The sequence below is a fragment of the Streptosporangium sp. NPDC003464 genome, assembly GCF_053588315.1.
In genome coordinates this window covers 1-53944 of the sequence record NZ_JBSFPS010000026.1, presented here as the reverse complement: position 1 = coordinate 53944, position 53944 = coordinate 1, and the positions used below count along the sequence as shown (strand labels likewise).

The 53944-nt window shown below is 74.1% G+C and carries 52 protein-coding genes and 1 pseudogene; 20 read left to right on the top strand and 33 right to left on the bottom strand.

What is annotated here, in order from left to right; translation table 11 throughout:
- Positions 1–69 precede the first annotated feature (69 nt).
- The 4 genes from ACWDS7_RS08915 to ACWDS7_RS08900 form a co-directional block, all read right to left on the bottom strand.
- Complete coding sequence (locus ACWDS7_RS08915) at positions 70–1053, bottom strand: hypothetical protein (protein ID WP_451928776.1); 984 nt, start codon at positions 1051–1053, stop codon at positions 70–72.
- Between the two features lie 187 nt (positions 1054–1240).
- The gene (locus ACWDS7_RS08910) at positions 1241–2440 is read right to left on the bottom strand and encodes a PucR family transcriptional regulator (protein WP_451928775.1); all 1200 of its coding nucleotides are present in this window, start codon (positions 2438–2440) and stop codon (positions 1241–1243) included.
- A gap of 216 nt (positions 2441–2656) precedes the next feature.
- Positions 2657–3031, bottom strand: a complete 375-nt coding sequence (locus ACWDS7_RS08905) for a hypothetical protein (protein WP_451928774.1) — start codon at positions 3029–3031, stop codon at positions 2657–2659.
- Between the two features lie 177 nt (positions 3032–3208).
- Positions 3209–3688 carry a TIGR02611 family protein gene (locus tag ACWDS7_RS08900; RefSeq protein WP_451928773.1) on the bottom strand — a complete coding sequence of 160 codons (480 nt, stop codon included), beginning with the start codon at positions 3686–3688 and terminating at the stop codon, positions 3209–3211.
- Positions 3689–4171: 483 nt separating this feature from the next.
- On the opposite strand from ACWDS7_RS08900, the gene ACWDS7_RS08895 reads away from it, so the two are divergent.
- Positions 4172–5098, top strand: a complete 927-nt coding sequence (locus tag ACWDS7_RS08895; protein WP_451928772.1) for a phosphotriesterase family protein — start codon at positions 4172–4174, stop codon at positions 5096–5098.
- 3 nt (positions 5099–5101) lie between these two features.
- Positions 5102–5980: a sugar phosphate isomerase/epimerase family protein gene (locus tag ACWDS7_RS08890; protein ID WP_451928771.1), complete on the top strand. Its 879-nt coding sequence runs from the start codon at positions 5102–5104 to the stop codon at positions 5978–5980.
- A 155-nt stretch (positions 5981–6135) separates the two neighbouring features.
- On the opposite strand, the gene soxR is transcribed toward ACWDS7_RS08890, so the two are convergent.
- Positions 6136–6609 carry a redox-sensitive transcriptional activator SoxR gene (gene soxR, locus ACWDS7_RS08885; RefSeq protein ID WP_306858555.1) on the bottom strand — a complete coding sequence of 158 codons (474 nt, stop codon included), beginning with the start codon at positions 6607–6609 and terminating at the stop codon, positions 6136–6138.
- A gap of 68 nt (positions 6610–6677) precedes the next feature.
- On the opposite strand from soxR, the gene ACWDS7_RS08880 reads away from it, so the two are divergent.
- The gene (locus ACWDS7_RS08880; protein WP_451928770.1) at positions 6678–6917 is read left to right on the top strand and encodes a PPOX class F420-dependent oxidoreductase; all 240 of its coding nucleotides are present in this window, start codon (positions 6678–6680) and stop codon (positions 6915–6917) included.
- Here ACWDS7_RS08880 and ACWDS7_RS08875 read toward each other — a convergent pair.
- Complete coding sequence (locus tag ACWDS7_RS08875; RefSeq protein WP_451928769.1) at positions 6886–7881, bottom strand: LacI family DNA-binding transcriptional regulator; 996 nt, start codon at positions 7879–7881, stop codon at positions 6886–6888. The genes ACWDS7_RS08880 and ACWDS7_RS08875 overlap by 32 nt on opposite strands.
- Positions 7882–8046: 165 nt before the next feature.
- Between ACWDS7_RS08875 and arfA the strand changes: the two genes are divergently transcribed.
- The 5 genes from arfA to ACWDS7_RS08850 all read left to right on the top strand — a co-directional run bounded on the left by arfA (position 8047) and on the right by ACWDS7_RS08850 (position 13369).
- Positions 8047–9561: an arabinosylfuranosidase ArfA gene (gene arfA, locus ACWDS7_RS08870; RefSeq protein WP_451928768.1), complete on the top strand. Its 1515-nt coding sequence runs from the start codon at positions 8047–8049 to the stop codon at positions 9559–9561.
- Between the two features lie 4 nt (positions 9562–9565).
- On the top strand, positions 9566–10906 hold the full coding sequence (locus tag ACWDS7_RS08865; protein ID WP_451928767.1) for a substrate-binding domain-containing protein: 1341 nt from the start codon (positions 9566–9568) through the stop codon (positions 10904–10906).
- 85 nt (positions 10907–10991) lie between these two features.
- A complete protein-coding gene (locus ACWDS7_RS08860; protein WP_451928766.1) occupies positions 10992–11930 on the top strand; it encodes a carbohydrate ABC transporter permease in 939 nt (312 codons plus the stop codon).
- Positions 11927–12763, top strand: a complete 837-nt coding sequence (locus ACWDS7_RS08855; protein ID WP_451928765.1) for a carbohydrate ABC transporter permease — start codon at positions 11927–11929, stop codon at positions 12761–12763. Before ACWDS7_RS08860 ends, ACWDS7_RS08855 begins: the two co-directional genes overlap by 4 nt.
- Positions 12764–12781: 18 nt before the next feature.
- Positions 12782–13369, top strand: a complete 588-nt coding sequence (locus ACWDS7_RS08850) for an AAA family ATPase (protein ID WP_451928764.1) — start codon at positions 12782–12784, stop codon at positions 13367–13369.
- 58 nt (positions 13370–13427) lie between these two features.
- Here ACWDS7_RS08850 and ACWDS7_RS08845 read toward each other — a convergent pair whose 3' ends face one another.
- The 3 genes from ACWDS7_RS08845 to ACWDS7_RS08835 form a co-directional block, all read right to left on the bottom strand.
- Positions 13428–14210, bottom strand: coding sequence for a putative hydro-lyase (locus tag ACWDS7_RS08845; protein ID WP_451928763.1), 783 nt, complete (start codon positions 14208–14210; stop codon positions 13428–13430).
- Between the two features lie 372 nt (positions 14211–14582).
- A complete protein-coding gene (locus ACWDS7_RS08840) occupies positions 14583–14822 on the bottom strand; it encodes a helix-turn-helix domain-containing protein (protein ID WP_451928762.1) in 240 nt (79 codons plus the stop codon).
- Entirely contained in the window at positions 14819–15055 is a 237-nt protein-coding gene (locus ACWDS7_RS08835; protein ID WP_306857352.1) for a DUF6158 family protein, read from the bottom strand. Before ACWDS7_RS08835 ends, ACWDS7_RS08840 begins: the two co-directional genes overlap by 4 nt.
- Before the next feature lie 136 nt (positions 15056–15191).
- Between ACWDS7_RS08835 and ACWDS7_RS08830 the strand changes: the two genes are divergently transcribed.
- The 3 genes from ACWDS7_RS08830 to ACWDS7_RS08820 all read left to right on the top strand — a co-directional run bounded on the left by ACWDS7_RS08830 (position 15192) and on the right by ACWDS7_RS08820 (position 19269).
- Positions 15192–16151, top strand: coding sequence for a LysR family transcriptional regulator (locus tag ACWDS7_RS08830; protein WP_306857350.1), 960 nt, complete (start codon positions 15192–15194; stop codon positions 16149–16151).
- A gap of 85 nt (positions 16152–16236) precedes the next feature.
- Positions 16237–17742, top strand: a complete 1506-nt coding sequence (locus tag ACWDS7_RS08825; RefSeq protein ID WP_451928761.1) for a S1 family peptidase — start codon at positions 16237–16239, stop codon at positions 17740–17742.
- A gap of 81 nt (positions 17743–17823) precedes the next feature.
- A complete protein-coding gene (locus tag ACWDS7_RS08820; RefSeq protein ID WP_451928760.1) occupies positions 17824–19269 on the top strand; it encodes a hypothetical protein in 1446 nt (481 codons plus the stop codon).
- Here the strand turns inward: ACWDS7_RS08820 and ACWDS7_RS08815 are convergent.
- The 8 genes and pseudogenes from ACWDS7_RS08815 to ACWDS7_RS08780 form a co-directional block, all read right to left on the bottom strand.
- On the bottom strand, positions 19266–19388 hold the full coding sequence (locus tag ACWDS7_RS08815; protein WP_451928759.1) for a hypothetical protein: 123 nt from the start codon (positions 19386–19388) through the stop codon (positions 19266–19268). The two genes, ACWDS7_RS08820 and ACWDS7_RS08815, sit on opposite strands and share 4 nt — an antisense overlap.
- A 251-nt stretch (positions 19389–19639) precedes the next feature.
- Positions 19640–20473: an amidohydrolase family protein gene (locus tag ACWDS7_RS08810; protein WP_451928758.1), complete on the bottom strand. Its 834-nt coding sequence runs from the start codon at positions 20471–20473 to the stop codon at positions 19640–19642.
- A 306-nt stretch (positions 20474–20779) separates the two neighbouring features.
- Positions 20780–21616: pseudogene (locus tag ACWDS7_RS08805) on the bottom strand (sugar phosphate isomerase/epimerase family protein); the annotation flags it as partial.
- A gap of 135 nt (positions 21617–21751) precedes the next feature.
- Positions 21752–22972, bottom strand: a complete 1221-nt coding sequence (locus ACWDS7_RS08800; protein WP_451928757.1) for a substrate-binding domain-containing protein — start codon at positions 22970–22972, stop codon at positions 21752–21754.
- A gap of 75 nt (positions 22973–23047) precedes the next feature.
- Positions 23048–23986, bottom strand: a complete 939-nt coding sequence (locus tag ACWDS7_RS08795) for an ABC transporter permease (protein ID WP_451928756.1) — start codon at positions 23984–23986, stop codon at positions 23048–23050.
- A complete protein-coding gene (locus tag ACWDS7_RS08790; protein WP_451928755.1) occupies positions 23983–25029 on the bottom strand; it encodes an ABC transporter permease in 1047 nt (348 codons plus the stop codon). The genes ACWDS7_RS08795 and ACWDS7_RS08790 overlap by 4 nt, the downstream gene beginning before the upstream one ends.
- On the bottom strand, positions 25026–26459 hold the full coding sequence (locus tag ACWDS7_RS08785; protein ID WP_451928777.1) for a sugar ABC transporter ATP-binding protein: 1434 nt from the start codon (positions 26457–26459) through the stop codon (positions 25026–25028). Before ACWDS7_RS08785 ends, ACWDS7_RS08790 begins: the two co-directional genes overlap by 4 nt.
- A gap of 8 nt (positions 26460–26467) precedes the next feature.
- Positions 26468–27577, bottom strand: a complete 1110-nt coding sequence (locus ACWDS7_RS08780) for a Gfo/Idh/MocA family protein (RefSeq protein WP_451928754.1) — start codon at positions 27575–27577, stop codon at positions 26468–26470.
- A 128-nt stretch (positions 27578–27705) separates the two neighbouring features.
- Here ACWDS7_RS08780 and ACWDS7_RS08775 point away from each other — a divergent pair, with 128 nt between their 5' ends.
- Together ACWDS7_RS08775 and ACWDS7_RS08770 are read left to right on the top strand one after the other, a co-directional pair.
- Positions 27706–28887, top strand: a complete 1182-nt coding sequence (locus ACWDS7_RS08775; protein ID WP_451928753.1) for an ROK family protein — start codon at positions 27706–27708, stop codon at positions 28885–28887.
- Positions 28888–28905: 18 nt separating this feature from the next.
- Positions 28906–29400, top strand: a complete 495-nt coding sequence (locus ACWDS7_RS08770; protein WP_451928752.1) for a GNAT family N-acetyltransferase — start codon at positions 28906–28908, stop codon at positions 29398–29400.
- A 35-nt stretch (positions 29401–29435) separates the two neighbouring features.
- Here the strand turns inward: ACWDS7_RS08770 and ACWDS7_RS08765 are convergent, their stop codons facing one another.
- From ACWDS7_RS08765 to ACWDS7_RS08725, 9 genes are read right to left on the bottom strand one after another with little or no spacing between them, the layout of a single operon-like run.
- Positions 29436–30401 carry a UDP-glucuronic acid decarboxylase family protein gene (locus ACWDS7_RS08765; RefSeq protein WP_451928751.1) on the bottom strand — a complete coding sequence of 322 codons (966 nt, stop codon included), beginning with the start codon at positions 30399–30401 and terminating at the stop codon, positions 29436–29438.
- Complete coding sequence (locus tag ACWDS7_RS08760) at positions 30398–31534, bottom strand: glycosyltransferase family 9 protein (protein ID WP_451928750.1); 1137 nt, start codon at positions 31532–31534, stop codon at positions 30398–30400. Before ACWDS7_RS08760 ends, ACWDS7_RS08765 begins: the two co-directional genes overlap by 4 nt.
- 16 nt (positions 31535–31550) lie before the next feature.
- Positions 31551–32231: an SDR family oxidoreductase gene (locus ACWDS7_RS08755; RefSeq protein ID WP_306857322.1), complete on the bottom strand. Its 681-nt coding sequence runs from the start codon at positions 32229–32231 to the stop codon at positions 31551–31553.
- A 16-nt stretch (positions 32232–32247) separates the two neighbouring features.
- On the bottom strand, positions 32248–33606 hold the full coding sequence (locus ACWDS7_RS08750) for a PfkB family carbohydrate kinase (RefSeq protein WP_451928749.1): 1359 nt from the start codon (positions 33604–33606) through the stop codon (positions 32248–32250).
- Positions 33603–34154 carry a D-sedoheptulose-7-phosphate isomerase gene (locus tag ACWDS7_RS08745; RefSeq protein WP_306857318.1) on the bottom strand — a complete coding sequence of 184 codons (552 nt, stop codon included), beginning with the start codon at positions 34152–34154 and terminating at the stop codon, positions 33603–33605. Before ACWDS7_RS08745 ends, ACWDS7_RS08750 begins: the two co-directional genes overlap by 4 nt.
- Positions 34155–34156: 2 nt before the next feature.
- The gene (locus tag ACWDS7_RS08740) at positions 34157–35350 is read right to left on the bottom strand and encodes a glycosyltransferase (RefSeq protein WP_451928748.1); all 1194 of its coding nucleotides are present in this window, start codon (positions 35348–35350) and stop codon (positions 34157–34159) included.
- Complete coding sequence (locus ACWDS7_RS08735) at positions 35347–36423, bottom strand: glycosyltransferase family 9 protein (protein ID WP_451928747.1); 1077 nt, start codon at positions 36421–36423, stop codon at positions 35347–35349. The genes ACWDS7_RS08740 and ACWDS7_RS08735 overlap by 4 nt, the downstream gene beginning before the upstream one ends.
- Positions 36420–37388 carry a glycosyltransferase family 2 protein gene (locus tag ACWDS7_RS08730; protein ID WP_451928746.1) on the bottom strand — a complete coding sequence of 323 codons (969 nt, stop codon included), beginning with the start codon at positions 37386–37388 and terminating at the stop codon, positions 36420–36422. Before ACWDS7_RS08730 ends, ACWDS7_RS08735 begins: the two co-directional genes overlap by 4 nt.
- The gene (locus ACWDS7_RS08725) at positions 37385–39016 is read right to left on the bottom strand and encodes a carbamoyltransferase family protein (protein WP_451928745.1); all 1632 of its coding nucleotides are present in this window, start codon (positions 39014–39016) and stop codon (positions 37385–37387) included. The genes ACWDS7_RS08730 and ACWDS7_RS08725 overlap by 4 nt, the downstream gene beginning before the upstream one ends.
- 187 nt (positions 39017–39203) lie before the next feature.
- Between ACWDS7_RS08725 and ACWDS7_RS08720 the strand changes: the two genes are divergently transcribed.
- The 4 genes from ACWDS7_RS08720 (at position 39204) to ACWDS7_RS08705 (ending at position 42071) form a co-directional block, all read left to right on the top strand.
- Positions 39204–39878, top strand: a complete 675-nt coding sequence (locus ACWDS7_RS08720; RefSeq protein WP_451928744.1) for a D-glycero-alpha-D-manno-heptose-1,7-bisphosphate 7-phosphatase — start codon at positions 39204–39206, stop codon at positions 39876–39878.
- Positions 39875–40834 carry a glycosyltransferase gene (locus tag ACWDS7_RS08715; RefSeq protein WP_451928743.1) on the top strand — a complete coding sequence of 320 codons (960 nt, stop codon included), beginning with the start codon at positions 39875–39877 and terminating at the stop codon, positions 40832–40834. Before ACWDS7_RS08720 ends, ACWDS7_RS08715 begins: the two co-directional genes overlap by 4 nt.
- 77 nt (positions 40835–40911) lie before the next feature.
- Positions 40912–41301, top strand: a complete 390-nt coding sequence (locus ACWDS7_RS08710) for a hypothetical protein (RefSeq protein WP_451928742.1) — start codon at positions 40912–40914, stop codon at positions 41299–41301.
- 95 nt (positions 41302–41396) lie between these two features.
- Entirely contained in the window at positions 41397–42071 is a 675-nt protein-coding gene (locus ACWDS7_RS08705) for a DUF6766 family protein (RefSeq protein WP_451928741.1), read from the top strand.
- Between the two features lie 127 nt (positions 42072–42198).
- On the opposite strand, the gene ACWDS7_RS08700 is transcribed toward ACWDS7_RS08705, so the two are convergent.
- Together ACWDS7_RS08700 and ACWDS7_RS08695 are read right to left on the bottom strand one after the other, a co-directional pair.
- Entirely contained in the window at positions 42199–42396 is a 198-nt protein-coding gene (locus ACWDS7_RS08700) for a hypothetical protein (RefSeq protein ID WP_451928740.1), read from the bottom strand.
- Positions 42397–42565: 169 nt separating this feature from the next.
- Complete coding sequence (locus ACWDS7_RS08695; RefSeq protein ID WP_306857304.1) at positions 42566–43234, bottom strand: AIM24 family protein; 669 nt, start codon at positions 43232–43234, stop codon at positions 42566–42568.
- A 216-nt stretch (positions 43235–43450) separates the two neighbouring features.
- Here ACWDS7_RS08695 and ACWDS7_RS08690 point away from each other — a divergent pair, with 216 nt between their 5' ends.
- Positions 43451–45097: a sensor histidine kinase gene (locus ACWDS7_RS08690; RefSeq protein ID WP_451928739.1), complete on the top strand. Its 1647-nt coding sequence runs from the start codon at positions 43451–43453 to the stop codon at positions 45095–45097.
- Entirely contained in the window at positions 45094–45750 is a 657-nt protein-coding gene (locus tag ACWDS7_RS08685) for a response regulator transcription factor (RefSeq protein ID WP_306857302.1), read from the top strand. The genes ACWDS7_RS08690 and ACWDS7_RS08685 overlap by 4 nt, the downstream gene beginning before the upstream one ends.
- On the opposite strand, the gene ACWDS7_RS08680 is transcribed toward ACWDS7_RS08685, so the two are convergent.
- Positions 45747–46397 carry a phosphatase PAP2 family protein gene (locus ACWDS7_RS08680; RefSeq protein ID WP_451928738.1) on the bottom strand — a complete coding sequence of 217 codons (651 nt, stop codon included), beginning with the start codon at positions 46395–46397 and terminating at the stop codon, positions 45747–45749. The two genes, ACWDS7_RS08685 and ACWDS7_RS08680, sit on opposite strands and share 4 nt — an antisense overlap.
- A gap of 222 nt (positions 46398–46619) precedes the next feature.
- A complete protein-coding gene (locus ACWDS7_RS08675; RefSeq protein WP_451928737.1) occupies positions 46620–47336 on the bottom strand; it encodes a maleylpyruvate isomerase family mycothiol-dependent enzyme in 717 nt (238 codons plus the stop codon).
- Between the two features lie 171 nt (positions 47337–47507).
- Between ACWDS7_RS08675 and ACWDS7_RS08670 the strand changes: the two genes are divergently transcribed.
- On the top strand, positions 47508–49916 hold the full coding sequence (locus tag ACWDS7_RS08670) for a tetratricopeptide repeat protein (protein ID WP_451928736.1): 2409 nt from the start codon (positions 47508–47510) through the stop codon (positions 49914–49916).
- Positions 49917–50015: 99 nt separating this feature from the next.
- On the opposite strand, the gene ACWDS7_RS08665 is transcribed toward ACWDS7_RS08670, so the two are convergent.
- The 3 genes from ACWDS7_RS08665 to ACWDS7_RS08655 all read right to left on the bottom strand — a co-directional run.
- Positions 50016–51695 carry a protein kinase domain-containing protein gene (locus ACWDS7_RS08665; RefSeq protein ID WP_451928735.1) on the bottom strand — a complete coding sequence of 560 codons (1680 nt, stop codon included), beginning with the start codon at positions 51693–51695 and terminating at the stop codon, positions 50016–50018.
- Between the two features lie 112 nt (positions 51696–51807).
- Entirely contained in the window at positions 51808–53502 is a 1695-nt protein-coding gene (locus tag ACWDS7_RS08660; protein WP_451928734.1) for a glycerol-3-phosphate dehydrogenase/oxidase, read from the bottom strand.
- Positions 53503–53594: 92 nt separating this feature from the next.
- On the bottom strand, positions 53595–53944 hold a 350-nt coding region (locus tag ACWDS7_RS08655; RefSeq protein ID WP_451928733.1), incomplete at its 5' end, for an FGGY-family carbohydrate kinase.

Here is a 53944-nt window from a genome sequence, read left to right as displayed (position 1 = left end):
GCCGTTCCGCCACCGCCCATGGCCTCCTCGCCCCGGCCGGCACCGCCGTCGGACCGCGGACCGGGGCCGTCACCGGCGGGTGTAGCTGAGATAGACCTTGTTGGCCCAGTCCTCGGCGGAGATGTCGGCCAGCACCCGCACGGCCCTGCCCCTGAGGTCGGCCAGGACGGCCCGGTAGGCGCCGGAGCTGGGGACCACCGCGATGAAGTGCTTGTCGTCCCACCAGCCCAGCAGGGCCTTGGGCTGGATGTTCGCCTTGGCCGCGAGCCGGCCCGAGGTGCGGTCCCAGAAGCAGACGTGCTCGGTGTAGGTCGCCGGGCACCAGGTCATGAGGGCCCGTCCGGAGGGCGAGAAGACGTCCTCGCCGCCGGCGGGGATCCCCGTCTTGACCAGGGTGCGCCGGATCCGGCCGTCCTGTCCGTAGAAGCGGGTGCCGCCCTGGTGTCCGGCGACCACTTCGGCGCCGTCGGGGCTCCAGCGGAATCTCGCGGTCCGGTCCACTCCCGTCACGGCCACCGCCCGGGCGGTCTTCGCCGTCGCGTCGACGATCACGAAGCCGGTGGTGTCCCAGGCCGCGCCGTTCTTGCGCTGGACGGTCAGGACCGCCTTGGTGCCGTTGCGGGACCAGTGGGCGAACTTGGCGACCAGCGGCTTGTCGACGGTCTGGACCTTGGCGCCGTTGTTGGCCGCCAGGTCGGCCAGGAGCACCCAGTCGTGTCCGGCGTTGTAGGCGGTGGGGACCGCGAGCGCCCTGGCCCCCCGGGGCCCGACCGTGATCTCCTGATAGCCGGTCTGCTTGGCGAACCCGGCGCTCCTGCGCAGGTATGCCACGTTGCCGAGGGTGTAGGAGGTGACCTTGAGCGGGTCGGCGGGTTCTTCCCGCACGGTCACCCGGGTGCCGGGCAGCACGAGGTCCGCGGACCCGGCGGCGGGCACGGCCGCCGCGGCGGGCGCGGACCCGGCGGCGTGCGCGGTGAGCGAGGTCGGCGCGGCCACCGAGATCACGATGACGGCGCATCCGAGCAGTCGGTAAATCCCAGGAGTCACAGACACGGCGGCATTTTAGGCAGAAAACACCTCATGATCGCGACCTATACCGGATTGGTTTAGGCGGCATATTCATACGAGATGTGATTTCTTCCATAAATGGCGCCGCCCGGATATTTAAGTCAGCCCTTTCGGCCTCTCCGGAGCAGGACCGATACGGCGCCGCCGCGGCGGGCACCGGCCCGGCAGGAGGTCAGTCCGGTACGGCCGGCAGCCCGGCGGCCCGGGCCCGCAGGACGACCTCCAGCTCGAAGCGGTCGCCGGGGGTGCTGAGCTGGTCGGCGAAGAGCTCGGTGGCCTGACGCAGCCGGTAGCGGACGGTCTGCGGGTGGATGTGCAGCCGGGCCGCCACCTCGGTGGCGTTGCCGCTCTGCAGCCAGGCCAGGAGCGTCTCGGCCAGCCGGTCGCGCTGGGCGGGCCGCAGGTCGCGCAGGGGCGCCAGCCGCGCCCGTCCCATGATGCGGATCAGCGCCTCGTCCTGGAAGATCATCAGGGTGGCCAGGTGCTGCGCCGCCCTGATGCTCCGGCCGCCGTCCAGCACGCCGCGCCGGGCCAGGGCCAGGGCGTCCCGGGCGAGTCTGAGCGACAGGGCCGCCTCGCCCAGGCCGACCGCGGGGCCGATCACCACGGTCCAGTCGGCGCTCAGCGCGTCGAGCAGGCCGTGCCGCCCCGGGCCGTCGGGGTCGGGGACGACCAGGCAGGGGTCTGACCGGTCGAGGTCGGCGAGGACGTCGGGCGGCAGGCCCGGCCTGGGCAGCTCGCCCTGGACACGTGCGGCGAGCGCGACACAGGCCACGGTGCGCGGCGTGGTCCAGCACACCGACCTGGCGAGATCGGCCACGGCCCGGGGATCGGCCGGCGGGTCGGCGACGAGCAGGTCGAGCAGCCGCCGGCGGCGCAGTTCGAGCTCGCCCGCCGCCCTCACCTGAGCCTCGGCATAGCCGTCGGCCGCCGCGGCGGCGATCTCGTCGAGGTAGACCAGGATCGCCTCCCCGATGTCGCACATCCGCTGCCGGGACAGGTCGAGCCGTTCGGACTCCTCTGCCAGCTTTCGCCACGCCACCCTCGCGCAGATCCGCAGCGCGGACTGGAGCGAGTCCAGGGGCCGCCCCTCGGCGGCCTCACCGCCGCCCACCGCGCGGTAGACCTCCAGCAGCCGGGACCGGCTGGCCCCCCTGTCGCCGACCCGGTTCACGAAGCCCGCGAGGGCCTCCTCCACGGCGTGCCTGACGTTGCGGGCGTAGGCGCCGCTCTGCCGGGAGTATTCGGGCACGCTCGCCTGGATCTCGCCGGCCATCTCCTCGGTCAGGTCGCGCAGGTAGGGGCGGAGGGCGTCGGCGAACTCCCGGGGGATGTCGGCCAGCGGCTGTTCGGCGGCGCGGGCAATGCTCACGTGGGCTCCTCCTGCCCCGGACGGTACTCCGATCTCCTCGTCGCTTCTTCTGTCGGGAACGCACATTTTCCGCTGTGACCTCGCTCACACCGGTGACAACGGAGCGGTGCGGTACGGCGGACGGCGTCCGGGACCGTCCGGGCCGCTCGCCGTACCGGGTCCGGCCGGGACCCCGACGACGGCCGGGGTGGCGGACGGCCCGGTCAGACGGCCCGGTCAGAAGTAACCGGCGCCCGTGACGGTGGCCGGGGAGGTGCCGAGGTTCTTCATCCGGAAACGGATGCAGGAGGGGACCGTGTCGAGATCGGCGGCGACGTAGGGGGCGTGGTCGTCGGCGGCGATCGTCACCGCGCCGAGATATCTGCCCCGGCAGTTGCCGATCTTGATCTCCACCGGCACGGTGTTGTTCTCCAGCTTGACCAGCACCTTGCCCTTGTAGGGGGCGGTGGGGACCAGTCCCTCGGTGAGGAACACCTCGCCGCCGGCCTGGACCGTCGCGCCCAGGTTGACGGCGTCGGCGTGGGCGGCGGGGCCCGTCACGGCGACGACTGCGGCCGCCGCCAGGGCGAGCGTCGAAGACAGGGCGCGCATCGGTTGCCACTCTCCTTGTGTCTCGGGACGTCTGTGATGATCAGACGGAGAGACTACGGAGAGCGGCACATCGAGACGATCACGCGCCCGGCAGCTCCGGGTAAAGCCTCCCGGGAGCCTCGGAGGCCCGGGGCGCGACCGTCCGGGGCGATGGCCGCCCGGAGCGGTGGAGCGGCGTCAGCGGTTGATGAGCTTCTGGGCCTCGACGGCCAGGTCCAGGCCGAAGCTCAGCTTGAGGCCGTAGTAGACGATGGCCGCGGCGGCCACGGCGGCGACGAGGACGACCAGGATCTTGACGGGCCAGCCCTGGCGGCCGAGCCAGGCCGTCCAGGCCGACAGGGTCCGCTTGCCGAACTCCAGCAGCCGGTGGGCCCAGTGGAACTCGGTGGCCAGGACGGCGAGGCCGGCGAAGACCACCAGCCAGCCGGGGCCGGGGAAGGGGACCATGATGAGGCCGGCGATGACCAGCACGGCGCCGATGACGCCGATGACGATTTTGAGGGTGAGGCGTCCGGTGCGGGTGGACCGGACGCCGTCGAGCCAGCCGTGAATTCCGGACCGCCGCGCCGCCTCGTCCTTCAACACGTCGGCGTCACCGGTCTCGGACGGCCTTTCGGCGCTGTCCTGGGTGCTCCGCACCCCGTCTGAGATAGCCACGCGTTCCCCCGGGCGGTCGTTTCACTCCAGAATAGGCCAGCACCTCTCATCTCTAATCATTCTGGCGGATGAGTCGCCCCTGTTCCGGAGGATGACCCGCGACCGGCTGCGGGGCGGACAGGCGGAAGGACGACGGGGCGGACGGCGGGAGCCGGGGTGGTCCCGCGCTTCCCCGGAGGGCCGTACGGGACCACGGTCAGGACGGTCCGGCCCGCCGCGCACGCCACCGCCACGGCGGCGAGCACGCCGAACAGCCTTCTTCGCATGTACGGCTTCCCTCGCAGAGCAACGGACAAGCCGCCATGCACGATCAGGTGGCGGGACCCTGGCCTTCGACCGCCCATGATGCGGGTGCATGAACGCCCAGAGGTTCACAGGCCGGGCCACGGACCGTCAATAGTTTGGAGACGCAACTAACAACTGCAAGGTAAAACCCTGCGGACTCCCGAGATATTTACACCAAATATGGGCTAATGTCCGTTCATGCCTGAGGCTCCTCTCATCACACACGAGGCCCCTGTCGTCAGGACCGTCAGCGGTTCCTGCGCCCCGTCCGCCGTCGCCGGAGCGATCCTCCCCCGCGAGCACCTGCGCAGCGACATGCGCTGGGCGGCCGGTGCCCCCTCCGACCCGCACCGCTGGCTCGACGAGGAGCAGGAGGTCACCCGGGAGCTGTGCGGGCTGCGCCAGTCCGACATGCTCAGCCTGGTCGTCGAGCTGAGCTGCATCGGCACGGGCCGGGACGCCGCGTCGCTGGCCCGCGTCACGGCCGGCAGCCGGGTGGCCGTGGTGGCCGGGACCGGCTTCTTCGCCGGGCCGTTCACCCCCGCCTGGGCGCTCGACGCCGACGTGGACGCCCTCACCCGGCACCTGCTGACCGAGATCGAGGACGGCCTGGACGGCACCAGCGTCCGCCCCGGCGTGATCGGCGAGATCGGCGTGTGGGGCCAGGAGCCGACCCCCGCCGAGGAGCGCTGCGCGGCCGCGGCCGCCAGGGCCTCCCTGGCCTCGGGCCTGCCCGTCGCCGTCCACCACCGCGGCGCCCTGCCCCTGCTGGAGATCCTCCTCGGCCAGGGCCTGCCCGCCCACCGGATCAGCGTCGCCGACGCGGGGACCGACCCGGCGATCCCCCGTAAGATCGTCGGTACGGGCGGCTACGTCTGCCTCACCTCGCTGGGGGCCGACCGGCTCCGGCAGGCGCTGGACCTCATCGAGGCCGGATACGCGCACCGGCTGCTGCTCAGCAGCGGCCTGTCCAGGGTCTCCGAGATCGAGCGGTACGGCGGGGCCGGCTACAGCCACCTGTTCCGCACCTTCCTGCCCCGGCTGCGCGAGGCCGGGATCAGCGAGGAGACCATCCGGTTGATCACCCACGACAATCCTCTCCGCTGGCTGACCTGTAGGGAGTGACCCATGGCGGTCAAGGTCGCGAACGCCCCCGTCAACTTCGGGATCTACCGGGCGGACGGCGCCCCGCTGGACCCCGACGCGCTGCTCGGCGCGCTCGCCGAGGCGGGCTACGACGGGATCGACTCCGGCCCGATCGGCTATCTCGGCACCGGCCCCGAGCTGCGGGAGCGGCTGGCCCGGACCGGGATGGGACTGGCGGGCGGCTGGGTCGACCTGCGCTACGAGGACGCCGGCGGGTTCGCGGCCGACCTGGCCGGGCTGGACGCGGCGCTGGCGGCGTTCACGAGCGCGCCGGCCGTCGACGGGCGGTTCGCGCCCCGGCCCACCCTCGCCTGCCCGGCCCACCCGGAGCGGTCCGCCCGGGGCGCCGCCCCCGGGCTGCCGGATGCGGCGTGGGCGGGGTTCGCCTCCCGGGTCCAGCGGGCGGCCGACCGCTGCCGCGACCGCGGTCTGGAACCCGTCTTCCACCACCATCTGGGGACGTTGGTGGAGACCCCGGAGGAGGTGGAGCGGCTGCTGGAGCTCACCGACGTGTCGCTCTGCCTGGACACCGGGCACCTGTGGCTGGCGGGCGGCGATCCGGTGGCGGCGCTGCGGGAGTGGGGCGGCCGGATCAGGCAGCTCCACCTCAAGGACGCGAGCCGGCGGGCGCACGACCGGGTGCGGGCCGCCGGCGGCGACCTGACGGCGGTCGTCGCGGGGGGCGCCTTCCCGCCGCTCGGCGCGGGGGAGGTCGATCTGCCCGGCGTCCTGGACGGGCTCGGCGGCTACGAGGGCTGGCTGGTCGTCGAACAGGACGTGCCGGGCTCCGGCCAGGATCTCGGCCGGGCCCTGGAGGACCAGCGCGCCAACCGCGCCTGGCTGCGCGCCCACGGCTGCTGAGCTCCCCCACCGCCACCGCCACCACCGACCACGGCTCCGGACCCGAGCGTCGCCACCGACCACGGCCCCGGACCGGAGCACCGCCGCCGGCCACGGCCTCGGAAACCGGGGCCGCCGGGATCGGCGGCCCGCGAGCGCGGGACGGCCCCGGGCCGTCAGGCGCCCACGGCCTCCGGGCCCTCGCACGGCGGGGGGCAGTCGCGGCGCGGGAGGACCAGCAGGCGCGAGCCCGGGCCCCTGGCCGCCGCCACGTCGTCGGGGTTGGCCAGCGCGCAGCGGTCCAGGGAGAGGCAGCCGCAGCCGATGCACTCCGTCAGGCCGTCGCGGAGCCGCTGGAGCTGCCGGATCCGGTCGTCCAGCTCGCCCCGCCACACCGAGGAGAGCCTCTCCCAGTCCTCCCGGGTGGGAGTGCGCTCGTCGGGCAGCGCGGACAGCGCGTCCTGGATCGTCCTGAGCGGGATCCCCACCCGTTGCGAGACCCGGATGAAGGCGATCCTGCGTAGCGTGTCACGCGTGAAGCGGCGCTGGTTGCCCGCCGTACGGCGGCTGCGGATCAGCCCCTTCGACTCGTAGAAGTGCAGGGCCGAGACGGCGACCCCGCTGCGGGAGGCGAGCTGGCCGACGGTCATCTCCAGGTTCTTGGGCACGCCCCACTTTAGCTTGACCTCAAGCAAAGTTAAGGTTGCAGGCTGCAATCATGGCGTTCACACAGGAAGAACTCGACTATCTCGCGAGCCAGCGGCTGGGCCGCCTGGCCACCATTGACCCCGGCGGCGTGCTGCAGAACAGCCCCACCGCTTTCTCCTACAATCCCGAGACCGGCACCATCGACATCCACGGCCGCGCGATGGGCACGACCAAGAAGTTCCGCAACGTCCGGGCGGGCGGTCAGGTGGCCGGCGCCCTCACCGCCCGAGGGTGCTCTCCCTCGCCATGAGCCGGTAGCCGGCCCGGACCTCCTGCGGGGGCCGGTCGGCCCGGCCGTCGATCCGCCGGCGGAGCAGATCGACGGCGATCCGGGCCAGCTCCGCCTTGTCGGGGGCCACCGTGGTCAGGGTCGGCGTGCTGTAGCGGCCGTCCTCGATGTCGTCCAGCCCGGCCAGCGCGATGTCCTCCGGCACCCGCAGGCCCGCGGCGAGGATCGTCCGCAGCGCGCCCAGGGCCAGCAGGTCGTTGAAGCAGAAGACCGCGTCGGGCCGGTGCTCCAGCAGCGCGGCCATCGCCGCCGCGCCCTCGGCCCGGCGGTAGCGCTCGACCTTGCCCACCGTCTCGGGCAGGCCGTGCGCGGCCAGCGCCTGCCGGTATCCGGCCAGGCGGAGCGGGGCCGTGCCGCTGGCGGAGTTGTCCTGGGCGCCCAGCGCGGCGATGCGGGTGCGGCCCAGCCCGATCAGGTGCTCGGTGACGTCACGGGCCGCCCGCACGTTGTCGATCGCCACGTGGTCGGCCGGGCCGTCGTGGATCCGCTCGCCCAGCAGGACGAGCGCGGTGTCGTCGGTGCGGGCCGCGAGCTCGTCGGCGCCGATCGCGATGGGGCTGAGGATGAGCCCGTCCACCCGGTGGTCGCGGACCCCGTCGAGGATCTGCCGCTCCCGCTCCAGGCTCCCGTCGGTCTGCTCGATGACCACCAGCAGCCTCAGCTCGGCCGCGGCGTCGATGACGAACCGGGACAGCTCCGCGAAGTAGGGCGCCTCCAGCTCGGGCAGGGCCAGGGCGATCACGCCGGTGCGCCCCTGCCGCAGGTTCCTCGCCGACAGGTTGGGCCGGTAGTCGAGCTGGGAGAGCGCCTGCTCCACCTTCGCCCGGGTCGCCGGCGAGACGTGGGCGTATCCGTTGACGACGTTGGAGACGGTCTTCACCGACACCCCCGCCAGACGCGCGATGTCGCGCAGACTCACTCCCACTGCCCCCGCCTCCCAGGTCGTACGGCCCACACGAGCCGGACAAGATCTGACGCCGTCGATCGTAACGCCCAGGTATCGACCCTGGCAGCACCTGTTTACAACGTTGGAACAACGTTGTACAAACTCACCTACCACGGAACACCGCGACAACAGAGAGGTCGTGTCTTGGCGACCACCGCCCGTCTCACCCTGGACCCCGCCTTCCGGATCGGCCCGGTGGAGCGCCGGCTGTTCGGCTCGTTCGTCGAGCACATGGGCCGCTGCGTCTACACCGGCGTCTTCGAACCGGGTCACCCGCTGGCCGACGCCGACGGCTTCCGCAGCGACGTCCTGGAGCTGACCCGCGAGCTCGGGGTGACGCTGGTCCGCTACCCCGGGGGCAACTTCGTCTCCAACTACCGCTGGGAGGACGGCGTCGGCCCGGTGGAGGAACGGCCGGCCCGGCTGGACTACGCCTGGCGGAGCCTGGAGGACAACCGCTTCGGGCTCAACGAGTTCATGTCCTGGGCGGCCAGGGCCGGGGTGGAGCCGATGATGGCGCTCAACCTGGGCACCCGCGGCGTGGCCGAGGCACTGGAGCTGGTGGAGTACGCCAACCACCCCGGCGGCACCCGGCTGTCCGACCTGCGCCGTGCGCACGGCGTGGACAGCCCGCACGACGTGCGGCTGTGGTGCCTGGGCAACGAACTGGACGGCCCCTGGCAGATGGGCCACAAGACCGCCGGGGAGTACGGCCGGCTCGCCGCCGAGACGGCGCGGGCGCTCAAGCGCTTCGACCCGGGACTGTCCCTGGTGGCCTGCGGCAGCTCCAACAGCGCCATGCCCACGTTCGGCGCGTGGGAGGCCGAGGTGCTGGAGTCGACCTACGAGATGGTCGACTACGTCTCGCTGCACGCCTACTACGACCCGTCCGACGGCGACGTCGACTCCTTCCTGGCCAGCGGCGCCGACATGGAGCACATGATCCGCTCCATCGCCGCCACCGCCGACCACGTGGGTGCGAAACTGCGCAGCGACAAGAAGATCAAGCTCTCCTTCGACGAGTGGAACGTCTGGTACCAGAGCCGCTTCCAGGGCGAGTCCTCGCTGGACTGGACCCGGCACCCCCGGCTGATCGAGGACGCCTACGACGTAACCGACGCGGTGGTGGTCGGCAGCCTGCTCATCACCCTGCTGCGCAACGCCGACCGCGTCGGGGTCGCCTGCCAGGCGCAGCTGGCCAACGTGATCGCACCGATCAGGACCGAGCCGGGCGGGCCCGCCTGGCGGCAGAGCATCTTCCACCCGTTCGCGCTGACCGCCCGGCACGCCCGCGGCGAGGTGCTCCGGGTGGAGCCCGAGTGCGCCACGATCCCGACCGCCAAGTACGGTGAGGCGCCCGCGATCTGGGCGAGCGCCACCCACGACGCGGCGACCGGCGAGATGGCACTGTTCGTGGTCAACCGTGACCGGCGCGGTCCCTGCACGCTGGAGATCACGCTCCCCGAGGGCCTGCGGCCGGTGGAGCACGTCGAGCTCACCGACGACGACCTGTCGGCCGTCAACTCGGCCGACGCGCCGGACCGTGTGGCCCCCAGGCCCGGCACCGGCCTGAGCCAGGAGGGCCGCCGGGCCTCCCTGACCCTCCCGCCGGTTTCGTGGAGTATCGTCCGCTTTGCTCCCAATTCCCCCCAGGAGTAGTTACATGACCAGCCCCCTTTCCCGCCGTTCCTTCCTCGGCCTGTCCGGCGCCGTGGGACTCACCGCCGCGCTGTCGGCCTGCGGGAGCGGGACCAAGATCGGTTCCGGCTCCGCCGCCCCCGCCTCGGCCGCGCCGACGTTCTCCGGCGGCGAATACACCGGGCCCAAGGTGACCCTGGACTACTGGAACGGCTTCACCGGCGGTGACGGCCCCCACATGCGGGCCATGCTGGAGGCGTTCAACAAGGAGTTCTCCGGCCGGATCGAGGTCCGCAACGTGACCCGCCGCTGGGAGGACCTCTATCCCGCGATGCCGACGGCCATCGCCGCGGGCAAGGGCCCCGACGTCGCGGTCATCCACAACGACTGGATCGGCACCTTCGCCGCCCGGCAGACGCTGATCCCGCTGGACGACGTGGTGGGCGCGCTCAAGCTGACCGAGGCGGACTTCATCCCCGCGGTGTGGAACGCCGGGATCTACGAGGGCAAGCGTTACAGCGTGCCGCTCGACGTGCACTGCCTGGGCGACTACTGGAACCAGGCCCACCTGGAGAAGGCCGGACTGAGCGACGCCCCCGCCGACAAGGCCTCCTACGAGGAGGCGCTCGGCGGGCTCAGGGAGGCCGGGATCGCCAACCCGTTCTGGATGCCGAACAAGTGGCCCGGCCACCTGATGTTCATGAGCCTGCTGTGGCAGCACGGCGGGCAGCTCTACAGCGAGGACGGCACCCGGGCGCTGTGGGGCTCCGAGCAGGGCGCGCAGGCGCTGAGCTGGATGGTGGAGCAGATCGACAAGGGCTTCAGCCCCGCCAAGGTGGCCCAGGACACCCAGTACGCCGCCTTCAAGAACGACAGGAACAGCTTCACCTGGGACGGGATCTGGCAGATCAACGACCTGAAGTCCAACGCCAGGTCGCTCAGGTGGGGCCTGTCCCCGATCCCCAACATCGGCGGCACCGCCGCGGTGTGGAGCTCCTCGCACAACTTCGTGATGACCTCCCAGGCGGGCAAGGACTCGAACAAGGTCCAGGCGGCCAAGTTCTTCATCGACCACATGGGCCGCCTGTCGGCCGAGTGGGCCAAGGCGGGGATGATCCCGGCCCGCAACTCCGTCCGCGAGGACCCCGCGATCGCCGCGCTGCCCCAGATCAAGCTGGCCGCCGACCTGAACGCCTTCCACTTCCTGCCCGCGCTCCCCGGGGTCGGGGACGTGCAGTCCAAGGCGCTGGAGCTGGCGGTGGCCAAGGCCGTGCTGAAGGAGGCGTCCCCGGCGGACGCGCTGAAGGAGGGCGTGGCGACGGCCGACAAGCTGCTGGCCGACAACAAGCGGAAGTACGGGCGATGAGCGTGCGCACCACGGCGGCCCGCGCCATCGGTGCCGCGCCGGGCAGGCGCGCCGCGCGGGCCCTGCCCCCGGCCGGGGAGCGGCCGTGAGCGTGCAGACCGGACCGGGGGACCTCGCCGTGGCGGCCGCGCCCGGCCGGTCCCCCGGGACCACCCGCAGGATGCGGCCCTGGACGCCGTACGCGTTCCTCGCCCCCTATCTGATCCTGTTCGCCGTCTTCATGCTGCTGCCGATCGGCTTCGGGTTCTGGACCAGCCTGCACGAGTGGGACATCAACCTCCCGGACAAGCCGTTCGTCGGACTGGAGAACTACGCCGAGCTGTTCGACCCCGCCGGCGTGGACGGCTCGCGCTTCTGGACGGCGATGCGGGCCACCGGGATCTTCACCGTCGCCTCGGTCCCGCTGCTGATCGTGCTGCCCCTGCTGGTGGCACTCCTGATGAACGGCCGCTTCAAGGGACGCAACGTCTACCGCGCCGTCTACTTCGCGCCGTACGTGCTGGGCGTGGCCGTCGTCGGCTTCGTCTGGCGGTTCCTGCTGGACGGCAACATCGGCCTGGTCAACCACTATCTGGGCCTCGACGTGCAGTGGACCACCGACGTGCCGCCCGCCTGGATCGCCCTCGTCGGGGTGACGGTGTGGTGGACGCTGGGCCTGAACTCCGTCATCTTCCTCGCCGGTCTGCAGGACATCCCGCGCGAGCTGCACGAGGCGGCGATGGTCGACGGCGCCTCCGCCTGGCACCGGTTCCGCTCGGTGACGCTGCCCGGCCTGCGGCCCGTGACGGTCTTCGTGGTCAACTCCACCATCCTGGCCTCGGCCAACATGTTCGGCCAGTCCTACCTGATCACGGGCGGGGCCCCCGCCGACCAGACCAAGACCGCGATCTACCTCATCGCCGAGACCGGTCTGCGCCAGTTCGACATGGGCACCGCCTCGGCCATGAGCTTCGTCCTGGCCGGCTTCCTGATGGTGGCCAGCGCGCTGGTGTTCGGCGCCTTCAGAGACAGGGGCAAGCGATGACCCGCGACATCCGCAGCCTGCGGCGGGCCCTGCTCCACCTGATCCTCGCCGTGATCGCGGCGCTCTACCTGAGCCCGCTGGTCTACATGCTGTCCACCTCGTTCAAGACCCGCGAGGGGGCCGGCTCGACCGATCCCCGGTGGATCCCCGGCCCGGCCACCCTGGACGCCTACCGGGAGATCCTCGGCAGCGCGGACAGCCCGATCGTCAGGTGGTTCGTCAACAGCCTCACCGCCGCCACCGGCCATGCCGTCCTGGTCCTGGTCACCGCGGCGCCCGCCGCCTACGCGCTGGCCCGGCTCCGCTTCCGCGGCCGGGGTGTGATCTTCGCGACGGTCGTGGCGACGCTGTTCGTGCCGCCGGTGGTGCTGTTGATCCCGAACTTCCTGATCGTCAACGAGCTCTCGTGGGTGGACAGCCTGCCCGCCGTGATCGTCCCCGCCGCCGCGGGCGCGTTCGGGGTGTTCTTCCTGCGGCAGTTCTTCGTCACGCTGCCGGGCGAGCTGGAGGAGGCGGCCGAGCTGGACGGCTGCAACCGGTGGCAGATCTTCACCACCATCGCGCTCCCGCTGGCCCGCCCCGCCCTGGTGACGTTGTTCCTGCTGTCCTTCCTCACCAACTGGAACGACTTCCTCTGGCCGATCTACGTCCTGCTCAGCCCCGAGTCCCTGACCCTCCCGGCGGGCCTGGGCAACTTCCAGGGGGCCAACAACATCCGCTACGACCTCCTGATGGCCGGCGCGGTGATCGCCAGCCTGCCGGTGATCGTGCTCTACCTCGTCGCCCAGCGCTGGGTGATCGAGGGGATCTCCCGTTCGGGGCTCAAGGGGTGATCGGGTGAGAATGGCCGCATGACGAGACCGGGGACGCTGTGGGTGGTGAGCGGGCCGCCGGGCGCGGGCAAGTCGACCGTGGCGGCGGCGCTGCTGGCGGGGCTGGACCCGGTGCCCGCCCTGCTCGACAAGGACACCGCCTACGGCGGGTTCGTGGCGGCCACCCTCCGGGCCCACGGCCGGGACCAGGGAGAGCGCGAAGGGCCGTGGTACGACGAGCACGTCAAGCGGCACGAGTACGCCGGGCTGACCGCGCTCGCCCGGCAGATCCGCTCCCACGGCTGCCCGGTGATGCTCGACGGTCCCTTCACCGGCCAGGTGCACGACGCGGCGCGGTGGGAGCGCTGGGTGGAGGAGCTGGGCGGCCCACCGGTCCACCTGGTCTGGATCCGCTCCGACGGCCCCACCCTGCGTGCCAGGCTGGAGCGGAGAGGGCTCGGCAGGGACGCGGGGAAGCTGGCCCGCTTCGACGACTACCTGCGGGCGATCCAGGTCGACCATCCGCCCGCCGTGCCGTACGCCGAGATCGACAACCGGCTGGGCGCGCCGCCCCTGGGACCGCAGGTGGCCGCGCTCACGGCCGCCGTGAACGGCCGCCCGCGGTGAGCGTGGCCCCCGCGGGCGGGGGTGCCGACCCGTCCGAGCCGGAGCCGCGAGGCCGCGCTCACGGGACCTGGAAGCGGTCGTCCCGGGCGTCGGTGATCGCCATGTGGCCCGGCAGGTGGCCGATCGCGAAGGACACCCCGCTCGCCGTCACGGCCGCCTGCGGCGTCACCCCGCAGGCCCAGAAGACCGGGGTCTCCCCCGCTCTCACCTCGACGGGGTCGCCGAAGTCCGGGGTGCCGAGGTCGGCTATCCCGATCTCGGCCGGATCGCCGACGTGGATCGGCGCGCCGTGCACGGCCGGGTATCTCGCCGTCACCCGGACGGCGGCCGGCACCAGGGAGGCCGGGACCGGGCGCATGGAGACGACCATCGGGCCGCTCAGCGAGCCCGCGGGGCGGCAGGGCAGCGAGGTGAGATACATCGGCACGTTCGTCCCCGCCTCGATGTGCCGCACCGGGACGCCCGCCCTCAGCAGCGCGTCCTCGAAGGTGAAGCTGCAGCCCAGCAGGAAGGCCACCAGATCGTCGCGCCAGAGATCGCGGACGTCGTCCACATCGGCCACGGCCGCGCCGTGCTCGTAGACCCGGTAGGCGGGCAGGTCGGTGCGGAGGTCCCCGCCGAACAGGCCGGTGCTGACCGCCCCGGGGTCGCCGACGTCCAGCACGGGGCAGGCGACGGGATTGCGCTGGGCGAACAGCAGCAGGTCGTAGGCGAGCTCACGGGGCACCGCGAGCAGGTTCGCCTGGGTCCAGCCCCGGCACCATCCGGCGGTGGGCGTCCGCAGACCCTCGCGGAAACGGCCGCGGGCCTCGGCCGGGGTGAGCTCGGCGACGTCCATCATCGGATGGTAACCCCACCGGCACGCGACACCCAGCGGCACGGAACCCCAGCAAGCCACGCGGCACCCAGCAAGCACGGAACCTCAGCAGCACGGAACCCCAACGGCACCGACATCCCAGCGGCACGCGAGGCCCGGCGGCGGGGCATGCCCCTCACCGCCCGCACGCCCCCCGCGGGCCCGTACACGCGATCGCCCACGCTCCCCGCGGGCCCGTACGTGACCGCTCACGCTCCCCGCAGGCCCGTATGCGACCTCCCACTCTCCCTCGGGCCTGTACGCGACCTCCCCACGGGCGCGGCGGACCCGTACGGCGGTCCGTGTCGCGGGGAGGGACGGCCCTGTCGCCTCCGCGGGTCAGTGCTCCAGCCCGGGTCAGTACTCCAGCCCCCAGCCGTGGGGGCCGAGGACGTAGGAGGTCCCGGCGGCCTTCAGCCAGCCGGCCTCGGTCAGCCCGTCGAGGCTCCGCCGTACCGTCTCCTCCGGCAGGGCGGTCGCCCGGGCCACCTCGGCGACCGTCGCCGCCCTGCCCTCCACGGCGAGCCCGGACACCGCCTCGTAGACGTCGGTGTCCACGCCCGACAGGGCCTGGACGTCGGGACGGCCCTCGTTCACGAGGGCGCTCCCTGGCGGCGCCGGGCGCCTTCGCGCAGCCGTTCGGGGTCGACGTCCCGCTCGGGGTGGCGGCGCAGATACTCCTGCTCCAGCTCCTCGGTCCGCGTGGTGTGGTTGGCGAGTGCGTCCGCGGAGCCGTGCAGGAGGGTGTCGGTCCGGGTGGCGTGCAGGTGCCGCAGCTCACGGAGCAGGTCGTCCTCGGTCAGGTCCATCGGGTCGATTCCCATTGTCATAGGACTCGCCTACCCGGTCACCGCCCTCCCTCACTTCCTCGGGGGTCCCTCCTGGTGACAGGATTTCACGAAATTGAGTCAGATTTCATGACTCGTTTGCATTGCAGCCATAACGCCACGGCCTTACCTTCCCGGTATGGACCTTGAGCTCCGACACCTCAAGATCGTGCGGGCGGTCGCCGAGGCCGGGAGCGTCACCAAGGCGGCCACCCTCCTCGGGCTGGCCCAGCCCGCACTGACCGCGCAGCTCAAACGGATCGAGCGGGTGCTCGGAGGGGCTCTTTTCGAACGCGACCACAACGGCGCGCGGCCCACACCCCTCGGGGAGCTGGTGCTGTCCAGGGCGATGGTGCTGCTGCCCGCCGCCCGGGAGCTGCAGGAGGAGGCGGTCCGGTTCGCCAACGCCAGCGGCGAGGTCCCCAGCTACCGGCTGGGCGCCACCAACGGGCCGATCCTGGGCGGGCTGGTCGACCGGCTCGCCACGGCGTGGCCGTCGACGCCGGTGAGCACCTACACCTCCTGGTCGGCCAAGGAGCTCACCACGATGGTCATGCTCGGCCGGCTCGACTTCGCGCTCATCGGCGCCTGCGGGGAGAGCCCCCCGCCGGTGGAAGGGCCGGTGGTGTGGCTGACCGTGGGGGTGGACCCGGTCTTCGTGATGCTGGAGGAGAACCACCCGCTGGTCGGCCGGGAGGAGGTGGCGCTGGCCGAGCTGGCCGGAGAGCGGTGGGCGGTCACCCCCGGAGACAGCTGTTTCGGCGACTGCTTCGCCACGGCCTGCGCCCGCGCGGGCTTCACCCCTCGGACGATCTACGAGACCGACGTGGCCACGTGCACGCACCTGGCCAAGGTCGGACGCGCCGCCGTACTGTGCCAGGCGACCTTCCAGCCGACCCCGGGCGTGGCGACGGTCCCGCTCGCCGACGCGCCGCTGCGCTGGCGGCAGCTGCTCGGCTGGCATCCGGAGGGCGCGGCCGCGCGGGTCGCGGCGTCGATCGCCGAGCACGCCAAGGCCGCCCACGCCGACGCGGTGCGGCGCAGCGCGCGGTATGCCGCCTGGCTGGCCGGCAACCCCCGGTTCGGCACCTCCCCATAACGCGGCGGTAGGGAGCATTTGGTAGAACCACGCCCCGTGTGAGCACCGCTACCTTGGCGGCACCCCCCACACGAGGAGACGACACATGCTCCGCAGAAGTGCCGTGTCCGCGGGCTTCGCGCTCGCGTTCACCCTGGTGGCCACCCCCGCCACCGCCCAGGCCGGTCCCGGCGGCGACCCCGCCCCGTCCGCGTTCGCCACGGCCCGGGCACAGGCGGCGGCGGCCGCCAGGCCCGCCCCCGCCATGATCGACGCCCTCAGGCGCGACCTCGGGATCACCGGCGAGCAGGCCGCGGCCCGGCTCGTCAACGAGGCCGCCGCGGCCAAGGTCGAGCCCGCCGTCCGCGGGCAGCTCGGCAAGGACTTCGCCGGCGCCTGGGTGAGCGGCCCCACCTCCGAGTTCGTGGTCGCCACCACCGACTCGACGAAGATCACCACTATTCTCCGCGCCGGCGCGGAGGCCAAGCTCGTCAAGCACTCGCTGGCCACGCTGGAGGCGGCCAGGGAGCGGCTCGACGCCGTCGCCGGCGCGCCGTACGGGGCCGTGCCCTCCTGGTACGTCGACCTGCGCAGCAACAGCGTCGTGGTGCTGGCGGGCGACACCGCCGCCGCGGAGGCGTTCGTGAACGCCGCCGGCCTCGACAGGGCGCTGGTCCGCGTGGAGACCTCCACCGAGCGGCCTCGGCCGTTCTACGACGTCCGCGGCGGCGACGCCTACTACATCGGCAGCGGCTCCCGCTGCTCGGTCGGCTTCTCGGTCACCCGCGGCACCCAGGGCGGCTTCGCCACCGCGGGCCACTGCGGCACCACCGGGGCCAGCACCAAGGGCTCCAACCAGGTCGCGCAGGGCACCTTCCAGGGCTCGTCCTTCCCCGGCAACGACTACGCCTGGGTCGCGGTCAACTCCAACTGGACGCCGGTCGGCGTGGTGAACGGCTACAGCAACGGCATCGTCCAGGTCGGCGGGTCGGCCGACGCGGCCGTGGGCTCGTCGGTCTGCCGGGCCGGCTCGACCACCGGCTGGCACTGCGGCACCATCCAGGCCCGCAACGCCAGCGTCACCTACCCCGAGGGCACCATCACCGGCCTGGGCCGCACCAGCGTGTGCGCCGAGCCCGGCGACTCCGGCGGCTCCTACATCTCCGGCAGCCAGGCCCAGGGCGTCACCTCCGGCGGCTCGGGCAACTGCTCCTCCGGCGGCACGACCTTCTTCCAGCCGATCAACGAGATCCTGCAGGTCTACGGGCTCACCCTGGTCACCGGGGACGGCAACCCGCCGGCCGGCTGCGGCGGCTACCAGAACACCTACAACGGCTCGCTGACCTCCAACCAGAGCGTCTACCAGCCCGGCAGCGGCGGCTACACCGCCGGCGCCGGCGTGCAGCGCATCTGCCTGGACGGCCCCAACGGCACCGACTACGACGCCTACCTGCAGAAGCTGAACGGCTCCACCTGGACCGACGTGGCCAGTGGGACCACCCCCAACCCCGACGAGGCCTTCACCTACAACGGCACCGCGGGCACCTACCGTGTGCGGGTCCACGCCTACAGCGGTTCGGGCTCCTACACCCTGGGCGTGACCAGGCCGTAGCCGCCCGCGCGCCACGCGCCGCCGCCCCCTTCGGGAGGGGCGGCGGCGCCGCCGTGTCCGGATGTCCAGAAGAATGGACAGATGAGCGAGCTTCTGAGGTTGAGCGAGGGCGCGGTGCTGACGCACCTGGTCACCCGGGCCGAGCTGGCGGCCGGCGCGCTGACGGCCGTCGACGACCTGCGGCTGTGGGCACGGCTGGCCGACGGCGGCGGGGTGCCGCTGGCCGGGGGCGGCCGGGTCCGCACCGTGGTCGAGGCGGGCGAGCCGTCCCTGACGGGGCCCGAGGGCTGGCTGTCGGGGGTGGCGCCGGAGGACCTGGTCGCGCTGCGCCTGCGCGACGGCGCGCTGGAGCTGTCGACCACGGAGCTGACCGGCTTCCCCGCCGAGCGGGCGATCCGGGTCGTCCAGGAGTTCGGTGAGCAGGCGCTCGACGCGCTGCGTGCCTTCGCCGAGGGGCTGGAGCCCGCTCCCGGCGTCTCCATCGACGTCGTGGTCCTCGAACTGCTGATGAAAGCCCCGGAGACCTTCGCCGACCCGCTCCCGCCGCTGGCCCCGCTGCTGCGTGAGGCCTCGCTGGAGCTGCGGGGAGGCCGGGTCGGCATCGTGGGCGCGCCGTGGGACACCGCTTCGGTCGCCGACCTGGCCCCGCTGGACGTCATCAGGCTGGCCCTGGTCCGCAGCGCGCTGCGGACCTACGCCGAGGGCGCCGACCTGTCCAAGGCGATCACCTACCTGTCCCGTTCGGAGGCGGTGCTCGCCAGGGTCGCCGACGAGGTGGAGCGCGAGCCGCTCGCCCCCGCCCTGATCGAGGCGCTCCCGCGCACCGAGCCGGCGGCGCTGCTACTGATCGCCAGGTCGGCCGAGGGCGAGGGCCGGTCGTTCGAGGCGGCCGGGCTCGTCCACGAGGTGCTCTCCCTCTCCCCTGGCCTGGCGCCGGCCGAGCGGGACGCGGCCGAGTACGCCGCCTGCCGTACGGCCCCGGACGACCCGCTGCCGGCACGGGCCGCGCACCTGTTCCGGCAACTGCTCGCCTACGGCTACCGCCCGGCCCGCCGCCGCCTGATCGACGACCTGGTCGCGCTGAGCGTCCGGGTGGCCGAGCCCGCCCTGGCCGACCTGGCACTGTTCGAGAACGACGTCGTCGGGGAGTTCCTGGACGCGCGGGGCGAGTGGCTGCGCGACGACGAGGCGGAGCTGCTGGAGTCCTGGCGCAGGACGCCGCTGCGGCTGTGGGAGGTCCTCGACGTCTCCGGGGAGGAGATCACCCTGCGCGAGGCGGGCGGCGAGGGCGGGGGCCCGGTGACGCTGGCCGACGAGCTGCTCCCCCGGCAGGCCCTGCCCGGTGACCTGATGCTGACCAGGCTGCTGGGCGACGGAGAGGGCCCGCACGTGTTCGGCCACCCGTTCAAGGTGGACCCGGCCCGCAAGGACGAGATGCTCGCCCTGCTCACCGACCCGGTCGACCCCTACGCGGTGGCCGCCTTCTTCCGCCGGGCCGGGCGGGCCCCCGGCACGGCGCCCGGCTAGCTGAACTGGTCGAGGTCCGCCAGACGATCGAGCAGGGGCTGGCCGGCTCCATCATCGCCGCCTTCAACGACACCCTCCACGAGGAACTGCTCGACCTCGCCGAGCAGATGGCCGAGCACGCGGCCCGCGGCGAGTCCTTGTCACACGCCGTCACGTCGCACGCGTCACGTCACGTCGCGTCATGTGCGACGTGACGTGACGCGTGCGATCTCGCGTGCCCGTCTATGACACACGCGGGACCTCGCGCGCCCGTCATGACACACGCGAGAGCTCACATGCCGTCGCATCACACATGGGACCTCGCGTGCCTGTCACGACACACGCGGGGCCTCGCATGCCGTCGCGTCACACGGGTCGCGTCACGGCGGGTTCAGGCGATGCCGTAGACGCGGGCGGCCACCCCGCCGAACACCTCCTCGCGCTCGGACGCCGACAGGTGCGCGGTGAGCCCGCGGGTGGTCTCCAGCACGGTCTCGTACGGCGCGGCGAGCAGGCAGACCGGCCAGTCGGAGCCGAACATGACCCGGCCGGGCCCGAACGCCTCCAGCACCACGTCGGCGTAGGGCCGCAGGTCCGCGGCCGTCCAGCCGGCCCAGTCGGCCTCGGTGACCAGGCCCGACAGCTTGCAGGTGACGTTCGGGCGGGTGGCCAGCTCCCGGACCAGCGCGGCCCACGGCTCCAGCGCCCCGGTGGCGACCGGCGGCTTGGAGCAGTGGTCGAGCACGAACTCCAGGCCGGGCAGCGCGGTCACGGTCTCGATCGCGGCGGGCAGCTGGTGCGGGAGGGTGAGCAGCTCGTAGACCAGCCCCGCCCGCCCGACGGCCGCCAGGCCGCGCCGTACGTCGTCCCGGCAGAGCCAGCGCGGGTCGGCCTCGCCCTGCACCTGGTGCCGGACGCCGCGCAGGTGTCCGCCGCCGGGCGCGGCCCGCAGCGCGGCGAGGTCGTCGGCCACCGAGGGGGCGGCCAGGTCGGTCCAGCCGACCACCGCCGCGATCAGGTCGTGCGCCTCGGCCAGGGCCAGGAACTCCGGCGTCTCCTCCGGCACGGCGATCGTCTGCACGAGCACCGTGGCCGTGACCCCGGCGGCGGCCGCCGGCAGGTCCTCGACGCCGAAGCTCCTGCGCAGCGGGGCCATCTCCGGGCCGGTGATCCAGCCCTGATCCCGCACGGACAGGTCCCACACATGGTGATGCGCGTCGATCATGGCTCTCCCGGGGCGATTGATCCGATCATTCAACCGAACCGGGCCGCACAGGACAAGTCACGGCCAGTCATTTCGGAATAATGGTCGGACCTCAGCGCGTGGCCATGGGCCGATCCACCGGAGAACGCACGCAGAGAGGACAGAGGCCGCCGCCCGGTCGGCCCGCGGCGGGGGGAACGCCGCACCGGGAAAGGGGGACGCCGTACCGGGAAGGGCCTCCCGGGGCCGCCGGGAGGCCGGATCACCCGGCGCCCCCTCCGCGGGCTCCGGCGGGACGGGCCGGTACGGCCCGGCGGCGGCCGTTCAGAGGGTGCGCAGGAAGGCCAGGCCCTGGGTGGCGAGGTCGTCCTGGGTCGCGGCGAGCGGCCGCCAGACCGAGGCGGCGGTCGCGATCGACCGGTTGTGCGCGGTGAAGGACTCGATGCAGAGCGGGCCCCGGTAGCCCACCTCCCGCAGCGCCCCGGCCAGGCCCGGCCAGTCCAGGTGGTCGGCCCCGGGGGCGCCCCGGTCGTTGGCGCAGACCTGCACGTGCGCGATCAGCTCCCCCGCCTGCCGGACGGCCGCCGCGGGATCGCGCTCCTCGATGTTCATGTGGTAGACGTCCAGCGCGAGACCGACGCCCGGGATCCCGCCCACCGCCTCGACGGCCTGCCCGACCGTGTTGATCAGGCTGCTCTCGTAGCGGTTGAGCGGCTCGACGGCGACCGTCACCCCCCGCTCGGCCGCGTACTCCCCGACCGGGGCCAGGTTCTCGCGCAGCTGGGCGTAGCAGGCCGGCCGCTCCTCCTCCGACATCCGCCAGGTCCGCCCCACCGACGCGTACGCCGGCCCGGCGATCACCGGGCTCCCCACGGCCACCGCGGCGTCCACGCAGCGCCGCAGGTAGTCCCGGGTCGTCCGGAACGTCTCGCCGTCGGCCGCGACGAGCTCCCTGCCCGGGGGCATGACCAGCACCACCGACGCCCTCAGCCCGAGCTCTCCCAGCAGGTCGGCCGCCCGCTCGGGGTCCCAGTCGCCGATCTGCTCCATCGGCAGCTCGATCGCGTCGAATCCCCAGCCGGCCACCTTCGGGGCCAGCCGCATGAGGTCCTCGTCCGTCAGCGGCGAGACCCACACCCACGTGTTGACACCGATGGAGAACACCGTCAACCCCTCCCTCTTCTCGTGAACGCTCCTCGCGAACGCTCCTTGCGAACGCCGTCGCGAACGCCGTCGGGCGGCGCCCGCCCGGCCCCTGTGCCCGGCGGGCGCCACCGCCCTCGCCCCGGCGGACCGGCCCTACTTGCCGCCCCACTTGGCGGGGAAGCCGGGCAGGTCCTCGCAGCCGCACAGCGCGTAGTGCAGCGGCGGCATGTCGGGCCGCAGGTAGGTGGCCAGGCTCTCGGAAGTGATCTTGGGCTGGGGGAGCTTCCACGTCTTGGGCACCTCCTCACCCTTGAGGATCTTCAGGGCGGCGATCACCGGGGTGCGCCACTGGTAGGTGGGGTAGGTGGGCGCGACGGCGGTGAGACCGCTGTCCTTCCACTTCTGCAGGAAGTCCTGCTGGTCCTCTCCGACGATCGGCGGCACCTGCCGGCCGGCGTCCTCGAACGCCTCGACCGCCGCCACGGCGGTCGCGCCCGCGTCCATCCAGACGCCGTCGATCTTGCCGTGGCGCTGGATGTAGTCGCTCACGATGCTCTTGGTCTTGGCCGCGTCGCCGTCGGTGAACTCCACCCCGACCACGTCGAGCTCACTCTTGTCGAAGGCCACCTTGGCCGCCGACCAGCGCGTCTCCAGGACGTCCACGCCCGGCAGGATCCGCAGCGCCAGGACCTTCCCTCCGGCGGGGACCTTCTCCACCAGGAACTCCGCGCCGTCGGCGCCGAAGGCGTAGCCGCCGATCGGGTTGATGAACGTCACCGGGCAGTCGGTGTCCACACCGCGGTCGAAGACGATCACCGGGAGCTTCGGGCAGGCGGCCGTCACCGCGGGGGTCAGCGTCGCGGTCGTGTTGGGCGAGACGATCAGCGCGTCACACCCCTTGCCGGTCAGCTCCGCGATGTCGGAGATCTGCTTGTCGTCCTTGCCCTCGGCGTCGAGCGCGGTGAACTCGGTGATCTCCTTGTGCAGGGCGACCTCGGCCTGCATGGTCTTCCAGCCCACCTGCCGCCACGGGTTGTTGACCGCGGCGTTGGAGAAGCAGAGGTGGTAGGGGCCGTCCTTCTTGTATTCGCCGGTGTCCGCCTTCTCGCCCGGGGCGACGGCCTGCTCCCACGGCCTGCCCGCCGGCCCCTCCGGGGTCTGGGCGCGCATGCCGAGCTGGGCGTCGTAATCGGCCTGGACGAAGAACTTCGACTGCTCGCCCGTCCCGGAGGACGTGGAGGTGGCCGGAGCCGTCGTCGAGGCCGCCGAGGCGGTGGGGGCGGCCGTGCCCGCCACCGGCCGGTCGCTGGCGCAGCCGGCGGCCAGCAGCATCGCGGAGACGCCCGCGGTGAGGGCCGCTACAGACCTATTCAAATCAGGTCTCCTTCTTTTCCTGTGGGGGTGCCTTCTGTCGGGAAGGGGTTCGGAGGGAGCTTGGAGGGAGCGCCCTCAGACGCGCGCCGCGCGCCGGAACGGGAGCCGTACGGCCCCCATCGCGACGGCGGCGATGATGATCACGCCCTGGACCGCGTACTCCAGGGCCCCCGAGATGCCGTGCAGGTTGAGCAGGGTGAAGAGCGCCTCAAGCGTGAACGCCCCGGCCATGGCCGCGACCACGGACCCGCGTCCGCCGCCGAGCGCCACGCCGCCGAGCACGACGGCGGTGATCGCCTGGAACTCCAGCCCCTGTCCGACCTGGGCGGAGACCCCGGCGAAGCCGCCCAGCAGGATGCCGGCGACGGCCGCCGCCAGCCCGGAGACGACGAAGGCGAGGACGCGGGTCCGCCCGACCCGGACCCCCGACAGCCCCGCGGCGCGCTCGTTGTCGCCGGTGGCGATGAGCCGCTTGCCGAAGTCGGAGCGCATGAGCAGGATCGCCGCCGCGCCCGCCACCAGGAGGACGAGGACCGACCAGGGCACCGGCCCGAGGTCCTTGCGGCCGAACATCCTGAACGTCTCCGACAGCGCTCCGCGCGGGGCGCCGCCGGTCCACAGGAACACCGCGCCGGACAGCACGAGCATCATGCCCAGGGTGGTGATGAACGACGGCACCCGGAGCCCGGTGGTGATCACGCCGTTGACCAGGCCGACCAGCAGCCCCAGCGCGACCAGCAGGGCCAGCACCGGCCAGGTGGCCGGCTCGCCCCCGTCGATCAGGCGGGCGGCCACCACCACCTGCACGGTGACCAGCGACCCGACCGACAGGTCGAACTCCCCGGAGACGATCACGAAATACTGCCCCGCCGCGAGGATGACCAGCGGCGCGGCCCGTTTGAGGAAGGCGAGGAACCCGGCGGGCTCCAGGAAGAAGGGGTTGGCCACCGCGATCAGCACCAGCAGCACGGCCAGCACGAGGAAGATCGGCCCCATGGACCTGAGGGCTCTCATCGGGATCGCCTCCTGGCGGTACGGCGGGCGTACACGGCCACCGCGGCGACGATCACCACGCCGCGCACCACGTCCTTGACGAACGCGTTGACCTCGAGCTGGTTGAACACGCTGTCGAGCACGGCCAGCAGCAGCACCCCGCCGACCGTCCCGGGGATCCCGCCCCGGCCTCCGGCCAGGGCCGTGCCGCCGAGGACCACCGCGGCGATCGACTCCAGGTCGTAGCCGCCGTCGGTGCCGACCGTCGGCGCCCCCGCGCCGAGCCGGCCGGCCAGCAGCAGCCCGGCGATCCCCGCGCACACCGAGCAGAGGACATGGGTGGCGACGATGACCCTGCCGGTCCGCACCCCGGACAGCCGGGCCACCTCCTCGTCCCCGCCCACCGCGTAGATCCGGTACCCGAGCCGCGTACGGCGGAGCAGGAACCACGCCGCGGCCACGACGCCCGCCCAGAGCAGCGCCGAGACCGGGACCGGCCCGAGCCGGTCGTAGCCGAGCCGCTGGAAGGACTCCGGCACGCTGCCCGCCGGCCCGTCGTAGAGGTGGTCCACGACCCCTCTGATGATCAGTGCGGTGCCGAGCGTCGCGATGAAGGCGTGCACGTGGAGCCGGGTGATGATCAGCCCGTTGGCCAGGCCGGCCAGCGCGCTCACCGCGAGCACCGCCGCGACGCCCGGGACGATCCCGCCGTCCTGGCCCGCCATGACCTCCGCCGCGACGAGCGAGGTGAGGCTGATCAGATACGCCACCGACAGGTCCAGCGACCCCACCAGGATCGCCAGGGTCTGCCCCACCGCGACGATGCCCAGCGCGGCCGAGCGCTGCTGGATCCCGACGACGGTCTCCAGCGTGAGGAAGTTCCCCCCGTCGACCGCCACCAGCAGCCAGCCGGCGAGCATGACCCCGGCCAGGGCCAGGTAGATGACCTGTGTCGAGCCGATGCGGCCGGCCAGGGCGGCCCGCCCGCGCGGGCCGGCGGCGGGGGCGGCGGTCTCCGGCGCCGCCAGGGGCCGGGCGGGCCGGAGCCCGTTCTGTCCGGTCACGGCGACACCTCACCGGCGGCCAGGCGCATGACTGTCTCCTCTGAGGAGCCGGACGGGAGCTCTCCGGCGATGCGCCCGTCGCGCATCACGACGACGCGGTCGCTCATGCCGATCAGCTCGGGGAGTTCGGAAGAGATCATCATGATGGCCATGCCGTCCCGGGCCAGGTCGCGCATCAGGTCGTAGATCGCGGCCTTGGCCCCCACGTCGACCCCGCGCGTGGGCTCGTCGAAGAGCAGGACCTGCGGCGCCACGGTCATCCATTTGGCCAGCACGACCTTCTGCTGGTTGCCGCCCGAGAGGTAGCGGACCTCCTGTTCGGGGCGGGGCGGCCGCAGCCGCACGGCCTCCAGGAGCCGCCTGACGTCGTCGCGGCCGCCGCGCCGTACCGAGCGGGAGACCAGCAGGGCGTTGTCGCGCACCGACTGGCGCAGCGCGAGCCCCTCGGCCTTGCGGTCCTCGGTCACCAGCCCGATCCCGGCCGCCACGGCCTGGCGCACCGACGTGGGCCGCAGCGGGCTCATCTCGCCGCGCGTGAACGGCTCGGCTCCGAACAGCGCCTTGGCCAGCTCCGTCCGGCCCGCCCCCTGCAGCCCGGCCACCCCCAGGATCTGCCCGGCGCGCAGGTCGAGGTCGATCCCGTCGAGCACGGCGTTGCCGCCGCCGCGCACGCTGAGCCGCACCTCGCCGGCCCGGCCGTCGCGGGGCGGGAAGTGGGCGCCGAGGTCGCGGCCGACCATCAGCCGGACCAGGTCGTCGGAGGTGACCTCGGCGGTCCGCACGGTCTTGACCAGGGCGCCGTCCTTCAGCACGGTCACCCGCGCGGCCAGGTCGAACACCTCGCGCAGCCGGTGGGAGATGTAGAGGACGGCGATCCCCCGCTCCCGCAGCCGCGCGACGAGCCGGTAGAGCAGCTCCACCTCGTGGTCGGCCAGCGCCGCGGTCGGCTCGTCCATCACGATGATCCGGGCGTCCTGGGAGAGCGCCTTGACGATCTCCACGACCTGCTGCTGGGCGACGGACAGATGGCGGACCAGGTCACGGGGGCCGAATGAGGTCTCGCCGAGCTCCTCCAGCAGCCGCGCGGTGGCGGCCTCCATCGTGGCCCGGTCGACCAGCCCCCGCCGGACGGGCTCGCGGCCGAGGAAGACGTTCTCGGCGACGCCGCGCTCGGGCAGCAGGTTGAACTCCTGGTAGATGATCGCCACTCCGGCGCGCTGCGCGTCGACGGGGTGGGCGAAGGAGACCGGGACGCCGTCGATCTCGACACCGCCCGCGTCCGGCGCGTGGACCCCGGCGAGGATCTTCATCAGCGTGGACTTGCCGGCGCCGTTCTCGCCGACGACCGCGTGCACCTCTCCGGCGGCGGCCTCCAGGTCCACCCCGCTCAGCACCCGCACGCCGAGGAAGCTCTTGGCGATGCCGCGCATCCTGAGGATCACGTCTCGTCCACCTCCACCCACCGGCCGGTCCCGGCGGAGGCCAGTACGGCGTCGCAGACGCGGGCGGCGCGGGCGCCGTCGGCGAAGGTGGGCAGGCCCTCGCGGTGCTCGCCCCGGATCGCCGCGTAGGTGTCGCCGACGAACGCCTCGAAGCAGTCGTGGTATCCCTGGGCGTGGCCGGCGGGCAGGGTGGCGTACCGCGCGGCCCCGGCCGACAGCGCGGCCGGGTCGCGCATCAGCAGCCGCGAGCCGTCGCGCCGCCCGGACCACAGGAGTTCGGGCTGCTCCTGGTCGAAGGCCAGGCCGGCCTCCGACCCCGAGATCTCCAGCAGGAGCCGGTTCTTCCTGCCGGGCGCCACCTGGCTGGTCGTCACGGTCCCCAGTGCCCCGGAGAGCGTGCGGAACTGGACCGTGGCCACGTCCTCGGTCAGCACCGGGCGGTTCGTCACGCGCTCGGGCACCACCACGGCCGTCTGCGCCGAGACCGCGGCGATGCGGTCACCGGAGACGAACTCGGCCAGGTCGCACCAGTGGGAGCCGATGTCGGCGAAGACCCGCGACGGGCCGCCGCGCTCGGGGTCCACCCGCCAGTTGTCGTCCTCCGGGGCCAGCAGCCAGTCCTGCAGGTAGCTGCCGTGGATCAGGCTGATCCGGCCCACCGCGCCCGAGGCCACCCGGTGGCGGGCCTCGCGGACCATCGGATGGAAGCGGTAGACGAAGGGGACGGCCGTCACCCGTCCCGCCTCCACCGCCCGCGCGGCCATCATCGTGGCCGTCCCGCCGTCGGTGGCCAGCGGCTTCTCGCAGACGACGTGCTTGCCGGCGTCCAGGGCCTTCAACGCCAGGGACGCGTGCAGGTGGTTGGGGGTGCAGATGTGGACGACGTCGACGTCGGCCGAGGCGATCAGCTCCTCGGCCGAGCCGAATGCCCGCTCGGCACCCAGACCGGCCCCGGCCTGGGCGGTCTTCTCCCGGCCCGACCCCACGGCGCCGACGATCCGGGCCCCGGCGAGCCTCGCCGAACGCGCGTGGACCGTGCCCATGAAACCGGTTCCGATGATGCCCACCCGGACCTGATCCGCTGGTAGCCGTCCGATTTCCTCCATATTGCGGGATGTTAAAGGGAGCTTATGGCGATGGTCAAGCAAAAGGTGGAGGACTTTAGGCATAATGGAGCCATGAAGGAACGTAAGTCGCTTTGACGTGGTGTAAACGAGGAGTGTTGACTGTGCGCATGCTGAGTGAAGCGAACGGTTCAATCGCCGGCGCGGGGGCGCTTCTGAAGATCCTGCGTGACGGTCAGGCCCGGACCCGGGCGGAGTTGGTGCAGCTGACCGGGCTGGCACGGTCCACCCTCGGGCAGCGGCTCGACGCGCTGCTGAGCCAGCAGTGGATCATCCCGACCGAGGAGGCCATCTCCTCGGGAGGCCGTCCCGCCGTCGCCTTCACCTTCAACCGCGGCGCCCGCGTCGCCCTCGCCGCCGACCTCGGGGCCACCCACGCCCGGGTGGCGATCACCGACCTGGGCACCGAGGTCCTCGCCGAGCGCGCGGACGAGGTGCCGATAGACCGCGGCCCCGTCGAGACGCTCACCTGGCTCCAGCGCACCTTCGAGGAGATGCTCGCCGAGACAGGCCACACCCCGGAGCAGGTCTGCGGCATCGGCGTCGGCCTGCCCGGCCCGGTCGAGCACAGCTCGGGCCGGCCGGTCAATCCGCCGATAATGCCGGGCTGGGACGGCTTCCCCGTCCCCGAGTGGCTCGGCGAGCGTTTCGGCGCCCCCGTGCTCGTCGACAACGACGTGAACATCATGGCCCTGGGCGAGCACTGGGCCGCCCGCCCCGGCGCCGACCACCTCATCTTCGTCAAGATCGGCACCGGCATCGGCTGCGGCATCATCAGCGACCGCCACCTGCACCGGGGCGCCCAGGGCGCGGCCGGCGACATCGGCCACATCCAGGTGGCCTCGGCCTCCGACACCGTCTGCCGCTGCGGCAACCTCGGCTGCCTGGAGGCCGTCGCCAGCGGCGCCGCCATGTCCGCCCGCCTGTCGGCCGGCGGCGTGGAGGCCGCCGGCAGCCGCGACGTGGTCCGCCTGGTGCGCAGCGGCAACACCCAGGCCGTCCAGCTCATCCGTCAGGCCGGCCGCGAGGTCGGCGACGTCCTCGCCTCGATCGTGAACTTCTTCAACCCGTCGGTGATCGTGGTCGGCGGCGACATCGCCGAGGCCGGCGAGCAGGTCCTCGCCGGCCTCCGCGAGGTCATCTACAGCCGCTCCCTGCCCCTGGCCACCCAGCACCTGACGATCACCGCCAGCGAGCTCGGCGACCGCGCGGGCGTGATCGGCGCGGCCGTCATGGTCATCGAACACGTCCTGGCCCCCGGCACCGTCGACCGGTCCGTCACCCGCGCCTGACCGTGGCACACTGACCCGGTGACGGAGACCGGACCGATCAGGACCCCCCGGCTGACGCTGGAGCCGCTGGCGGTGGAGCACGCCGCCCAGATGGCCGAGGCGCTCGCCGACCCGGCCCTGCACACCTTCATCGGGGGCTCCCCCGCGACCGCCGGGGAGCTGCGCGACCGTTACGCCCGCATGGTGGCCGGCCCGCCGCCCGGCGGTGACGACGCCTGGCTCAACTGGGTGATCCGTCTCGACGGCGAGGAGGGCCCGGTCGGCTACGTCCAGGCCACCCTGACCGCCGGCCGGGCCTATGTGGCCTGGGTCGTCGGCACCCCCTGGCAGGGCAGGGGCGTCGCCGGCGAGGCCGCGCTCGCCCTCCTCGCCTGGCTCAGGGAACGCGGCGTGCAGACCGTCGTCGCGACCATCCATCCCGACCACGCCGCCTCCTCCGCCGTGGCCCGCCGCATCGGCCTGGTCCCGACCGACGCCCGGGTGGACGGCGAGGTCGTCTGGCGGTCGGAGTAGGGCGGCCACGCGGCCCGGAGCGGGACTCGGGCCGCCTAGCGGCGGACCAGCTTCTCCGGTTCGCGCAGCTCGTCCATGAACCAGGAGATGGTGCGGCTCAGCCCGTCGACGATGTCCACCTTCGGCGCCCAGTCCAGCCGGGAGGAGGCCAGCGAGGTGTCGGGGCGCCGGATCTCCGGGTCGTCGGTGGGGCGGTCGACGAAGTGGATCGGCGAGTCCGAGCCGGCCAGCCGGCGGACCGTCTCGGCGAGGGAGAGCATGGACAGCTCCGCCGGGTTGCCGATGTTGACCGGGCCCTCGAAGTCGCTGTCGGCCAGGGCGAGGATGCCCTCGACCGTGTCGTCCACATAGCAGATGGACCGGGTCTGCGTGCCGTCGCCGGTCACGGTGATCGGCTCACCGCGCAGGGCCTGGCGGATGAAGGTGGGGATGGCCCGGCCGTCGTGGGGCCGCATCCTCGGGCCGTAGGTGTTGAAGATCCGCACGATCGCGGTGTCGGCCCGGTGGGAGTTGCGGTAGGCCGTGGTCAGCGACTCGGCGAAGCGCTTGGCCTCGTCGTACACGCTCCGCGGCCCCACCGGGTTGACGTTGCCCCAGTAGGTCTCCCGCTGCGGGTGCTCCAGCGGGTCGCCGTACACCTCGCTGGTGGAGGCCAGCACGAAGCGGGCGTCCTTCTCCCTGGCCAGCCCGAGGGCGTGCAGCGTGCCGATGCTGCCCACCTTGAGCGTCTCTATCGGATGGCGCAGGTAGTCGGCGGGAGAGGCCGCCGAGGCGAAGTGGAGCACCAGGTCCACGTCGCCGGGGACGTGGACGAACCCCGTGAGGTCACACTCGACCAGCCGGAAGGCGGCCCGGCCGATCAGGTGCTCGACGTTGCGGGGCGAGCCGGTCAGGAAGTTGTCCATGCAGACCACCCCGGCCCCCTCGGCGAGCAGGCGCTCGCACAGGTAGGACCCGAGGAAACCGGCTCCGCCGGTCACCACCACCCGTCGCGTGTTCATCGGACGCTTACCTCCAGCAGATTGACGGCGGCGTCGAGGACCTCCAGGACGCCGATCTCCAGCAGGCCCTCATCGGGCAGGTCCCCGTGGGGGTCGCCGGAGCGCCCCGCCCACAGGGCCACGTGCGGCCCGTGGGGCGGCCCCCACAGGGCGGGCGAGACGGGCCCGAACAGCACCACGGAGGGGGTGGCGAACGCGCTCGCGAGGTGGGCCACGCCGGTGTCGCCGCAGATGACCAGCCGGGCCCCGGCCACCAGCGCGGCCAGCTCGCGCAGGCAGGTGCGGCCGGCGAGCACGCACGCCTCCGGCAGCCGGGCGAGGGAGGCCACCCGCTCGGCGAGCACCCGCTCGCCGGCGTTCCCGGTGATCACCACTCCGTGGCCGGCCTGCCGCAGCGCGACGGCCACCAGGGCGAACCGCTCCGGCGGCCAGCGCCTGGCCGGATCGGCCGCTCCCGGATGGACGACGACCGGCCCCGGCCGTCCGGACGCGGACCTTCCCATCCTCCCCATCCGTCCGGACGCGGACCTCCCCGGCCGTCCGGACGCGGGTTCCTCCGGCCCCGCCTCCACCGGGCCGGCCACGACCGGCTCGGGCTCCCACGACGGCACGGCCTCCCGCGCCGGGTCGGCCGCTCCCAGGCAGGTGGTCACCGGCGCGCTCCCCCAGGACAGGGGGAGTTCCAGCCTCAGGTCGGCCGGATCGGCCGCGACGCCGTACCAGCCGAGCAGGTCGCACCAGCGCCGGACCTCGTGCGCGTCGCCCCGCCAGGACGGCCCCCTCGTGTCCGGGAAGTCCGGGTGCGCGTGGGTGAGCAGCCGTCCCGGGCCGGCACGGCGCAGCGCGGCGATGCTCTGCGGCCCCCTGCCGTGCAGGTTGACCGCGATGTCGGCGGACACGCCGGACGGGAGCGGCCCCGGCCCCGACACGTCGAGCAGCCCGTCCACCGCGCCGATCAGCGGCACCAGGGGCGCCAGCGAGGCGGGCGCGGCCAGCACGATCCGGTGGCCGGGACAGGCCCGCCGCAGGGCGCGCAGGGCGGGGACCGCGGTGAGCAGGTCACCGAGGCCGAGACCGCGCAGCACGAGCACGGCCGGCGCTCCCCCGTCCGCCGCCCGCCCGCCCGCGGTCATGCCGGTCCCCGGCCCGTCACGGCCATGACGTCTCCGTGGACGGGCAGACGACCAGTTCCCTGACCTCGCAGCCGGCGGGCTGACCGAGGGCGAAGACGACGGTCGCGGCCACGTCCTCCGGCTGGTTGAGCCGGGCGTCGGGGCCCGGCCGGTAACGCTCGTCGCGATCGTCGAAGAAGCGCGTGTTCATGCCCCCGGGGACCAGCAGCGTCACCCCCACCTCCCCCGCCAGTTCGGCGGCCAGGGCCCGGGTGAACCCGACCACCGCGAACTTGGAGGCGCAGTAGGCCGTCGCGTCGCTCAGCGCCCGCAGGCCGAGGGTGGAGGCGCAGGTGACCACCCTGCCCCGGGAGGCGAGCAGGTACGGCAGGGCCGCGCGGACCACCGAGACGGTGCCGAGCAGGTTGACCTGCACGACCCGGTCCCAGGCGGCGGCGGGGACGTCGGAGAGCCGCCCGCAGGCGTCGATGCCGGCGGCGGTCACGACGCCGTCGAGCCCGCCGGCCAGGCCGGCCAGCTCGGTCACCGCCCGCTCGGCCCGCGCGCGGTCGGCGAGGTCGGCGATGACGTGGTCGCCGCCGTCCTCGGGCGGGTCGACGTCGACGACCAGCGGACGGCCCCCCGCCTTGGCCACGGCCACGGCCACGGCCCGGCCCAGCCCCGACGCGCCGCCGGTGATCAGGATGTTTCCCAGCATGGACGTTCCTCCTCGGTCACCTGGCCGCCCTCGCGGCGGCGATCAGGCCGGTCGTGGACCGGCCGGACACGCGGGGCAGGATCACGCTCTCCCCGCCCGTCCGGCGTACGGTCTCGGTCTCGGGCAGGTCGAGGGCCTCGTAGTCGCCGCCCTTGACCCACACGTCGGGCCGCAGCCGTTCGATCATCGCGACGGGGGTGTCCTCGTCGAAGACGGCCACGGCGTCCACGCACTCCAGCGCGCGCAGCACCTCGACCCGGTCCAGCTCACCGACCACGGGGCGGCCGGGACCCTTGAGGCGCCGGACGGAGCCGTCGGAGTTGACGCAGACGATCAGCGCGTCGCCCATCGCCCTGGCCCGGCGGAGCAGGCTGACGTGGCCGGCGTGCAGCAGGTCGAAGCAGCCCCCGGTGGCGATGAGCCGGCCCCCGGTGGCGCGGACGGCGTCGGCCACCTCCAGCGCGGTGCGCGGCCGGTCCCCGGGCACGGGCGCGGGCAGCCGGACCGCCGCCGCTCCCCCGCCCTCCACGAAGCGGGCCGCCTCCCCCACCCCCATCACGACGGCGTCCTCGACGGACGCGCCCTCGCTCAGCGCGGACGCGGCGGCCCCGGCGAAGCGGTCACCGGCGCCGCAGGCGTCCAGGCCGGTCGCGCAGACCGGCGGCGGCACCCGGACGGACCGGCCGTCCCGCCGGGCCAGCACGGCCCCTCGGGCGCCCACCGTGACGGCCACCGCCTCCGCGCGCAGGACGCGGACGAGATGGCGGGCGGCCTGGTCGGCGGAGATGCCGGGCTGCGCGCTCAGCAGCCGGGCCTCGGACTCGCTCGGCGTGAGCAGCGCGCATCCGGGCACCGGCACCAGGCCCCGCGGATGCGGATCCCAGACCAGCGGCGCCGGCAGGCTCGACAGCGCGCCCCTGGCGGCCTCGGCGACCCCAAGGCCGTAGTCGGACACCAGGACGGCGCCGGCGCCCCGCAGGAGGGTGGCGATCCGGCGGGCGCGGGCCCCGTCCAGGTCCGCCTCCGCGCGGCCGTCACCGGTGTCGATCCGCAGCAGCGTCTGGCCCCGGGCCCGGACGCGGGTCTTGGTGATCGTGGTCCCCAGCAGCGGCAGCCGGACCACCTCCACCCGGCCGGAGAGCAGGCCCAGCAGGCACCTGCCCGGCAGGTCGTCGCCGACGGCGGTGACCAGGATCACCTCGGCCCCGTTCTCGGCCGCCAGGACCGCCGCGAGACCGGCCCCGCCGGGGCGGCGGTGCTCGTGGCCGCCTGTCACGACGGGGACGGGGGCGTCCGGGCAGAGGCGCTCGGCGTCCCCCTCGACGTCCACGTCGAGCAGCATGTCGCCGATGACCACGACCGGCCCGGCGCTCACCCCGGGGCCCCCTCGATCGCGTCGCAGAGCATGTGGATCACGGCGAGGTGCACCTCCTGCACGGTCGCGGCGTCCTCGGCGGGCACGGCCAGGGCGTCGTCGCAGAGCGCGGCGAGCGGGTTGGGCGCCGGGCCGGTCAGCGCCCAGGCCACGATGCCGGCCCGCCGGGCGGTGCGCGCGGCGGCCAGAACGTTCTCGCTCGCCCCGCTGGTGGACAGGCACATCAGGACGTCGCCGGGTCTGCCGTGCGCCCGCACCTGGCGGGCGAACACCTCCTCCGGCCCGAAGTCGTTGGAGATCGCGGTGATGCTGGAGGTGTCGGCGTGCAGCGGGATCGCCGCGTAGGGGGGCCGGTCGACGCGGAAGCGCCCGACCAGCTCGGCGGTCAGGTGCTGGGCCTCGGCGGCGGAGCCGCCGTTCCCGCAGGCCAGCAGCCGGCCGCCGGCCGCCAGCACGGCCGCGAGCTCGCGGCCCCACACGGAGATCGTCGCCGTGTCGGCGCTCACCGCCGACAGCGCGGCGCTCAGTCGTGACAGATGTGGGTGCACGGTCAGCCTCCCGCCACAGCGATCCGGGCCCGGCGCGCGGCGAGCACGTCCAGGTAGACGGCCTCGGTGCGGGCGGCCACCTCCGGCCAGCCGTACCTCGTCCGCACGCGCCGCTCACCGGCCGCCGCGAGCGACGCCCGCAGGTCCGGACGGCTCAGCAGCTCCCGCAGGGCCCGGGTCAGGGCGTGCGGGCGGCGCGGCGGCACCAGCACCCCGCACCCCGCGACCGTGTCGAGGTGGCCGCCGACCGCGGAGGCGATCACGGGCACCCCGCAGGCCATCGCCTCCACCGGGACCATGCCGAACGGTTCGTACCAGGGGACCGTCACCAGGACGTCGGCCGAGCGCATCAGCGCCGGGACCTCGGCACGGCCGACGCTGCCGAGCAGGTGGACCCGGTCCGACAGGCCGTATCCGTCGGCCAGGCGGGCCAGCCGTACGGTCTCCTCGTCCGCCGGCGCCCCTCCGGCGATCAGCAGCTCGACCTCCGGCAGGTGGCGCAGGGCCCGCACGACGGTGTCCACGCCCTTGCGGGGGACCAGGCGGCCGATGCTGAGGACGCGCGGCCCCGGCCCGCGAGGGGCGACCGGCCCGTCCGGCCGGAAGAGGCCGAGATCGACACCGCACGGCACGACGGCGATCCGCTCGGCGGCGATCCCCATCCGCAGGAGCTCGCCGACCTCGTCACGGCAGGTGGCCACGACGGCGCCGGCCCGGCGCCCGATGCCGGCCTCGGCGGCGATCCGCCCGGGCGGGCTGGTGTCGGCCGCGCCCTGCCAGCGCCGCTTGACCGTGCCCAGGGCGTGGAAGGTCTGCACGACCGGGACGCCGAGCCCCCGCGCGGCCGTCAGCGCGGCCAAGCCGCTCATCCAGAAATGGGCGTGGACCACGTCGGGCGGCCTGCCCGCCCACTGCCTGGCGAGATGCGCACCGAAGGCCGTCATGTACGGCAGGAGCTCGTCCTTGGGGAGCGCGGTGGGAGGGCCGGCGGGAACGTGCTCGACGGTCAGGCCGGGGCCGGCGGGGACCCGGTCGGGCTGGCCGGCGTCCGTGCGGCGGGTGTGGACGGTGACCTCGTGCCCCCGCTCGGCCAGTGCGGCCGCCAGGGCCGCGACATGGACGTTCTGCCCGCCCGCGTCGACGCCGCCGACCGCTGCCAGGGGACTCGCGTGCTCCGATATCAAGGCGATCCTCAATGGACGACCTCCTTCACGGACGCCAGGTGGTTGACGGCCTCGACGACGCGGGCACCTGTCACGGACGACAGGCAGGGATGGCCGGGGACCGGGCACACCCGGGCCCGGCTGCCCCGGCACGGGGCGTCCTGGTCGCCGAGCAGCACGGCGGGCACGCCGTACGGCGCCCAGCGGGCGGCCGGGACCACGGGGGCGAAGAGGCTGACCACGGGGGTGCCGACGGCCGCGGCCAGGTGCGCCGGGCCGGTGTTGGCCACGACCACCACGCTCGCCCCGGCGAGCACCGCGGCGAGCTCGGCGAAGGTGGTCCGCCCGCCCAGGTCGGCGACGGACTCCCAGACGTGGCCGCCGTCGACGACCTCCGGAGCGGGCCGGCCGCCGGCCACCCGCGCGGTGAGCGCGCGCTCGCCCGGGCCGCCGGTCACCATGACCCGCCAGCCCGCGCGGACGAGGTCGTGGACCGTCCTCGTCCAGTTCTCCCCCGGCCATGCCCTGGCCGGGGCGGAGACTCCCGGGTGCACGACCACGTAGCCGGGCGGCCCCGTCAGGTGCCCGACCTCGGGCAGCGGGCGCCGCACGGCGAGCGCTCCGGCGTCGCCGGGTGGCAGCTCGAACCCCGCGGCTCTGGCCAGCCCGAGCATGCGCTCCGCCTCCGGCACGTCCACGTCCTCGTCGACGACGTGCCGCACGTCGAGCAGCGAGCCGGGGTAGTCGGCGCAGATCGCGGCGATCCGCGGCGTCCCCGCCAGCCTCAGCAGCAGGGCCATCGGCAGCGGCGACTGGTGGAAGGAGGTGAGGACCAGCGCGAGCTCGGGCGCCGCCTCCTGGACGGCCCGCATCAGCCGCAGGGCGTGCGGGCCGGTCATGGGCGGAGGGCTGGGGTCGATCCACGGCGTCCGCCACTCCACCACCCTGGACACGCCGGGCAGCAGCTCGGCGGCCGCGCGGCCGTGCGGCCCGGCCAGCAGCACGACCTGCCTGGCCCCCTCGGCGACCGCGCGGACGGCGGGCCCGGCCAGCAGGACGTCGCCCGCGTTGTCCGGGCGCACGACGAGGACGGTGCCGGCGGTCATCTCCGGACCCGCACTTCTCCCGCGAGGCGGCGCGCGCAGGCCACCGGCGGGATGACCACGCTCGTGACCATCATCCTCCCGATCTCCTCTCTCGTGCGCGGTCCCGGTGCGATGCGGGCCCAGGCGAACTCGGCCGTGAGCAGCGCCCACGCCGCTCCGGCCGCGGCGGCCGCCCGGCCCGGCCGCACCGCCCACAGCACGGCCGCGAGCGCGCCGAGCCCGGTGACCAGGGCGTGCCTGCGCAGCCGGCCGGGCGCGCCACCGATGGCGGCCCGCCAGCCGGGGCCGTGCACGCGGCGCATGAGCGCGTCGTCGGCGTTGCCGCGCTGCAGGCGGACGCTGGCCCACGGGCCGTCGTCGCGGAACGGGTGCCGGGTGACCCGCTCGCCTCTGACCAGCTGGTATCCGGCCGCGAACATCCGCAGCGCGAGGTCGGCGTCCTCCCGGTAGGCGCGGGGGAAGCGCTCGTCGAAACCGCCCGTCCGCTCCAGCGCGGTGCGCCGGTAGGCCATGTCGGCGGTGATCCAGCGGGCCTCCGCCAGTCCCGAGGTGTTCCGCTCCGCGTCGGTGAGCCTCCGGCCGGCCGGCAGCGGCACCTCGATGCGCCCCTGGCTGCCGGCCACCTCCTCGGGCAGCCCGGCCAGGTCGGCGCGGAGGGCCTCCGCCCAGCCGGGCTGGGGCACCACGTCGTCGTCCAGGAAGGCGATCCACGGCGTCCGCGCGGCCCGCCACCCGGCGTTGCGGGCGGCGGCCGGCCCCCGCCCGCCGGTGCGGAGCACCCGGATCCGGCCACCCGCCGGCCCCTCGCCGCCAAGAGCCCGCGCGACCCGCGCGCCGGAGGCGGCGCGGGCCCCGCCGCGCCCCGGACGGTCGTCGACCACGACGACCTCCAGCGCCGGGTCCAGCGCGGCGAGGACGGTGTCGAGGCCGGGACGGCCGATCGTGGGGATCACCACGGTGATCATGAGGCGTACCTGCGGATCAGGTAGGGCCCCAGGGCCAGCACGTCGACCGGCGCGGAGCCGAAGCACTCCAGGGCGTCGCGGGGGTCGTCGACGATGGGCCGTCCCGCCGTGTTCAGGCTGGTGTTGACCACCACCGGCACCCCGGTGCGCGCCTCGAACTCCGCCAGCATCCGGGCCAGCAGCGGTTCGGCCACCCGGTCCACGGTCTGGACCCGGGCCGTGCCGTCGACGTGCACGACGGCCGGGATGCGGTCGCGCCAGGCGGGCCGCACGTCGTGCACGAAGAGCATGTAGGGGCTGGGGATCGGGCCCCTTTCGAAGATCTCCTCAGCCCGTTCGGCGAGCACCATCGGGGCGATCGGGCGGAACTGCTCGCGGCCCTTGACGGCGTTCAGCCGTTCGGTGTTGGCGGCCCGCCCGGGGTGGGCCAGCAGCGAGCGGCGGCCGAGCGCGCGCGGGCCGTACTCGCTGCGGCCCTGGAACCAGGCCACGATGCGGTCGGCGGCGAGGTCCGCCGCCACCGCGGCGGCCAGGTCGGCGGGGCGCTCGTACGGCACGCGCGCCGCCTCCAGCCACGCGGCCAGCTCCCCGTCGCTCCAGCTCCGGCCGAGGTCGGCCCCCGGCATCGGCGCGGCCGGCTCGCCGAAGGTCTGCGCCAGATGCAGCGCCCCGCCGAGCGCGGTGCCCGCGTCGCCCGCCGCGGGCTGCACCCAGAGCCGCTCGAAGGGCCCCTCGGCCAGCAGCCGCGTGTTGGCGACGCAGTTGAGCGCCACGCCCCCGGCCATGGTCAGGGACCGGTCGCCGGTACGCCCGTGCAGCCACCTGGCGAGGTCGAGCAGCACCTCCTCCAGCCGTGTCTGGACACTCGCCGCGAGGTCGGCGTGCTCCTCGGTCCAGGGCTCGCCCCTGCCCAGCGCCTTGGCGTAGCCGCTCCAGTCGACCGGCTCGACCCGGAAGCCGCCGTCATCGGTGGGGTAGATCAGCTCGCGCAGCTCCCCCAGGTGGCGCGGCTCTCCGTAGGAGGCCAGGGCCATGACCTTGTACTCGTCGCTGGAGCGCAGGAACCCCAGGTGCTCGGTGACCTCCTCGTACATCAGCCCGAGCGAGTGCGGCAGCTCCTGGGCGGCCAGCACGGTCAGCTCTCCGTCCCGGTAGTGTCCGGCCAGGTGCGAGACCGCCTCTCCCCGCCCGTCGCAGACCAGCACCGCCGAGTCCCGGTACGGCGCGGCCAGGCCGGCCGAGGCCGCGTGCGCGACGTGGTGAGGCACGTAGCGGACCTGGGCGGAGTCCAGACCCGGAAGGGCGGTGGCCAGGAAGGCCGGGGCCCGTCGGGCGTAGGTGGTGCGCAGGTCCTCCCAGCCCTCGTCGAGGCCCTGCAGGCCGGGCCGTACCAGGTCAGGGTCGTAGGAGTAGGCGACGGCGTCGAGATCCTCCGGGCGCAGACCGGCCCGCTCCAGGCACCAGGCGGCGGCGCGCTCGGGCAGTTCCCAGGCGGAGAAGGGGACCGGACGCTTGCCGTGCTTGCGGCGGGTGAACCGCTCCTCCTCCGCGGCTGCGACGACTTCTCCGTCGACCACCAGCGCCGCCGCGGGGTCATGGAAGATCGCGTTTATCCCGAGAAATCTCATGGATTCGCCTCTCGTGTGTAACTGGTTAACTACCGAGAGGAGCGGTTCTCAAAACAAAAGAACGGGGAAAAGTCCTGGTAAGAGACCTGCATATCGTCATATGTCACGCTCTGTAACATTTTGGAGGGCTTGTTCAGCGGCCCGCAGGGCGGCGAGCCCGTTGACGAGAGACACACTGGAGACGCCCGTGCCGAGCCGCCGACATCCCGCCGCCGTCCTGTTCGACCGCGACGGCACCCTGATCGTGGACGTCCCCTACAACCGCGACCCCGGCCGGGTGGAGCCCGTACCCGGAGCCCGCTCCGCGGTCGACCGGGTCCGCCGGGCGGGCGTGCCGGTCGGCGTGGTCACCAACCAGTCCGGGGTGGCCCGGGGGCTCATCGGCGCCGAGGAACTGCGCGCCGTCAACGCGCGGGTGGAGGAGCTGCTGGGCCCGTTCGACGTCTGGGTGGTGTGCCCGCACGGCGAGAACGACGGGTGCGGGTGCCGCAAGCCGGCTCCCGGGCTGGTGCTGCGGGCGGCGGCGGCGCTCGGCGTGGACGCCCGCGACTGCGTGGTCATCGGGGACATCGGCCGGGACGTGGAGGCCGCCCAGGCGGCCGGGGCCCGGGGCGTCCTCGTCCCCACCCCGCGGACGCTGCCCGGCGAGATCACGGCCGCCACGGAGGTGGCCGGCGATCTCGCCGCCGCCGTGGACCTGGTGCTCGGAGGCGCCACGGTGAACGGCACGGCCCGGACCGGCAGGGCGGGCGGCCCACCGCCCGGGACCGACGCCACCGGCGAGACACCCCGGACCGGCACGGTGGGCGGTCCGCCCCAGGCCCGGGGCGGGGGCCGTTCGGACGCCGGAGCCCTGCGGTGAGGGTCCTGCTCTGGCACGTGCACGGGTCCTGGACGACGGCGTTCGTGCAGGGCGCCCACGACTATCTCGTGCCGCTCGTCCCCGACCGCGGCCCCGACGGGCGCGGCCGGGCCCGGACCTACCCCTGGCCCGCCGGCGTGCGCGAGGTGCCGTGGGACCGGCTCCACGGCGAGGAGGTCGACCTGGTCGTGCTGCAGCGCCCCCACGAGCTGGAGCTCGTCCGGCGCTGGCTGGGCCGCCGCCCGGGCCGGGACCTGCCCGCCGTCTACGTCGAGCACAACGCCCCGGCCGGCGACGCCCCCGGCACCCGCCACCCGCTGGCCGGCCGCGACGACATCCCGCTGATCCACGTCACCCACTTCAACGACCTGTTCTGGGACTCCGGCAGGGCGCCCACCCAGGTCGTCGAACACGGCGTCGTCGACCCCGGCCACCGCTACACGGGCGAGCTGCCGCGGGCCGGCGTCGTGGTCAACGAGCCCATCCGGCGCGAGCGGGTCGCCGGGACCGACCTGCTGCCCAGACTCGCCTCCGCGGCCCCGATCGACGTCTTCGGCATGAGGGTCACCGGCCTGCCGCACCGGCTCCGCTTCCCCTTCGGGACCTTCGAGAACCTGCCCCAGGAGGCGATGCACGCCGAGCTCGCCCGGCGGCGCGTCTACCTGCACCCCTACCGGTGGACCTCGCTCGGCCTCTCCCTGATCGAGGCCATGCTGCTCGGCATGCCCGTCGTGGCGCTGGCCGCCACCGAGGCCGTGGAGGCGGTGCCGCCGGAGGCGGGGGTGATCTCGACCCGCGTCGCCACCCTCACCGCAGCGCTGGAGTCCTTCGTCACCGACCCCGCCAGAGCCCGGCAGTGCGGGAAGGCCGCCCGCGCCGCCGCGCTCGCGCGCTACGGCCTCGGGCGCTTCCTGGCCGACTGGGACCGCGTCCTCGCCGGGGCCGCCGGACGCTGAGGCGCCGCGGCCCCACCCCCGGGCGGCCGGAGCCCCGATCCGAGTGAATTCTGCGTCGAAGGGGGAAGCAGGGGCGGATGAAGACTCCAATCACGCTGGTGGCGCTGGCCGCGGTGGTGACGGGGCTGGCCGGTTGCGCGTCCGCGGAGAAAGGGCCCGCCGAGCAGGCGGTGACGCGGTTCTACGCCGCCCTCCACAGCCGCCAGGGTGAGCAGGCCTGCGCGCTGCTGGCGCCGGAAGCGGCCGAGAGCCTGCGGACGGGGGGCCAGACCTGCGCCAAGGCCGTCCTCGACCTCGATCTGCCCGGTGGGCAGCCGCGCGAGGTCGACATCTGGGGCGACGAGGCCCAGGTGCGGCTCACCCGGGACACCGTCTTCCTGCACCGCTTCCCCCGTGGCTGGCTGGTGCGAGGCGCGGGCTGCCGGCCCCGCGGCGACCTGCCCTACCGCTGCGAAGTGGAGGCCTGACATGCGCGTCATGTTCGTCACGACCCTCACCGTCGTCGTGGTCGGCCTGATCTACGTCTTCGCCGTCGGCCTGCTGCAGCGCTAGGGAGACGCTCATGAAACGATTCGTCAAGGAGAACAGCCTCAGCCTGTTCTTCCTGATCACCTTCCTGCTGGCGCTGCTCGGCCAGTCCTTCGCGGGCAACGCCGCCACCAACGACCAGCGGCTCAGCGAGGGGGCCGAGCCGATCTCCTGGCTGCACTACGTCACCTCCTCCGACTTCGCCGTCGACGTCGCGGAGAACTGGCAGTCGGAGTATCTGCAGTTCCTGCTGTTCATCCTCGCCACGGTCTGGCTGGTGCAGCGGGGCTCCCCGGAGTCGAAGAAGCCCGGCGATGAGGGCGGGGGGAGCGACGCCGAGCAGAAGACCGGACGGCACGCCGAGCCCGGCAGCCCGCAGTGGGCCAGGGCGACCGGGCTCCGGCAGACGCTGTACGGCAACTCCCTCGGCGTGCTGATGGGCGTGATCTTCGTGCTGTCGTGGCTGGGCCAGTCGGTGGCCGGCCGGGCGAGCTACAACGAGCAGCAGCTCGCCCAGTTGCAGGACCCCCTTAGCTGGGGCGGCTACGTCACCTCGGGCGACTTCTGGGACCGCACCCTGCAGAACTGGCAGTCGGAGCTGCTGGCCGTGCTGTCGATGGTCGTCTTCTCCATCTACCTGCGCCAGCGCGGATCGCCCGAGTCCAAGCCCGTCGGCGCTCCGCACCGGGAGACCGACGTCGAGGGCTGACCCGGACCGGCCGCGGCCCGGCACCGCCCCGCCGGCGGGCCGGCACCGCGCGGACGGCCCGCCGTACCCGGACTCCCCGGGTACGGCGGGCCGTCCGCGTGATCGGCCGGGCCCGCCGGAGCGGCGGTCACCCCCCGTCGTCGCCCCGGTCCTCGGGATGCCACGCCTCGGATCCGGCGGCGCCCTTGCGGTCGTCGGGGATGTGCGGCGCGGGACCCTCGGGATCTATGCCGGTGGGGGCTCCGGCGCCGGCGGCGTCCGCCCGGTCGTCCGGCACCTGGGCCGGGGGTTCGGGGGAGGTGCTCTCCGGGTCGCTCTCAGTCATGGGGTTGCCCCGTCCTCGAAAAGGCCCCTCGGCCGGGGCGGCGCGGACCGTCCGGCGACCGGGGAGACGCGATCATCGACACACAGGGAGTCCCTGTCCACCGCGGGGCGCCTTATAGCTCGTGCCGGCAAAGCTCTCCAAAAGAAGGAGGAGCGCCCCGCCGCGCCGGTCAGCCGTTGGACTGCGGGACGATCGGGCCCTCGCTGGCCTGGACCAGGACGAAACCCTGCCCCTGGAAGGCGAGCTGCGCGGCCTCACCGCTCCCCCGCCCGATGAGCGCCCCCGCCTTGAGGGTGCGGTTGACGCCCACCCGCAGCCCGGCGCTCCAGCAGACCGCGGACTGGCTGTCGGCGAAGGTCGGCGCGTAGGAGGTGTCGAGCAGCACCGGCGCGCCGTGCGCGGTGACCGCCACCCAGCCGGTGCCCTGGACCGTGGTGTTGAACAGGCCGCCGGTGGCGATGCCGGCGCCCTGCAGCCGCTGGATGTCCCAGGCGAGCTGCGGGTCGAAGGCCAGCAGGTTGGTCCCGTTGACGGTGATGGCCTCGTTCTCCAGATAGAACAGGTGCACGTCGTCGGCGTTGTTGGCCACGAAGAGCGCGCCCTGCCCGCGGACCCGCATCAGCGGCGCGCCCTCACCGGTGACCATCTTCTTCAGGAACCGCCCGACCCCGCCGGACCCCTCGTAGTCGAAGTCCATCTGCCCCTGGAAGGCGACCATCGACCCCTGCCGCGCCAGCACCTCCCCGTTGAGCTGCACCCGCAGCATCTTGGAGTTCTGCAGGGCGAAGTGGCCGGGGACCTGGCCCTGGTCCAGGTTTCCGAAGAACGAGCTACGCACGGGGTGAGGCCTTTCGTCGTCGAGGAGCCGCAGGAGACCGCATGAGAAGTGACGAACGGGGCCGGGTGTGGGTTCCCCGCCCGCGCCGGTGGGACCGACCCTGCAGACCGGTGAGGACCGCCCCCACGGACCGGTGGGGAAGGGACCGCCGCCCCCGAGCCCTGCCTGACTCCCGGCGGTGGAGCCGCCCCCTGGCGACTGGGTAGCGTCAACCGGATGAGGAAGTCGGCGGCTGACCGGATCAGCCGGTATCACGTGCTCACGGAGACCCTGCTGTGGGCGGCTGTGTGCCTGCCCGTGCTGTGGGCGGGAGGCACCTCCGCCGAGGACGCCTACGCCTGGTGGGAGGTGACGGCGGGGCTGGTCCTCGTGGGTGCGGCGGTGGCGCTCGGCCGGCCCTTCCCACCGGCGTCGATGCTCCTCACCGCGGCGCTGTGGGGGATCTCACTGCTGTCCCGCGGCGAAACGGCGGTGGGCGTCGTCCCCTTCTTCCCGGCGATGGTCGTCATGAGCTATCTGGCGGGCGTACGGACGGCGCGGACGCGGCCCGGGCTGCTCGGGCTGGCCGGGACGGCCGCCGTGACAGCGGTTCTCGCGTCCGTCCTGACCGGCGGCTCCGCGGTCGGGTTCGTCGCGGTCGTGGGGGTCGCCCTGTTCGGGGCCGTCCCCTGGCTGACCGGGCGGGGCAGGCACCAGCATCTGGAGCTGGCCCGCTCGGGCTGGGAACGCGCCGAGCAGTTGGAGCGCGCCCAGCGGATCGTGGCCGAACAGGCCCGGCTGCGCGAGCGCACGCGCATCGCCGGGGACATGCACGACCTGCTCGGGCACGAGCTGAGCCTGATCGCGCTGCGGATCGGCGGGCTCGAAGTCGCGCCGGACCTCGACGCCCGCCATCGCGACGCGGCCGGCGAGGCCCGCAGGGCGGTCACCGCCGCCTCCGAGCGCCTCCAGGAGATCATCGAGGTGCTCCGCGACGACACCGCCCCGGCCGCGCCGGACCTGCCCGGGGAGAGCGTCGCGGAGCTGGTGCGGCGGGCCGCCGCCTCCGGCGTCCCGGTCGAGGCGCACGGCGTGCGGGAGGACGGGTGGCCCACCCCGATGGTGGAGCGCGCCGTCTACCGCGTGGTGCAGGAGGCGCTGACGAACGCGGTCAAGCACGCCGCGGGGGCACCGGTGACGGTCAGGCTCGACCATCTGGCGGGCGAGACCGTGGTGACCGTGACCAACGGCGCGCCGCCCGCGGGCCCGGTGCCCGGCCGCGGAGGGGACCAGGGCCGGGAGGGCCTGATCGCGGGAGGGGGCCACGGGCTGATCGGCCTGGCCGAGCGGGTCCGCCTGTGCGGCGGGTCCCTCCGGGCGGGCCGGTGCGGCGACGGTTTCGAGGTGACGGCACGGCTGCCGCACGTGCCGGGCCCGGCCGGGGAGAGCCGGATCCCGTCGCCGTCCGCCGTCCGCCTGCAGCAGGCGCGGCGGCGGGTGCGCCGCGCCCGCACCCTGGCGATCGGCGCGGCCGTGGCGACCTGCGCGGGCGCGGCGGTGGGCGTGGGCGGGTTCATGACTTACGACACCGTCACCTCCGCCCTGCCGCCCGCCGACTTCGACCGGCTGTGGGTGGGGCAGAATCGGAGCGAGGTGGAGGCGGTGCTGCCGGCCCGGACCCGGGCCGACGCCGTGGGGCGGCCGGGACCACCGGTGCCCGACGGGGCCGAGTGCCTCCACTACGGCGCGCACCGCAACCCGTTCGGCGGGGACCGGGGGGAGCTCTACCGGCTGTGCTTCAAGGACGGCCGGCTGGCGGGCAAGGACTTCCTGCCCGCCGCCCCGGCCCGGCCGGCGACCACCCGGCAGGAGGGAAGACATTGATCCGAGTGGTGCTGGCCGACGACGAGACCGTGATCCGCGCGGGGGTGCGGATGATCCTGTCGGCCGACCCCGAGATCGAGGTGGTCGCCGAGGCCGGGGACGGGCGGGCGCTGGTCGAGCTGGTCCGCGCCCACCGGCCGGACGTCGCCCTGGTCGACATCCGCATGCCGGAGCTCGACGGGCTGGCCGCGACCGCCGAGATCCGCCGGGCGGTGCCCGGGACGGCGGTCCTGATCATGACCACCTTCGGCAAGGACTCCTACATCGCGCGGGCGCTCGCCGACGGCGCCGCGGGGTTCCTGCTCAAGACCGGAGACCCCCGGGAGTTCCTGCTGGGGGTGCGGGCGGCGGCCGAGGGCGGCGCCTACCTGTCGCCCAAGGTGGCCGCCCGGGTGATCGGCGAGCTGGCCGGCGGGCGCATGGCGCGCGCGGACGCCGCCCGCGAGCGGATCGAGGTCCTCACCAGGCGTGAGCGCGAGGTCCTGGGCCTGGTCGGCGCGGGCATGTCCAACGCGGAGATCGCCCAGCGCCTGCACCTGGTCGAGGGCAGCGTGAAGACCTACGTCAGCACGATCCTGGGCCGGCTCGGCGTGCGCAACCGAGTACAGGCCGCCGTCATCGCCCACGAGGCCGATCTGGTCGAGCGCGGCTAGCCCCTCCGGGCGTGCCCGGCGCGGTCCGCGGCCGCCGCCGCGGTGAGCGCCGGGCGCAGCGGGCCTCCCGCACGCAGGCGCGCCACGAGCGGGGTGAGCAGGGGTGTCAGGGCCAGCATCAGCGGCGGCGCCACCACCGCGCCGAGCAGGGAGCCCGCGATGACGTCGTGCGGGTAGTGCACGCCGACGAAGACCCGGGAGAAGGCCCCCAGCACGGCGAGGACCAGCACGTAGGGGGCGGTCCGCCGCCAGGCGACGGTCAGGGCGGCCGCCGCGGCGGCGACGAGCGTCGCGTGGTTGCTGGGGAAGGACCAGTCCCCGTACGGAGGACACTCGGCGATGGCGGAGACGCCGCGCAGGACCCGGCAGGGCCGGTCCTCCTCCATCAGGCCCTTGGAGAGTTCGCTGATCACGTAGGCCGCCACCATCGCGACGGGGGCGAGCAGGGCCAGCGTCATCGTCCGGGTGTCCTGGCTCCGGGCCCGCCACCAGGCGGCGAGGAAGAGCGCCGCGAACAGCAGCAGCACGGCCTCCGTGCCGATCTCGGCCAGCGTCTGGAACCAGGGCGGGGTGCTCTGCGCGAACTCGGTTATCTCGCGGTACAGCTCGGCGCTGACGTCGGGCACGTCCTCGATCTGATCGCTCACATTTCCTCCACATCGTCCCTGCAGGTCGCGAACGACTGTAGGAACCGGGAGGTCAGGCGGGCAGTCGCCGGTCGTCACCGATCGGCATTGACTTTCGGCAAGGTCACCGGGGACGTCCGGCGGGGCGGGGGCATCGGAGGCGTCCGGCGGGGCCGGGGTCCCCGGGGACGTCCGGCGGGGCGGGGTGGAGGGCGGGGGCGGCCGCCCCGGACCCGTGAGTGATCAGGCCAGGCAGCGCAGGGCCGCCCTGAGCCTGCGGTCGAGCGGGTGGCCGTCCGGCAGCCGGCCCACCGTCGCCTCGACGAACTCCGGGGCGGACAGCTGCGCGGTCGCGCCGGCGGCGTGCACCCAGATCCGCTCGGCGGTCAGCTCGACCTGCGCCTGCGACCCCTGCTCCGCCAGCACGGCGGCGGCCACCTCGGCCCGCCACCGGGCCCGCTCGCCGGCCTCGTCGTCCGGCACGGGAGCGCCCACGTCGTCGGCGTGGGTGGCGTACTCGGAGTCGTAGTGGAAGGTCTGCAGGCCCACCGGATACGGGCCGGCCAGGGTCTGCAGCTCCGCGTCGCGGCCGAGCGCGCGCATGCGCCCGCGCGTCTCGCCGTTCGCCCGCCGCCACTCCTCCAGCACCTCCTCCACGGGCATGCCGCGGCTGCGCCGTACGCACCAGTCGTTGAAGCCGTTGAAGCCGCCGGTGACGCCCTCGCGCCCGAGCATCGCGGTGAAGCCCTGGACGTCGCCGTCCAGGCAGGCGTGGTTGTACAGCTCCTCGCCGGCCAGATGGCCCAGGACGTCGCGGACCGACCAGCCCGCGCACCGCGAGGGGCGCTCCCAGCCCTCGTCGTCGAGCCGGGAGAAGTGGCGGTCCAGGCGGGCCGCCTCGGTGTCGAAGATGTCAAAGGGGTCGAGACCCGCCAGCGGGTCCTTCAGTGGTGAGGTCATGCGTCAGAGGTACCCCGGAAAGGGGTGCCGTACATCGCGGGACGGCGGCCCGGACGGCGCGCCGGCTCGACCCGCTGAGCCGTCTCCCTCTCCGCGCCCTCCCCGACCGGCGTTCACCGGCGTTCACCCGCTTTCAAGCGAAGGACAAGCGGCAGCCGCGAAGGTGGAAGGGTGAGGGAGACATCGATGAACCCGGCCGAGGACGGGGTCCACGCGGGGCGGGCCGACGACGGCTGGGAGACGGACTACGAACAGCTCGCCGGCCTCAACCACCTGCTCGGCCTGCAACGGGAGGAGGGCGACCGCGAGGCCGCCCTCGGCACCGCGAGGCGGGCGCTGGAGCGGGCCCGCCGGCTGCCGCCCCTGCACCGCCTCGCCGTGGCCGAGGCCCTGCAGGAGCTCCGGGAGGAGCTGACCGCGAGCGAGCTGTGGGACGAGGCGAGGCAGGTGGCCGTCGAGACCGTCCGGGCGTACGCCGGGCTCGGCCAGGACGGCCTGGACCTGCGTTTCCGGCACGCCCTGGCCCTGGACGGCATGGCCGGGATCGACCTGCGGCTGGGCGAGCCCGCGAGCGCGCTGGAGGCCGTCCTGACCTCCACCGGGATGTACCGGGCGCTCGCGGGCGCCGACCCGGCCGGCTACCGCCCGGAGCTGCTGCGCTCGCTGCACAACCTGCGCCACGTCCACCGTGAGCTCGGCCGGCTCGGCGACGCCGCCGGTGCGATGCGCCAGGCCGTCGCCCTGTGCCGGGAGGCCCGCGACGGCGACTCCGGCTGGACCCCGGAGCTGGCCCGCGCCCTCGACCGCCTCGGCTGGGACCTCGAAGAGAGCGGGCAGCACGGGGCCGCGGTCTCCGCGCTGGAGGAGTCCGCGGCGCTCTACGGGGAGTGCCCGGGCAGCGAGGAGTCCCGGGCCGACGTCCAGGAACGGCTGGGCGTCGTCCTGACCGCGATGGGCCGGAGCGCGGAGGCGGTCGAGGCCGCCGCCGCGGCCACCGCGCTGCTGCGGGAGATCGGCGACCCCGCGCGGCTGGCGACCGCCCTGCACAACCTCGGCATCAGCCTCCGGGGCGCCGGCCGGGCCACGGAGGCGGCGGAGGCGGTGCGTGAGTCGGTGGAGCTCCTCCAGCGCCTCTACGACGCCGACCCCGGCTGGGCGGCCGGGCTGGCCGCCACCCTGGGCTTCCTGAGCCTCCTGCGGGAGGAGTGCGGGCAGTTCGAGCAGGCGGCCACCTCGGGTGAGCGCGCCGTGAGCCTGCTGGAGCGCCTGCGTTCCGACGGCGACGGTGACGGCGACCACGGCCACGACCTCGCCCAGGCGCTGCACAGCCTGGGCCGCTACCACGAGCGGCTGGGGCGGCCGGATCGGGCGGCCGCCTGCCTGGAGCGGGCTCTCACCCTGTACGGGGAGCTGGCCTGGCGCGCCCCGGACCGCTCCCGATCCGGCCTGGCCGACGCGTGGGTCGCGCAGAGCGTCTACCTGGCCCTGCTCGGCCGCCCCGAGGAGGCGGTGGCCGCGGCGCAGCTGGCGGCCGACCTGTACGGCGGGGCCTCCCCCGCCGAGACGGACCACCTGGCGACGGCGGCCGGGCACCCGGCGGGAACGGCCGGCCGGCGGACGGGGACGGCGGAGCACTGGGCGACGGCGGCCGAGCATCCGGCGGGAACGGCCGGCCGGCGGGCGGGAATGGCGGAGGCCCTGTCCCACCTGGGCGCCCGGGCGGCGGACGCCGGGCACCACGGGCGCGCCGTCCGGGCGACGGCCCGGGCCGTGGACCTCTACGAGGACCTCGCGTCCCTCGACCCGGGCTCATACCTGGGCAGGCTCGCCGACGAGCTTGACAGCCTCGCCGTACGGCACTGCGACCAGGAGGACCACGAGAAGGCTCTGCCCCTGCTCGAACGGGCGGCCTCCATCTGGGACGACCTCGGCCACGGCGCCAAGCTCGCGGTGACGCTGCGCAGGCAGCTTCTCGTCCTGAGCTGCCTGCGCCGCGACACCGAGACGGTGACCGACAGGTTGCTCGCGGCGGCGGACGACCCGGTCGACGCCTTCACCGCCCTCGGCGAGCAGCTGGTCGGCGCCCGGCAGCCGGAGGCGGCCCTGGAGCACCTGATCCGGGCGGTCACGCTGTGGGAGATCATGTCGATGCGGCAGCCGGACGCCTCGGCGTCCCCCTGCGCCCGCGCGCTCTGCCTCATGGCCACCTGCCTGGACGACCTGCTCCGCCTGGACGAGGCCGTCGTGGTCCAGCAGAAGGCCGTGGATCTCCTCACCGCCGCCGTCGAGGACGAGCCCGAGCAGCTGCCCCTGCTCTCATGGGCGCTCGGCGAGCTGGCCGGCTACCTGCGTCAGGCGGGCCGCGCCGGCGAGGCGCTCGACCACCGCCGCCGCGCCGTCGAGATCGACCGCGGGCTCGCCATCCGGGAGCCGGCCCTGCACCGCCGCTCCTTCGCCGGCTCGCTGACCGAACTCGGTCAGCTCCTGGAGGATCTCGGCAGCCACGCGGAGGCGGAGGAGGTGCTGACCCGGGCGCGCCTGCTCAGCGCCACCCTGCCGGATGCCGGGCAGGTCCCCTGACGCGGGCCTCTCGACGCGGCCCCCTGACGCGGGTCCCCCGATGCCACCCCCGCCCCCGCTCCGGCGAGGGCGGGTCCGGCGGACCCGGCGGGCGGCGGGTCAGTCGTCGTCATCGTCGGAGTGGCGGCCGCGCGAGGTGAGATCGACCCCGGACTCGCGCAGGAAGGCGACGAGCGGCCCTTCGGAGGCGAGCCTGCCCTCCCGCCGCGCCTTGACCAGGTCACGGCCGAGCTCACGCAGCTCGTCGCGGACATCCCCGTTCTTGCCCTCCTGGATCTTCCGGGCGATCTTGGCGATCTTCTCCCGGACCTTGCGGGCCAGTTTGGGGTCGATGCCTCCGCGCCGTTCCTGGTCGGTGACGGCACGGCCGAAGGCCAGCAGCCGCGCCCGCCACTCCTCCGCCGCCGATCGCGGCGACGGCCGGGTCCGGCTGGGGGCCGGGGACGGGGCCGAGCTCCGCGAGGCGGTCGGCGACGGTGACCGCGGCGCGGACGGCGTTCCGGACGGGACCGCGACGGTGGTGACCGAGCTCACCGGATCCGACGGGGCCGACGTCCACAGGGCCCCGGCCACGAGCACGGCGACCACACCCAGCGCGGCCCCCGCGTGCCACCTCCGCAGGCGGCCCGGCGCGGGTCCCGCCGCCCGAGGCTCCCCCGGAGCGCCGGGCTCCGCCGCCGGGCCGAGGTCCGGCACGGGGAACACCGCGGTCTCGTGGGCCCGGGGCGCCTCGGCGCCGGGAGCCCGGAGCGGCACGGCCTCATGGCCCCGGGGCCTCACCGTGTCGTGGGCCCGGGGCGCCTCGACGCCGGAGCCCCGGGACACCGCGCCCTCATGGACACGGTGCGCCGCGGTGTCACGGACGCGGTGCGCCGCGGTGTCACGGACGCGGTGCGCCGCGGTGTCACGGACGCGGTGCGCCGCGGTGTCATGGACGCGTGGCGTCGCGTGGCGTGCGACGTCGGCCAGCACCCGGCGGACGACCTCGCCGCTGGCGGGCCGGGCGGCCGGGTCCTTCTCCAGCAGGGCCAGCACCAGCCTCTCCAGCTCCGCCGGGACGTCCGGGCGGTACCGGCTGGGCGGGTCCGGGCGGTTGTGGACGTGCTGGGCGGCCAGCTCCGTCGCCGGCCCGGTGAACGGGGGACGCCCGCACAGCAGCTCGTAACAGACGCAGCCGAGCGCGTAGAGGTCGGAGGCCGCGTTCCCTGCCCCACCGAGAACCTGCTCGGGCGACAGGTAGGCGGCCGTGCCGATGCCGCTCTTCCCTGAGGTCAGCCGTACCGCGGCCTCGGTCGCGACCCGGGCCGTCCCGAAGTCGACCACCTTGAGCACGCCGTCCGCGCTCTGGTGCAGGTTGGCCGGGGTGACATCGCGGTGCACGACTCCGGCCCGGTGCGCGGCGTCCAGCCCGAGCGCCGCCTGCCCCGCCAGGCGGCACATCGCCGGGACGCTCAGCGGCCCGTTCTCGGCCAGCTCGGTGGCGAGATCGCGGCCGGTCAGCAGCTCCATCACCAGGAACGGCCGGCCCTCGTGCTCGCCCACGTCGAACACCGTCACCACGTTGGGGTGGACGACCCGGGCGGCGGTCCGCGCCTCCCGGGCGAACCGCTCGCGCATCGAGATGTCGGCCACCCGCGGCGACAGGATCTTGACCGCCACCGGCCAGCCCGGCCGCAGATCATGACCGCGCCACACCTCGCCCGTCTCGCCCCGGCCGATCAGCTCCTCCAGCCGGTACCGGCCGGCGAGCATGGCCGGCGGCCGTTCCCAATCACCCACGATTCCCGCCATCGATTCCGAGCCCGGCAATTGGGACCCCACCTTACGGGTGCCCGGCCGGGTGGTGCCCGCTGGAACCGATCATGGCAGCGGCCGTCCGGGTCCCGTCGGCTCAGACGGACGGTTCCGGGACGGCGCGCAGGGCCTCCGCCGCCGCCACGTCGTCCGGCCGCCGCTCGGCGGCGAGCTCCGCCTGGACGTGCAGCCGGTACCGCTCCGTCTCGCGCCGCACCGTGTCGTCGTCCCAGCCGAGGACCGGGGCGATGAGGGCGGCCACCTCGGCCGCGGCGGCGAGGCCCCGGTCCCGCTCCTCCATGAAGACGTGGGTACGGCGGGTCAGCACGTCCTCCAGGTGCAGCGCCTGCTCGTGCGAGGCCGCGTAGACGGCCTCGGCCCCCAGGTAGCCCGGCGCCCCGTGGAGCGGCCGCCCCAGCGCGGGGTCGGCGGCGACCAGGTCCAGCAGTTCCTCGACCTCCGACCCGTAGCGGCGCAGGAGCCGTTCCACCGAGGCGACGCTCAGCCGCGAGCGCCCGGCCAGGCCGTGCCGCCCGTTCCACAGCGCCTCGTACCCGGCCGCCCCGAGGAGCGGGACCCGGTGGGTGACCGACTCCGGTACGGCGGTGCCGAGCTCTCGCGCGGCCATGTCGACGGCGTCCCTGGCCATCACGCGGTAGGTGGTGTACTTGCCGCCGGCGACGACCACCAGGCCCGGGAGGGGGACCGTGACCAGGTGCTCGCGCGAGAGCTTCGCGGTGTCCGCCGAGTCGCCGGCGAGCAGCGGGCGGAGCCCGGCGTAGACGCCTTCGACGTCGTCGTGGGTCAGCGGCCGGCGCAGCACCGCGTTGACGTGGTCGAGCAGGTAGTCGATGTCGGCGCGGCTGGCCACCGGGCGGTCCTTGTCGAGGTTCCACTGCGTGTCGGTGGTCCCGATGATCCAGTGCCGTCCCCACGGGAGCACGAAGAGCACGCTCTTCTCGGTCCGCAGGATCATCGCGCTGCGGAGCCCGATCCGGTCACGCGGCACGACGAGGTGCACGCCCTTCGACGGCCTCATGGTGTGGCTCCCCCGGACGCCCGCCATCACGAAGGTCTCGTCCGTCCAGACCCCGGTGGCGCTGATCACCTGACGCGCGCGGACGGTGACCTCCTGGCCGCTTTCGAGGTCGGCGACGCGCGCTCCCGTGACCCGGGCGCCCTCGCGGAGCAGGCCGGTCGCGCGTGCCCTGCTCACGACGGTGGCGCCGTAGCGCGCGGCCGTCCGCACCAGCGTCAGCGTCATGCGCGCGTCGTCGGTCTGCGCGTCGTGATACCGGAGGGCTCCGACGAGGGCGTCGGGGCTCAGCCCGGGAGCCTCCTCAAGGGCGCGGCGGCGGCTCAGGTTCCGGTGACGCGGGACGGCCGACCGCAGCCCGCCCAGGAGGTCGTACAGGGTCATGCCCGCGCCGATGTAGAAGCGCTCCCAGATCCGGTGGGTGAGCGGGAAGAGGAACGGGACGGGGTGGACGAGATGGGGCGCCAGCCGGGTCAGCAGCAGGTGGCGCTCCTTGAGCGCCTCCCGGACGAGCCGGAAGTCGAGCTGCTCGAGATAGCGCAGGCCGCCGTGGATCAGCTTGCTGGACCGGCTCGAACTGCCGGCCGCCCAGTCACGGGCCTCGACCAGCGCGACCGACAGACCGCGGGACACCGCGTCGAGCGCGGCCCCCGCGCCGACGACTCCACCGCCGACGACCAGCACGTCGTAGTGGTTCTCGCTCATCTCCCGCAGCGCCGTCGCCCGGTACTGCGGTCCCAATGCTGCAGATCCCACGGTAGGGCCTCCTCTCCTCAGGGCCGAGCGTGGTCTCGTCCTTCAGGGGCGAGCGTGGTCTCGCGGAGAGGCGGGGCCCGGCCGCCGGCCGGTCAGTCGACCTCGACCCAGTTCAGCGTGCGTTCCACGGCCTTCTTCCAGCCGGCGTAGCCCCGCTCACGCTCTTCGTCGGACCACTCCGGCTGCCAGCGCTCGGCCTCGTTCCAGTTCTGCTTGAGCGCGTCGGTCGACTGCCAGAAGCCCCGTGCCAGGCCCGCCGCGTAGGCGGCGCCGAGCGCGGTCGTCTCGGCCACGACCGGCTTGGACACCGGCACCCCCAGGACGTCGGCCTGGAGCTGCATGCACAGCCGGTTGGCCGTCACGCCGCCGTCCACGCGGAGCACGTCGAGGACGACTCCCGAGTCGCTGTACATGGCCTCGACGACGTCGCGGGTCTGGTAGC

Coding starts and splice junctions, on each gene's coding strand:
- ACWDS7_RS08905 (WP_451928774.1), bottom strand. CDS start 3,031: ATGCGCGCCCTGTCTTCGACGCTCGCCCTGGCGGCGGCCGCAGTCGTC.
- ACWDS7_RS08895 (WP_451928772.1), top strand. CDS start 4,172: ATGCCTGAGGCTCCTCTCATCACACACGAGGCCCCTGTCGTCAGGACC.
- ACWDS7_RS08890 (WP_451928771.1), top strand. CDS start 5,102: ATGGCGGTCAAGGTCGCGAACGCCCCCGTCAACTTCGGGATCTACCGG.
- soxR (WP_306858555.1), bottom strand. CDS start 6,609: ATGACCGTCGGCCAGCTCGCCTCCCGCAGCGGGGTCGCCGTCTCGGCC.
- ACWDS7_RS08880 (WP_451928770.1), top strand. CDS start 6,678: ATGGCGTTCACACAGGAAGAACTCGACTATCTCGCGAGCCAGCGGCTG.
- ACWDS7_RS08865 (WP_451928767.1), top strand. CDS start 9,566: ATGACCAGCCCCCTTTCCCGCCGTTCCTTCCTCGGCCTGTCCGGCGCC.
- ACWDS7_RS08855 (WP_451928765.1), top strand. CDS start 11,927: ATGACCCGCGACATCCGCAGCCTGCGGCGGGCCCTGCTCCACCTGATC.
- ACWDS7_RS08850 (WP_451928764.1), top strand. CDS start 12,782: ATGACGAGACCGGGGACGCTGTGGGTGGTGAGCGGGCCGCCGGGCGCG.
- ACWDS7_RS08845 (WP_451928763.1), bottom strand. CDS start 14,210: ATGATGGACGTCGCCGAGCTCACCCCGGCCGAGGCCCGCGGCCGTTTC.
- ACWDS7_RS08835 (WP_306857352.1), bottom strand. CDS start 15,055: ATGACAATGGGAATCGACCCGATGGACCTGACCGAGGACGACCTGCTC.
- ACWDS7_RS08830 (WP_306857350.1), top strand. CDS start 15,192: ATGGACCTTGAGCTCCGACACCTCAAGATCGTGCGGGCGGTCGCCGAG.
- ACWDS7_RS08825 (WP_451928761.1), top strand. CDS start 16,237: ATGCTCCGCAGAAGTGCCGTGTCCGCGGGCTTCGCGCTCGCGTTCACC.
- ACWDS7_RS08820 (WP_451928760.1), top strand. CDS start 17,824: ATGAGCGAGCTTCTGAGGTTGAGCGAGGGCGCGGTGCTGACGCACCTG.
- ACWDS7_RS08810 (WP_451928758.1), bottom strand. CDS start 20,473: ATGATCGACGCGCATCACCATGTGTGGGACCTGTCCGTGCGGGATCAG.
- ACWDS7_RS08795 (WP_451928756.1), bottom strand. CDS start 23,986: ATGAGAGCCCTCAGGTCCATGGGGCCGATCTTCCTCGTGCTGGCCGTG.
- ACWDS7_RS08785 (WP_451928777.1), bottom strand. CDS start 26,459: ATGCGCGGCATCGCCAAGAGCTTCCTCGGCGTGCGGGTGCTGAGCGGG.
- ACWDS7_RS08780 (WP_451928754.1), bottom strand. CDS start 27,577: ATGGAGGAAATCGGACGGCTACCAGCGGATCAGGTCCGGGTGGGCATC.
- ACWDS7_RS08775 (WP_451928753.1), top strand. CDS start 27,706: ATGCTGAGTGAAGCGAACGGTTCAATCGCCGGCGCGGGGGCGCTTCTG.
- ACWDS7_RS08765 (WP_451928751.1), bottom strand. CDS start 30,401: ATGAACACGCGACGGGTGGTGGTGACCGGCGGAGCCGGTTTCCTCGGG.
- ACWDS7_RS08760 (WP_451928750.1), bottom strand. CDS start 31,534: ATGACCGCGGGCGGGCGGGCGGCGGACGGGGGAGCGCCGGCCGTGCTC.
- ACWDS7_RS08755 (WP_306857322.1), bottom strand. CDS start 32,231: ATGCTGGGAAACATCCTGATCACCGGCGGCGCGTCGGGGCTGGGCCGG.
- ACWDS7_RS08735 (WP_451928747.1), bottom strand. CDS start 36,423: ATGACCGCCGGCACCGTCCTCGTCGTGCGCCCGGACAACGCGGGCGAC.
- ACWDS7_RS08730 (WP_451928746.1), bottom strand. CDS start 37,388: ATGATCACCGTGGTGATCCCCACGATCGGCCGTCCCGGCCTCGACACC.
- ACWDS7_RS08725 (WP_451928745.1), bottom strand. CDS start 39,016: ATGAGATTTCTCGGGATAAACGCGATCTTCCATGACCCCGCGGCGGCG.
- ACWDS7_RS08710 (WP_451928742.1), top strand. CDS start 40,912: ATGAAGACTCCAATCACGCTGGTGGCGCTGGCCGCGGTGGTGACGGGG.
- ACWDS7_RS08705 (WP_451928741.1), top strand. CDS start 41,397: ATGAAACGATTCGTCAAGGAGAACAGCCTCAGCCTGTTCTTCCTGATC.
- ACWDS7_RS08700 (WP_451928740.1), bottom strand. CDS start 42,396: ATGACTGAGAGCGACCCGGAGAGCACCTCCCCCGAACCCCCGGCCCAG.
- ACWDS7_RS08690 (WP_451928739.1), top strand. CDS start 43,451: ATGAGGAAGTCGGCGGCTGACCGGATCAGCCGGTATCACGTGCTCACG.
- ACWDS7_RS08675 (WP_451928737.1), bottom strand. CDS start 47,336: ATGACCTCACCACTGAAGGACCCGCTGGCGGGTCTCGACCCCTTTGAC.